The following is a 55,994-nucleotide window of genomic DNA, read 5'->3' as shown; positions in this document are numbered from 1 at the left end:
TGCCATGCTGACCTTCCTCGGCTTCGCCATGGTCATTTCGTTCATGTACCTGATCATGACCAAGCGCCTGTCGGCCTTGATCGCCCTGATCCTGGTACCGATCCTGTTCGCCCTGTTCGGGGGCTTCTACAGCCATATCGGCCCGATGATGCTCGAAGGCATCAGCAAGCTTGCGCCCACCGGCGTGATGCTGATGTTCGCCATTCTCTATTTCGCCCTGATGATCGACTCCGGCCTGTTCGACCCGGCCGTGCGCAAGATTCTCAAACTGGTCAAGGGCGACCCGCTGAAAGTCTCGGTCGGCACGGCGGTGCTGGCCCTGGTGGTTTCCCTCGACGGTGACGGCGCTACCACCTACATGATCTGCTGCGCCGCCATGCTGCCGCTGTACAGCCGCCTGGGCATGAGCCCGCGAATCATGGCCGGCCTGATCATCCTGGCCGGCGGCGTGATGAACATGACCCCTTGGGGTGGCCCCACCGCCCGCGCTGCCAGCGCCCTGCACGTCGACCCTTCGGACATCTTCGTGCCGATGATCCCGGCCATGGTCTTCGGTGTGTTGGCGATCCTGGCCATTGCCTACATGTACGGCAAACGCGAACGGGCCCGTTTGGGCGAACTCCATTTGCCTACCGACGACATCGATCACAGCGAAATCAGCGTCTCGCAGTTCCCTGAAGCGCGCCGGCCGAAGCTGATCTGGTTCAACGGCGCCCTGACCGCAGCCCTGATGGTGGCCCTGATCGCCGGTGCGCTGCCGTTGCCGGTGCTGTTCATGATCGCCTTCAGCATCGCCATGATCGTCAACTACCCCTGCCTGCAGCAGCAAAAAGACCGCATCGCCGCCCATGCCGGCAGCGTGCTGGCGGTGACCGGCCTGATCTTCGCAGCGGGCATTTTCACCGGCATCCTGTCGGGTACCGGCATGGTCGAAGCCATGTCCAAAAGCCTGCTGGCCGTGATTCCAGACGCTCTGGGACCGTACCTGGCGGTGATCACGGCCATCGTCAGCATGCCGTTCACCTTCTTCATGTCCAACGATGCGTTCTACTACGGCGTGCTGCCCGTACTGTCGGAAGCTGCCAGCCACTACGGCATCAGCCCGGTGGAAATGGCCCGTGCGTCGATCGTCGGGCAGCCGGTACATCTGCTGAGCCCGCTGGTACCTTCTACGTACCTGCTGGTGGCCCTGGCGGGTATCGAATTCGGCGATCACCAGCGCTTCACACTGAAGTGGGCAGTGCTCGTGTGCATGTGCATAATGCTCGCCGCGTTGCTGATGGGCATCTTCCCGTTGTTCAGCAGCCTGTAAGGCGAACCCCACATCGCGATGCGCCCAGCCGGGCGTATCGCCTCTACCACTCGAAGGATTACACATGGAATGGCTGACCAGCCCGGAAATCTGGGTTGCCTTTTTTACCCTTACCGCGCTTGAGATCGTTCTCGGTATCGACAACATCATCATGATCTCGATTCTGGTCAGCCGCATGCCCAAGCACATGCAGCCGCGCACCCGGATCTTCGGCCTGGCCCTGGCCATGATCACCCGCATCATGCTGTTGCTGTCGATCACCTGGGTAATGCGCCTGACCGACGACCTGTTCGAGGTCTTCGGCCAAGGCATCTCGGGGCGCGACCTGATCCTGTTCTTCGGCGGCCTGTTCCTGCTGTGGAAAAGCTCCCAGGAGATCTACCACGGCCTGGAAGGCGAAGACGAAAGCCAGGACGAGCCCAAGGGCGCGGGCGGCAAGTTCTTCTACACCATCATCCAGATCGCCATCATCGACATCGTGTTCTCCCTGGACTCGGTGATCACCGCGGTCGGCATGGTCTCCCATGTACCGGTGATGATCGCTGCGATCATCGTCGCGGTTCTGGTGATGATGCTGTGCGCCGGCACCATCAGCGACTTCATCGACAAGCACCCGTCGCTGAAGATGCTCGCGCTGTCGTTCCTGATCGTGGTCGGTACCGTGCTGATCGCCGAATCCTTCGACGTGCACGTGCCGAAAGGCTACGTCTACTTCGCCATGGCGTTCTCCCTGGCGGTGGAGGCGATCAACATCCGCATGCGCACCGCCTTGGCACGCAAGGAAGGCAAAGAGCACGAGCCAGTGAAACTGCGCAAGGACATTCCGGGTCAATAAGATCAGGAAGCGCAAAACAGAGGGCCCTCCGGGGCCCTTTGTCGTTTCCGGGTCATGACAACGCTTTCATGACAGATATGTTTCAAAAGCTTGCCGAGCATGCGAAGCTGGCGGCAGGTCCGCAAAACAACTAAAGCTTGAGTGAGCCTTGGATAAAAACGCCCACCCCCGGGTACAAGCTCACGGCTTCACCATTGGCCCCGGCCTGGGGCATCGGCAACAAGGGGGGCCTGGAACATGCTGACCCTGCTCAACCTGCTGTCCGCCGTGGCCTTGCTGGTGTGGGGCACGCACATCGTGCGTACCGGCATCCTGCGGGTATATGGCTCCAACCTGCGCCGCGTGCTCAGCCAGAACATGAGCAAGCGTCCGCTGGCCTTCATCGCCGGCATCCTGGTCACGGCCCTGGTGCAAAGCAGCAACGCCACGGCGATGCTGGTGACCTCGTTCGTCGGCCAGGGCCTGATGGTCATGACCCCGGCCCTGGCGATCATGCTCGGTGCCGACGTCGGGACGGCCCTGATGGCGCGGGTGCTGACGTTCGACCTCTCGTGGCTGTCACCGCTGCTGATCTTCCTCGGCGTGATCTTCTTCCTGTCGCGCAAGCAGACCCGCGCTGGCCAGCTGGGCCGCGTGGGCATTGGCCTGGGCCTGATCATCCTGGCACTGCAACTGATCGTCCAGGCCGCCGCACCGATCACCCACGCCCAAGGCGTACGCGTGCTGTTCGCCTCCCTGACCGGCGACATCCTGCTCGATGCCCTGATCGGCGCCCTGTTCGCCCTGGTGTCCTATTCCAGCCTGGCTGCCGTGCTGCTCACCGCCACCTTGGCCGGGGCAGAGGTGATCAGCCTGCCGGTGGCCATCGGTCTGGTGGTCGGTGCCAACATCGGCAGCGGCCTGCTGGCGTTCCTCACCACCAGCATGCAGAACGCCGCCGGGCGCCGGGTGGCCCTCGGCAGCCTGCTGTACAAGCTGATCGGCCTGGTGCTGGTGATCCCGGTGCTGCACCCACTGGTGGACTGGATGGACTCGTTGAGCCTCAGCCCGCAAGAGCTGGTGATCGGCTTCCACCTGCTCTACAACACCCTGCGTTGCCTGATCATGCTGCCCACGGTCAAACCCATGGGCCGCCTGTGCAACTGGCTGCTGCCCGATCGGGACAACGGCAACGGGCAGATCCGGCCCCGCCATCTGGATGCAACCGCCTTGGGCACGCCTAGCCTGGCTCTGGCCAACGCCGCCCGCGAGACACTGCGCCTGGGTGATATCGTCGACAGCCTGCTCGAGGCGATGCTCGGCGCCCTGCGCGGCACCCAGACCGCCTTGCCGCAGCAGGTACGCGCCCTCGGCGAGGATGCCGAGGCGCTGTACAGTGCCATCAAACTGTACCTGGCGCAGATGAGCCGGGAAGACCTCAGCGAGCAGGATAACCGGCGCTGGGCCGAGATCATCGAGCTGGCGATCAACCTCAAGCTTGCCAGCGACCTGATCGAGCGCATGTTGCGCAAGGTCCAGCAGCAGAAGACGTCCCAGCGCAGGGAGTTCTCCCAGGTCGGCCTGGAAGAGCTGACCGGCCTTCAGGAGCAACTGTTGGCCAATCTGCGCCTAGGGTTGTCGGTGTTCCTCAGCGCCGATCCGGAGAGCGCACGCCTGCTGCTGCGCGAGAAACGTCGTTTTCGTGCCCAGGAACGGCGCCTTGCCCATGCCCATGTCAGCCGCCTGCAACGTAAAGTGGTGCAAAGTATCGAGACCAGTTCGCTACACTTGGAGCTGATCGCCGACATGAAGCGATTGAACTCTTTGTTCTGCAGCAGTGCCTATGTGGTACTGGGCGGCGGGGATACGGGCGGGCTTCTGCTCGACAGCGTGCCAGACGAAGCCCGCCTGTCCTGAACTTGCACACCGGAGACCCTCGCTCGCCAATGCGTTGCCTGATGTTCGTTTGCCTGCTGATCTGCAGCCTCCCTTCGCTTGCCCTCGATCGCTCAAGGGTAGAGGGCTACCTGTTGCCCAACGGTTTGCAGGTGATCCTCAAATCCGGCTACGAGCGCGACCACGTGGCGATACGCCTGGTGGTGGGCGTCGGCCTGGATGATTTCGACTGCGACCAGAAAGAGCTGCCGCACCTGCTCGAACACTTGCTGTTCAATGGCATCGACGACACGGGCGAGGGCGGCCTGGAGGAGCGTATCCAAGCCCTGGGCGGGGAGTGGAACGCCTACACCAGCAGCGCCGACACCACCTTCGTGATCGAAGCCCCGGCGCGTAACCAGCGCAAGGTGCTCGACTTGCTGCTGGCGGTGATCCGCGATACGCCCATCGACGCCAAGGCCCTGGCCACGGCCAAGAAGATCATCGAACGCGAGGACGGCGGCCACTACGGCCACCTGCAACGCTGGCTCGACCGCCAGGATATCGGCCACCCCGGCAGCGACCAGCTGGCCGTGGAGCTTGGCCTCAAGTGCCCGGAGCGCTCCAACGTCGATGCCATGACCCTGGAGCAGGTCAAGGCCCTGCGCGAGCATTGGTACGCTGCCAACAACATGACCTTGATCGTGGTCGGAGGCCTCGACCGCCTGCTGCCGGCCTACCTGGAGCGCACCTACGGCGAGCTGCCGGCGAGCGAGCCGGGCGAGCGCAGGAGCCTTGAGTCCGTCAGCCAGCAGGCCGAACAACGCCGCGACCTGACGCGCGGCTGGCTGGGTGACAACGTCAAGCTGCACTGGCTGTTCATCGAGCCGGTACTCGAAGAGGGCCACGAGGCCACCCTGGACGTGCTCTCGCGCTACCTGGAATGGGTCCTTTACGACCAGCTGCGCTTGCGCCACGGCCTGTCCTACGGGCCATCGGTGCGGCGCGAAAGCTTTGGCGATACCGGCATGCTCGCGCTCAACGCAGACCTTGAGCGCCAGGATGTGGACGTCGCAGTCAAAGTGCTGCAGCAGCTGTTCGAGCACCTGCGCGAACACGGCCTGGACCCGGATACCTTCGCTCGCATCAAGGACGCCGCCATTGCCCGTGAAAGCTGGAACACCCAAGGCAACAGCGCCCTGGCCGACTACTACTGGAGCGCGCTCAACAACTACAACGATGGGCGCTTCCTGGACGCAGCGCGCAAGCTGCGCCAGGTCAGCCTCGAGCAGGCGGATGCGGCCCTGCGTGAAATGCTCAAGTCCCAAGGCTACCTGCGCATCGAGAAACCGCTGCTAGGCTATGACGAGCTCTACGGGCTGGTCGCGCTGTTGCTGGGCCTGGTTCTGGCCGGCGGCCTGCTGCGACGTCGACGCCATTCGGCGCCAAAGCCTGGCGACGCTACACGCGAGCCCTGATTTGGCAGTATCCTTGCAACATCATATTGCCAGCTGCGGCCCTATCGCCCCTGTAGGAACGGGCTTGTCCCGCGTCAGGGCCAGTATGGCCCCCTAATTCATGCCCTCTCTGTTGCCCCCATGCCCCCAATACCCCACTTCGTCATCCGTGTGATCGAGCTGCTCAAGCGCTACCCCGGCGTCATCGCGCTGGCCGGTTTCCTGTCCGGTATCGGCAGCTTCATTCTGGTCGACCGCCAGGCCGGCCTGGCCAGCTGGATCGCCGTGCTGATGTTGGTCAGCTGGATCTGGCTGATGCTGGAGAACACCCTTACAGGCCTGTTCACCAAGGTCTTCAAGCGCGAGATCCCGCAACCGCTGCTGCGCTATGCCACGCAGATGATCCACCAGGAGAGCCTGTTCTTCGTCCTGCCGTTCTTCTTCATCACCACCACCTGGAACAGCAGCCAGATGGTATTCACCGGCCTGCTCGCCGCCGCCGGGCTGATCTCGATCATCGACCCGCTGTACTACAAGTGGCTGGCGCCCAGGCGTTGGCTGTTCCTCGCGCTGCACACCCTGACCCTGTTCGCTGCGCTGCTGACCGCCCTGCCGATCATCCTGCACCTGACCACGGCGCAGAGCTTCAAGCTGGCCTTGATCACCGCTATGGCGTTGTCGTTCCCCAGCCTTGCGAGCAGCTTCCCCATCAACAACTGGCGCCGCGCGGTGGCCTTGGTGCTGGTCACCCTCACCGTGGGGGGCGGCGGTTGGCTGCTGCGCTCCTGGGTGCCACCAGCCACCCTGTGGATGACCGAAGTGGCAGTCAGCACCGAAGTGCAGAACCGTCAGCCTGGGGACTCGCTCGATGAAGTCCCCGCCAGCCGCATACGCAGCGGCGGCCTGTACGCCTACACCGCGATCAATGCTCCGCGCGGCCTGAACGAGCGCATCTACCACGTATGGCAGTTGAACGGCAAAGAGGTGGACCGCATCGCTCTGGATATCCATGGTGGGCGCAAGGAGGGCTACCGGGCCTGGACCCACAAGCAGAACTTCCCGCCCAACCCCGTGGGAAAATGGCAGGTGAGGGTGCTGACCGAGGATGGCCAGGTGATCGGCGTGCTGCGCTTCAAGATCATCGAGGATGCGCCAGCACAATGAAATCTGTGGGAGCGGACGGCGCTAGCCACCTGTTCTCTGCGCAGCAGCGCATCCCCAGCGGCACCATTACGCTATGATCTGAGTCGACGCCTCGCGCCCTGTCAGATGCATGGAGCCTATGACCACCCCCAGCGCCACCCTGGACACCAGCAGCCAACCGGCCTGCCTGCGCATTGCCGGTGATTGGACTCTGGCCCACTACGCCGAGCTCAAGCGCGAGAGCGACCAGCTGCGCACGCAATATGGCGACGATGTCATCGCCGACCTGAGCCAACTGGGCCGCCTGGACACCGCCGGCGCCTCGCTGCTGGCCGAGCTGCTCGGCTCCGAGCGCCTCTCGCGCTGCACCGGCGAGCTCCCCGACGCCAGCCGTGCCTTGCTCAAGAACGTCTACTGCTCGGTGCAGGACTACTGCATTCCGGTCAAGGAGCCCGAGCGCCACGTCCTGCTGCTGTTGCTCGAACGCATCGGCTGCGCGGTCGCGACCCTCTGGCAGGATACCCGGCAACTGCTCGGCTTCATCGGCCTGATCCTGGAAACCCTCGCACGCCGGGCCCTGCAGCCCCATCGCTGGCGCGTCACGCCGGTGGTCGCGCACATCGAGCAGACCGGCCTGGACGCCGCGCCCATCGTCGCCTTGCTCACCTTCCTGGTGGGTGCGGTGGTGGCCTTCCTCGGCGCCACGGTGCTGGCCGACTTCGGCGCCACGATCTTCACGGTCGACCTGGTGGCCTTCTCCTTCCTGCGTGAATTCGCCGTGCTGCTGACCGCGATCCTCATGGCCGGGCGCACCGCCAGCGCCTTTACCGCGCAGATCGGCTCGATGAAGGCCAACGAAGAAATCGACGCCATCCGCACCCTCGGCCTCAACCCCATCGAGCTGCTGGTGGCCCCTCGGGTGCTGGCCTTGCTGATCTCCCTGCCGTTGCTGACATTCGTCGCGATGATCTGCGGCATCGTCGGGGGTGCAGTGGTCTGCGCCCTGTCGCTGGACATCTCACCGGCCATGTTCCTCTCGCTGCTGCAAAGCGATATCGGCGTGCAGCACTTCCTCGTCGGCCTGGTCAAGGCGCCGTTCTTCGCCTTCCTGATCGCGGCCATCGGTTGCCTCGAAGGCTTCAAGGTCACCGGCAGCGCCGAGTCGGTGGGCGCTCACACGACCTCCAGCGTGGTCCAGTCGATCTTCGTGGTGATCGTGCTCGATGCCGTGGCGGCGCTGTTCTTCATGGAGATGGGCTGGTGAGTGGCGTACGTGAAGCCGTGATCGAGGCCCGAGGCATCTGCAACCGCTTCGGCAGCCAGAGCGTGCACGAAAACCTCGACCTGGACCTGTACCGTGGTGAAATTCTCGCCGTGGTCGGCGGTTCCGGCAGCGGTAAGTCGGTACTGCTACGCAGCATCATCGGACTGCGCCGGCCCAACGAAGGGCAGGTCAAGGTCTTCGGCCAAGACCTGGCCACGTTGAACAATGAACAACGCTCGCAAGTGGAACGGCGTTTCGGCGTGCTGTTCCAGAAGGGCGCATTGTTCTCCTCGCTGACCGTGACCGAGAATGTGGCCCTGCCGCTGATCGAGCACGCCGGGCTGTCCCGTGCCGACGCCGAGCACCTGGCTGGGGTCAAGCTGGCGCTGGCCGGGCTGCCGATCTCCGCCGCCGACAAATACCCCTCGTCACTGTCCGGCGGCATGATCAAGCGTGCCGCCCTGGCCCGGGCCCTGGCGCTGGACCCGGACATCCTGTTCCTCGATGAACCCACCGCCGGCCTGGACCCGATCGGCGCAGCGGCCTTCGATCAGCTGATCCTGACCCTGCGCGACGCCCTGGGCCTGTCGGTGTTCCTGATCACCCATGACCTGGATACCCTCTATACCATCACCGACCGGGTCGCGGTGCTGTCCCAGAAGAAGGTCCTGGTGGCCGGCCCCCTGACCCAGGTCGAACAGACCGACGACGCCTGGATTCACGAATACTTTCACGGCCCACGCGGGCGGGCGGCCGAGCATGCCGCTGCCAGTGCCGGGCAGGAGCGCTGAACAATGGAAACCCGAGCTCATCATGTCCTGATCGGCCTGGTCACCGTCCTGGTGGTGGCCGGTGCCATGCTGTTCGGCCTGTGGCTGACCAAGTCCAGCGTGGACGACACCTTCAAAGACTACGAAGTGGTGTTCAATGAGGCCGTTTCAGGGCTGTCCCGGGGCAGCCCGGTGCAATACAACGGCATCAAGGTCGGCGATGTCAGCACCCTGCGCCTTGACCCCAAGGACCCGCGCCGGGTACTGGCGCGCATTCGCCTGAGCGCCGATACCCCGGTCAAGGAAGACACCCAGGCCAAGCTGACCCTCGCCGGGGTCACCGGCAACGCGTTCATCCAGCTCAGCGGCGGCACACCGCAAAGCCCGGAGCTCAAGGGCAAGGACGGCAAGCTTCCGGTGATCGTGGCCTCGCCATCGCCCATCTCGCGCCTGCTCAGCGACAGCAGCGACCTGGTGACCAACGTCAACCTGCTGCTGCACAACGCCAACCAGATGTTCTCCGAAGGCAACATCGAGCGCCTGAGCAACACCCTGGCCAACCTGGAACAGACCACCGGCACCTTCGCTGACAACAAGGGCGGCATCAGCCAGGCCATCGAGCAACTGGCCGAAGTGGGCAAGCAGGCCAATGCCACCCTGGCCGAAACCCAGGCCTTGATGCACAACGCCAACGGGCTGCTCGGCAGCGAGGGCAGGCAGGCCTTCGACAGCGCCGAACAGGCCATGCAGTCACTGGCCGAAAGCACCGCAACCATTAACAGCCTGCTCAGGGACAACCGCGAAGCCCTCGACGACGGCGCTCAAGGCCTGAACCAGCTGGCCCCGGCCATCCGCGAGCTGCGCGAAACCTTGAATGCCCTCAAGGGCATCTCCCGCCGCCTGGAAGCAGACCCGAGCGGCTACCTGCTGGGCCGTGACAACAACAAGGAGTTCCAGCCATGAGACCGTCCCTGCGCCTCCTGGCGCTGGCCGCCACGCTGAGCCTGGCCACGGCCTGTTCGATCCTGCCGCAGAGCGAGCCGGTGGACATCTACCGCCTGCCGGTGAATCAGGCTGGCCGCACGGTCCCGCCGTTGGACTGGTCGCTGCGCCTGAACAAGCCGCTGGCCAGCGAAACCCTGGCCGGGCCTCGCATCGCGGTAATCCCCCAGGGCGATGTGATCAGCAGCTACAAAGGCGCGCGCTGGAGCGACCCGGTACCGCTGCTGGTACGCAACCGCCTGCTCGATGGGTTCCAGCGCGACGGTCGGGTGCAGCGCCTGAGCGCCGATGACAGCAACCTGCAAGCCGACTACGAGCTGGTCGGCGAGCTGCAGGCCTTCCAGAGCGAGTACCGTGCCGACGGTGCCGTGGAAGTGGTGATCCGCTATGACGCACGCCTGGTGCAAGGGCGCAGCCAGCGCATCCTCGCCAGCCACCGCTTCGAGGTGCGCCAGCCGCTGGGCGACAAGCAGGTCTCGGCGGTGGTCGGCGGTTTCGGCGCAGCGAGCGATCGGTTGGTAGGGCAATTGGTGGACTGGACGGTAGCCCAGGCCAGCCAGGCTCAGGCGAAGAACCAGTAGCAGACGCAGATCGCCGCAATCACCCCGGCAAGTTCGGCAAGCAGGGCGCAACCTACCGCGTGGCGTACGCGTTGGATGCCCACTGCGCCGAAATACACCGCCAGCACATAGAAGGTGGTCTCGGTACTGCCTTGTACGGTCGCCGCTACTAGTGCAGGGAAGCTATCGACACCGTGGGTCTGCATGGTTTCGATCAGCATGGCGCGCGCCGCGCTGCCGGAGAACGGCTTGACCAGTGCTGTGGGCAGGCCTTCGACGAAGCGGGTATCCAGGCCCATCCATTCGACGGTATGGCGAATACCGTCCAACGCCAGTTCCAGGGCGCCGGAGGCACGCAGCACGCCAACCGCGCAAAGCATGGCGACGAGGTACGGCAGCAGCCCCTTGGCCACGTCAAAACCTTCCTTGGCGCCCTCTACGAACGCTTCATAGACCTTGACCCGCCGTAACGCGCCGACGACCAGGAACACGACGATCACGCCGAACAGCGTCAGGTTGCCGAGGATCGACGACAGGCTGGCCAGCGCCGTCGCCGAGAGGGTGCCAAGAAACGCCATGAAGGCCCCCAGCAAAAGGGCGCCAGGCACCAGGTAGGCCAGTACCACCGGGTCCCAAAGGCGCAGGCGCTGCATTACCGCCACCGACAGCAGGCCCACCAGGGTCGAGGCGCTGGTGGCCAGCAGGATCGGCAGGAACACCAGGGTAGGGTCCATGGCGCCTTGCTGGGCGCGATACATGAAGATGGTCACCGGCAACAGGGTCAGCGACGAGGCGTTGAGCACCAGGAACAGGATCTGTGCGTTGCTCGCCGTGGTGCTGCTGGGGTTGAGGTCCTGCAGGGCGCGCATGGCCTTCAGGCCGATGGGCGTGGCCGCGTTGTCCAGGCCCAGGCCATTGGCGGCGAAGTTCATGGTGATCAGGCCCAGGGCAGGGTGGCCAGGCGGCACTTCGGGCATCAGCCGGGCGAACAGCGGGCCCAGAATCCTGGCCAGCCATTCGACGATGCCGGCCTGTTCGGCGATCTTCAGAAAGCCCAGCCAGAGGGTGAGGGTACCGAACAGCAGGACCATGACCTCCACCGAGAGCTTGGCCATGGCGAAGATGCTCTCGACCATCGCGGCGAAGATGCCGGCGTTGCCACCCACCAACCATTGGGCCAGGGCGGATACTGCCGCCACCAGGAAAAAGCCGAGCCAAAGGCCGTTGAGCATCCGTGTGTTCCCCCTGAAAAATGCTCCGAATGATAGCGGAATTGCAGGGTGGCTGTACCGGCCCAATCGCCGGCGAGCCGGCTCCCACAGCCTCTGAAAACAGCGCTGGACAGGTGGGAGCCGGCTTGCCGGCGATTGGGCCAGTACCGCCAACACTGATTTTCCTGTAGCCAACAAAAAGCCCCGACCAGGCGGGGCTTCTTGCACAACACACTGAACGCCTTTAAGGGTTCTGCTGGGCCGCTGGGGTCGGCTTGCCAGCCGCCACCACCGCCTCATGCTTGTTACCGGCCATCAGCGAGCTGTAGTAGCGCTCGCCCTTGGCAGCGTCGTACATGCCTTCCCAGCGGGCGACCACCAGTGCCGCCAGGGCGTTGCCGATCACGTTCAGGGCGGTGCGGGCCATGTCCATGATGCGGTCGACACCGGCGATGAAGGCCAGGCCTTCCAGCGGGATGCCCACGCTGCCCAGGGTCGCCAGCAGTACCACGAAAGAAACACCCGGTACACCGGCGATACCCTTGGAGGTGACCATCAGGGTCAACACCAGCAGCAGCTGCTGGCTCCAGGACAGGTCGATACCGTACAGCTGGGCGATGAAGATGGCCGCGATGCTCTGGTACAGGGTCGAACCGTCCAAATTGAACGAGTAACCGGTCGGGACCACGAAGCTGCAGATCGACTTCGGCGCACCGTAGGCTTCCATTTTCTCGATCACCCGCGGCAGCACGGTTTCCGAGCTGGAGGTGGAGTAGGCCAGGATCAGCTCGTCTTTCATGATGCGCATGATCTTGATGACCGAGAAGCCGAACAGGCGCGCCACCAGGCCCAGCACCATGAAGGCGAAGAAGGCGATGGCGAAGTACACCAGCAGTACCAGCTTGGCCAATGGCAACAGCGAGGCGAAGCCGAAGTTGGCGACGGTCACGGCGATCAGGGCGAACACGCCGATCGGGGCATAGTTCATGATCATGTGGGTGACCTTGAACATGGTCTCCGACACGCCCTGGAAGGTACGGACCAGCGGATCGCGCAAATCGCCCGGCAGGCTCGACAGACCCAGACCGAACATCACCGAGAAGAAGATGATCGGCAGCATCTCGCCACGGGCCACGGCCGCGAAGATGTTGGACGGAATCAGGTTCAACAGGGTCTCGATGAACGCATGCTCATGCTGCACTTCGGCCGCGGTGGCCTGGTACTTGGAGATGTCGACGGTACCCAGGGTGCTCATGTCGATGCCGGCACCCGGATGGAACAGGTTGGCCAGTACCAGGCCGACGACGATGGCGATGGTGGTCACCACCTCGAAGTAGACGATGGTCTTCAGGCCGATACTGCCCAGTTTCTTCGCGTCGCCAACCCCGGCGATGCCCACGATCAGCGACGAAATCACGATCGGGACGACGATCATCTTGATCAGGCGAATGAAGATGTCACCGGCTGGCTGCAGGACATTACTGATCCACCATGCCTTTTCTGCACTGAAATGGTTCAGCAGCGCGCCGATCGCAACGCCAAGGACGAGTCCGATGAGGATCTGCCAGGCGAGGCTCAGTTTTGCCTTCTTCATGTCATTACCCTTTCTTTTAATGGTCATGGGTGCCAGGCGGAAAAACGCATCCCAGAGCCTTTGGCAGCACATTGGGCAACGTTGGGCTTCCGTCCGGCGACGCCATCGAAGGTCACCGCAAGCGAGCGTCTGGGCGCTCGGGCCAGCGAAAAAGGCGGCAACTATTGCGACGGGAAGAGGGGCAGTCTAATGCCGGAAACGACTACCCCATGCCGAATCGGCATGAGGCTCGGAGGCAAAAACGAGCATCTGAGAGGGTTGGGCTTCCTGCGTTCGGATTTCCGAACAAGACCAAAGCGCCATTTTTCGGCAGATTTGACAGTGGTCATTTGGATGTTCCGACGCTTTGTTCGACAATCCGAATGGCGCCGAATAGGGCTGCACGGCGATGCACCTTGAGGAAAAAAATTTCGATGTACGGTCGAGGCAAAATGTGCCTCGGGATGAAAAAGCCAAACAATCGGCCCTTTCCTATATAGGCGCCTCGGAAGTCCGGCCTGGCACTTGTGTCGCCTGACACGCCGGCCATGACTTCCGATGCCGCCTTACCTGACCCGGCCCATGACGGAGGTACTCCCTGTACCCCTAGGCCACTCCGATCCTGAAGCAATCAGAACAGCCCGGCCCCCTGGTCATGCGCCACCCCTCCTCGGAGCGGCGCACCATAGAAGCCTGAAAGATAAAAAGGTTCAGCTTCTATCTGGTTACAAACCACGACCTTCGGTCAGTACCACTTCGGGTCGCGCTTGAGCTGCTCACGCAGCATGGCTTTCATGCCCTCGTCTGGGTCACCCAGCCAACGGTATTGCGCGTGGCGGGTAGGCGATTTGTCCGAAGGCAGGCCTTCGGGCACTTCAACGAGCATCCCGTAGGCATCATCCATGTCCCAACTGAACGCCACTATCAGGCGCTTGTAGGTGCAGTTGCTCTCGGATTCGCACAAGGGCCCGACCAGGTACTTGTCGCCATTCTCGGTAACGGCCGACATCTGCTCTTGAGAGCTGCCGCTGAGGTTGATCACCCAATCGGGCAGGCGTTCCTCGTCTTTTATGGTGTCCTGCCAGGTTTCTCGATATTCGGGGTCCGAACCGAGCAGTTGGCTGGCCCGGACCTGGCCGTCATTGGCCGCCATCGCCGCCGCGCTGCCGCCCAGAAGCAGGGCGGTAGCCAGGGCGTTGCATAGCATCCGGCTCATGCTCAACCTCTACCGCGTCCGAAGAAGAAGGAAGCCACGAACAGGACCAGGAAGACGATGAACAGGATCTTCGCGATACCCGTGGCGGCGCCGGCAATACCACCGAAGCCCAGCACGGCGGCGACAATGGCAATGATCAGGAAAGTGATGGCCCAACTCAGCATGATGGTTCTCCTTTCTTTTTCGAAATCTGTCCGGTCAGAACACCCAGCGTTCCTGAATGGCGACGCTCTCCAGGGTGTCGGACGAAACTTTTTCCGCTGGCAGCGGCGATGCCGCTCTCACCAGGGTGTTGGCACGAGTCGACTGCAACTGCGTCAACAATGCGGTCTGCGCCGCGACCTGCTCGGCGAGCCGTGAGGTCTGCCAGCTGTAGTAGAACTGGCCAGCGGCGAGCGTCAGCAGCAGGGCCAGGCCGAGGTACAGGCACTGGCGCCAGGGCAGTTCGGCGGTCTGCGAGCGGTTGACGGATTGGCGATTCATGCCGGCTCCTCCTGCTGTGTTTTTTATTCGAACCTGACAGGGAAGTTGCAGCCTGCATGCCAGCCCGGGCACTCTTTTAAAATCCTTTTATTTCAATGAGTTAGGCAAATTGGAAAACCTTCGTGGGCACGTATCCTGCACGATGGCCTTTTCAAGGTCGTGCGTTTTGCACGATCAGCCTTCGACTTTACTGGCCACTTTCAACAGGTCCGCGTCCACTCCTCTTACGCCGATGATCTGGCGTGCCACTTCGACGGCGATGGTTTTCTGCTCACTGCTGACCACCTCGCCTGAAAGGCGCACCAGGCCTTGTTCGCTGGCCACCTTGAGGTTGAGGCCGTCGAGGTTTCGGCTGAAGCGGTAGCTTGCCTGGATCTTGTCGACGATCCAGTTATCGCTCGGCTGCGGCCCGGTCGGCGCATCCACGGGTTTTTCCCGGGCCTTGGCCATGGCCGCGCTGTCCAGGCTGACGAGGTTGTTGACCAGATGCACCCCTTCGGTGGTACGCGCCAGTACGCCGGCAAGCTCCTTGGCCTCGGCGCTGTCGACCTTGCCGCGTAAAGTCACCACGCCCTCACGGCTCTCCACTTCGATCGGTGCGTTCTCGGTGACCGTGCTCCAAAGCAGTCGGGCGCGTATGACCGCAGCCAGCGTCGCGTCCTCCAACCGCTGGGCATAGGCGCGCAGTTCCAGCGGGCGCTCGACGAGTTGGGAGTTGACCCGCAGCTGGTTGTCGACCTGCTCGATACCACGGGTCGCCAAAGCGACATGCTCGGCCAGCTGGCGCTCCACCTCGTTCTCCACCTCGCCGGACAGCGTGGCGTTGGGCCCATCCACAGCCACCTCGATACGGAACGGGTTGAGCACCCGGTTGAGCGCCAGAGCCGTTTGCAGCGCACCTTCGAGGCGGGCGTTTTGCGCGGTATCGGCCAAGGCAGGCGTAAGCATGGGCAACAACAAGGCTGCCAGCAGGGCGGTTCGAGGGAATACAGGCATGGGAGCACCTCCTTTCGTGGCAAAAATTGAAGATCGTCGCAACTGCCATGCCAGTCGCATGGTCTGTCAAAACGCCCGATCTGTTTCGCATCGGTGAACGAACAGGCCAATGGCTAGCATGCAAACGACAGATTCCTTCAGAATGGACCATGCAACTTGCCCGATTTTTCCGACACTAATTGAGATCAATCCCGAAGGAGCGTAGGAAAATGGAATCAGCCCAGGACAACCAAGGCCGCATTCTGCTGGTGGATGATGAATCCGCAATCCTGCGAACCTTCCGCTACTGCCTCGAAGATGAAGGCTATAGCGTGGCCACGGCCAGCAGCGCTGCCCAGGCCGATGCCTTGCTGCAGCGCCAGGTGTTCGACCTGTGCTTCCTCGATTTGCGCCTGGGCGAAGACAACGGCCTCGACGTACTCGCCCAGATGCGCATCCAGGCCCCCTGGATGCGCGTGGTCATCGTGACAGCCCACTCCGCGGTGGACACCGCGGTGGATGCCATCCAGGCCGGCGCCGCCGATTACCTGGTCAAGCCATGCAGCCCGGATCAATTGCGCCTTGCCACCGCCAAGCAGCTGGAGGTCCGCCAGCTGTCGGCACGCCTGGAGGCGCTGGAAGGCGAAGTACGCAAGCCCAAGGACGGCCTGGACTCCCACAGCCCAGCGATGATGGCAGTACTGGAAACCGCCCGGCAGGTGGCGAGCACCGATGCCAACATTCTCATCCTCGGCGAGTCAGGCACCGGCAAGGGCGAACTGGCACGCGCCATCCACGGCTGGAGCAAGCGAACGCGCAAGGCCTGCGTGACCATCAACTGCCCGTCGCTGAATGCCGAACTGATGGAAAGCGAACTGTTCGGCCATACCCGCGGGGCCTTTACCGGCGCCAGCGAAAGCACCCTGGGGCGGGTCAACCAGGCCGACGGCGGCACCCTGTTCCTCGATGAGATCGGCGATTTCCCCCTGACCTTGCAACCCAAGCTGCTGCGTTTCATCCAGGACAAGGAATACGAGCGGGTCGGCGACCCGGTCACCCGCCGCGCCGATGTCCGCATCCTTGCCGCGACCAACCTCAATCTCGAGGAAATGGTCCGCGACGGGCGCTTCCGTGAAGACCTGCTCTATCGCCTGAACGTCATCACCCTGCACCTGCCGCCGCTGCGTGAGCGCAGCGAAGACATCCTTACCCTGGCCGAGCGCTTTCTGGCCCGCTTCGTCAAAGAATACGCACGCCCGGCCCGGGTGTTCAGCGACGAGGCGCGCACGGCGCTGCTCAACTACCGCTGGCCTGGCAACATCCGGGAACTGCGCAACGTTGTGGAACGGGCGAGCATCATCTGCCCACAGGAACGGGTGGAAATCGCCCACCTGGGCATGGCCGAAGCGCCCACCAGCAACGCTCCGCGTATCGGCGCCGCCTTGAGCCTGGACGAGCTTGAGCGCGCGCACATCGGCGCGGTCCTGGCAGCCAGCGATACCCTGGACCAGGCGGCCAAAACCTTGGGTATCGATGCCTCGACCCTGTACCGCAAGCGCAAGCAGTACAACCTATGAAATGGCCGATGAAGCTGCGTACGCGGCTTTTCCTGAGCATCTCGGCGCTGGTCAGCGTCGCCTTGCTTGGTCTGTTGCTCGGGCTGGTGAGCGTGGTGCAGATGGCCACCGTTCACCAGCGGCTGGTGGAGGAAACCACGCGAACACTGGAGATTGGGCTGAAGCTGCGGCAAAACCTCGGTGAGCAGTTGACCCTGATTCTCGACGAAAACACCGACTCGCGCAGCCTGCTGGCGTTGCAGGAAGATTTCCAGTCCCTGCTCAACCAGGACCTGGCCGAAGGCGCAGAACGTACCGCTTTCAGCAAGACCAGCAGCAACTACCAGGCGTTTCTCCAGGCCTACCGAGACAGTACGGCACCCGCGCGAAACATGAGCCCCGACCTGCCGCTGGGAGCTGCCTTCCACCAGGTCCGCAACGACCTCATCGACTCCCACAGGCAGGCCCTTGAACACATCACCAGCGCAGAGGCCCATACCCGCGATCGCGCCTTGCTGGTCAGTGGTCTGCTCAGCCTGCTTGGCCTGGCAGTACTGGTACTGGGGTTCGCCACCGCACACAACATCGCCCAGCGCTTCGGCCAGCCGATCGAGGCCTTGGCCAAGGCCGCCGACCAGGTCGGCCAAGGCAACTTCGATGTCACCTTGCCGGTCACCCAGGCCAGCGAGCTCAACCAGCTCACCCGGCGCTTCGGGCTGATGGCCGATGCCTTGCGCAAGCACCAGGCTACCAATGTCGATGAATTGCTGGCCGGCCAGCAACGCCTTCAGGCAGTGCTCGACAGCATCGACGACGGCCTGCTGATCATCGACCGCCAGGGTTGCCTGGAGCACCTGAACCCCGTGGCCCAGCGCCAACTGGGCTGGGATGCTGGCCGAATTGGCAGCGGCCTGGCCGAGGCGTTGCAACGCCCCGAACTGGAGCAGCAACTTCGCCAGGTCTTGCGCGGCGGTAGCCTGGACCGGCCGCCCGATGACCTGAGCATCGAAATAGACGAGGAGACCCGGCTGCTGACCTACAGCCTTACGCCGGTCTGCCACCCACAGGGGCCAATCCTGGGCGCCGTGATGGTGCTGCATGACGTTACCGAGCAACGTGCCTTCGAACGGGTTCGCAGTGAATTCGTCCTGAGAGCCTCCCACGAATTGCGCACGCCGGTCACCGGCATGCACATGGCCTTCGGCCTGCTGCGCGAGCGCGTGAGCTTTCCACCCGAAGCGCGAGAGAACGACCTGCTCGAGACCATTGGCGAGGAAATGCAGCGCCTGACCCAGCTGATCAACGACCTGCTCAACTTCTCCCGCTACCAGAGTGGCCTGCAGAAGCTGGAGCTGGCCCCTTGCGCCATCGACCAGTTGCTTGAGCATGCTCAGGCGCGCTTCGCCGAGCTGGCCGCGCAGAAGGAGATCGAGTTGTTCATCGACCTGGAGTCGCCTTTGCCACGTATCCAGGCGGATGTGGCCCAACTGGACCGAGTATTGGACAACCTGCTGCACAACGCCATCCGCCATACCGCCAGCGGCGGGCGCATCCGCCTGCACGCGCGGCGGCATGCCGAACGGGTGATCATCGGGGTCGAGGACAACGGCGAAGGCATCGCCTATGGCCAACAAGGCCGAATCTTCGAGCCGTTCGTCCAGGTCGGTCGCAAGAAGGGCGGTGCCGGGCTTGGCCTGGCCTTGTGCAAGGAAATCGTCCAGCTGCATGGTGGCCGCATGGGCGTGTACTCCCGGCCTGGGCAGGGCACCCAGTTCTACATGGCCTTGCCTGTCTAGTGTGGTGTTATTTGTGAAACACCACACTCGGCTACCTGCGGTTGCGCCGCTCGCGGGTGACGAGCACGGTGAACTGGCGGGCGGTGAGTGGGTGAGCGAACAGCCAGCCCTGGCCGTAATTGACCCCTTCGCTGTTGAGCAGTACCGCCTGATCTTCGCATTCGATGCCCTCGGCGATCACCCGCAAGTGCAGGGAATGGGCCATGCGGATGATATGCGGCGCTACGCCACTGCTCGCCGCATCGTGGCCCAAGGCATCGACGAAGGCCTTGTCGATCTTCAGACAGTCCACCGGCAGGGTCTGCAAGTAAGCCAGGCTGCAGTAGCCGGTGCCGAAGTCGTCGATTAGCACCTGATGGCCCACGGCCCTCAGGGCCTGCAGGTTGTTACGCGCCACCACCACATCGATCAGGCCACGTTCAGTCACTTCGAAGGCTATCTGGCTGGCAGCCACCCGGTGATGCGCCAGTAGCCGGGCCGCCACCCGGCCGATACGGGGGACCATGACATCGCACGCTGCGAGGTTAACCGAGATATACAGTTCAGGGTTGGCCCGCAGCAACTGGCTCAGCTGCTCCAGTACCCGCTGCAGGACGAAGTCGGTTATCTGGCGGATCTGCCCGGTGTTCTCGGCCAAGGGGATGAACAGCTCCGGGCTGGTCAGGGTGCCATCGGGCCGTAGCCAGCGCACCAGCGCCTCGGCACCGACGCAGCGCCGGCTGTTCAATTCGAAGATCGGCTGGTAGAGCACCTGCAACTCTCCCCGGCGCAGGGCGTTCTGCAATTCCGAACTCATCGATCGCCGTTGCAGAATCAGCTGCAGGACCAGCCAGCCGATGCAGCACGCCAACACCAGGCTGCCAGGGAACAACAGCCAGAGCATACCGTTCATTTTCAGGGGCAGGCTTGCTCGCGGCGCGATCAGCACCAGTTGGTAGTCCGGCGATTTGGTCTGCATGTAATAGAGCAGCCGGTCATCCTGTTCCACCAGGGGCTGGCGCGACGGCGGCGGCCAATCAGCCGCCGGCGGCCAGCGCTGGGGCGGGCCAAGCACCGGGATGGCGCGGCTGCCGTGGTCGAGGACCACCAACACGCTGCTGCCCAGGGGCAGGTCGACCACATCGGTGAGGTGCCCCCGCGAAGTGGAGACCAGGAACTTGCCCCGGCCAAGCATCAACGCCGCCAGGTTCTCGTTAGGCTCAGTGGAGGTATTGAGCCAATAGCTGTAGGTCGGCCCTTGGATGTCCGGGGCCCGGAATGGCTCGATGGCTCGTTCGCCGCCGCGGTTGGAGCACGCTTCGGCACCATCGACGTACGCCGCCTCATAGATGAAACGCGAACTCAGCCCCACTTGCTGCAACGCGGCGATCATTGCGGCATCGCAACCACGCAACGGTTGCGCCTGGAGCTGGTCGACCCCTTCGCGCAGTTGCCCGAAGATCTGTTCCAGCCGCTCCAGGAAACGCTCGCCCCGGGCATTCATCTGCGCGCTTTCGTTCTGCTTCACCTGCTGGAAGGCCACGCCGAGGCTTGCCGTGAGCAACAGGACGGCGCTGGAAAATGCGGCCAGCCCAGCCAGCATCCAGGGACGGTGGAAAAATTGACGCAGTGCCGCAAGGAACGCTGACATCGCAGACATCCAGTTGATTACCAAGAGGTATAGCAACTGTGCACGCGGTCAGCGTTGCCGTTGGGCGCAATCCCGGCCCGTTCGGGGCAATAACCGATCAGCGTGTGCGGTTGAGCACCTGCAGCATGGCGGCGGTCTGGGCGTCAGGCATGCCATCGAAGCGCTGCGGGCGGAAGCGCATTTGGAAAGCCGCGATTACGTGACGGGTGGACACATCCAGCTCGCCGGTCTGGTCGATGGCGTAGCCGAAGCGTGCCAGCTGCTGCTGATACCAGGTGATCGTCGGTGGGTTGACGCTGAAGTAGGCCTGCTGGCGAGCCACCGCATTGGCCTCTGGCCACACGCCCAGCCCAGCATCGGCCAGGCGTTTCCAGGGGAACATCGGCCCCGGGTCGAGCTTGCGCAACGGTGCGATGTCGCTGTGGCCAATGATGTGCCGGGGGTCGATATTGTTGCGCTTGACGATGTCCTTGAGCAGGGCGATCAACGCCTGGACCTGCGCCTCGCTGTAGGGGTGCCAGACTCGCCCGTTGGGCGTGTCGGTGTAGCCTGGGTTGACGATTTCAATGCCGATGGAGCTGGAGTTCAGCCAGGTGCGGCCTTGCCATTGGCTATCGCCGGCATGCCAGGCCCGGCGGCTCTCGTCGACCAGCTGGTAGACCGTGGCCGGCCCGTCGCCGATCAGGTAGTGGCTGCTAACCTCGCCATGGGTCAGCAGGGCCAGGGAGCGTTCCAACGAAGCGTTGGTGTAGTGCAGGACCACGAACTGGATACGGCTGTCGTGGTTGACCGAAGGGTGATTGCGGTCGATGCGCAAGCCAGTGGAACAGCCCACAAGCAACAAGAGCAACAGCCCGCCAAATAGCGTTTTCATGAAAGAGGGCACATCAATGATTGCGTAAGCGCTACAGTATAACGTGCCCCCTGGTCCGGTGCTTCAGTAAGCGACCATCAGCGGGTGCACATGACAAGGAATTCCAGCGAGTTGTCACCACTGCTTCCGTTCTTGTCGACCAATTGGGTCATCACATCGACTTTGGCCACCACGGGTTTACCGATGACCTTGGCCTGCCCATACAGCTGCCGGTCGTAATCGCTCGCATCGATGGGGGACACACTGCAAAAGCCGGGGTCCTGGTGAACGAGACGCTTGTTCAGATGAAGCTTGTACAAACTGAAGTAGTTTGGCTGAGGCTGGTGCTCGACCTTCACGATCCATTCCGGCCATTGCCGAAGAACCGTACCATCCGCCGCCACATGGGCGGTGAACAGGTGTTCCTTGGCCACTACGGAAGTCTGAATACCCAGACCGATTACCAATGCTGCAAGCCCTTTGGTGATTTTCATCAGCTACTCCTGTCTGATCAACGCGCCGTCGCCTGACCATCAGGCATACGGCAGGCAATTGTCAGACCGAGACAGGTGTCAGTTGCAGTACATATCTATGCCTGTTCCACCCGGTTGCGCCCCTGGTCCTTGGCGCGGTAGAGCGCGGCATCGGCACGCTTGAGCACCTGGTCGGCGCGCTCACCGACGCGGAACGCACTGAAACCGATGGAGGTGGTGATGACCACCCGTTCTCCCTTGAAGTGGAACGGGCAGGCCTCGACCGTCGCCCGCAGCACCTCTGCCAGCTTGGCGCCGACCTCCGGAGCGGTCTGCGGCAGCAGCAGAACGAACTCCTCCCCGCCGAAACGGGCAATGAAGTCCTGCCCACGCAGGCGTTTGCGCAGCTGGCTCGCGACGATCTTCAGCACTTTGTCCCCGGCCAGGTGGCCATAGCTGTCGTTGATGCGCTTGAAGTGGTCGAGGTCGAGGATCGCCATCAGCAGGTTGCCGCCTTGGGTCTGCCATTTCTTCACTTCCTGCTCCACACGCTCCGACCAGGCCGCGCGGTTGGGCAGGCCGGTCAGGGGGTCGAGCAGGGCCTTCTGGCGCTGCTCCTCCAGGTGCTCGCGATAGCCGTGAGCTTCCTGCTCCATGTTCTGCACGCGCTCGGCCAGGCCTTGCAGGCGGCTCGCCAGCTCCTGTTCACGGCGGTCGCGCTCGTGCTGGTGTTCGTCCATGGTGGACAACAGGCCTTCCAGGCGGGTCTCCAGCACGCGCTTGAGGCTACCCAGGTCAGCCGCGCCCTGGACGCTGCTCTGCAGCCCGTCGACCTGCTCACGCAACTGGTGATCCAACTGGCGGGCAGCGCTGCTGTTGTCGGCATGCCCGGCACTGGCCTCGTGCAGATGGCTCTGGAAGGTGGCCAGGCGTTCGTTGAGCTGTTGCAGGTAGGCCTCGAATTCATGCTGGCCGCTGTCGGTGATCGCCAGCATCAGCACGGCCAGGTCATCCAGTACCGGGATCAGCTCGTACCAGTTCAGCCCCCGTGACACCCGCTCACGCATGGCCTGCGCCTGGGCCTTGTAGGGCTCCGGCAGGCTCAGGTCATCGAGCAACCCGATCAACGTCTGCTCGATGTGCATGGCAACCATGCTGTAGGGCGGTTCGACGGCATCGGGCAGGGCGAAGGAGCCCTCGCCGGGGCCATCCAGAGTTGTCATCGGCAAGGCCTCTGGCGCCTCGACCTCGACCGGTTGCGGTTGCAGCTCTGGCGCCGGGGGCTGGGTGGCAGGTGCCAAGACCATTTCTTCCGAGGGCGTCATCGGGTCGATGGGCTGCGCCTGCGCGTCTGGCTCGTCCAGGGGAGGGGTTGGTTCTTGCGGCTCAGCCAAACGTTGCAGGGCATCCACGTCGACCGGAAGCGAAGGTTCACTTGGCGGTTGAGGTGCGGGGTCGACATGAGTGACATCTACCGATGCGGCGGCGGGCTCCGCCTCGGCCTCACGACCGCCAAACAGCCGCTGGAGAAAGCCTGGCCGTATGTCTTCGTCCGGTCGTTGCAGCGCGCTCAACGCCCGCCCCTGCAGACCACTGAGCTCGCTCAGCAGGGGCGGTAACTCGCGGGATTGGCTGACACCCACCTCAAGCTTCTTGGACAGCTTTTTCAGCGGGCGAGCCACCTCGCCGGGCAACGACAGGCCCTGCAGCTGGTCAACCAACGCTGTCAGCGCCTCGCTGACCTGGGTCATGCGCGTCTCGCGGCGCTGCTCGGAGTCGAGCACGGCCTTTTCCAGGCGTGGCAGCAGCCCTGCCAGGCCAGCATCCATATTGTCGCTGCGGATGACTTCGCGCAGCTCCTTCATGCACTGGTCGACAGTCTTGTCGCTACCCTCGGCCGCCAAGGTGCTGCGCACCAGACCACGACGCAACAGGTCCAGGCGAGCCTCCCAGCGGCGCTCGAGCTGCTCTTGTCGTTCAATGCTCTTGAGGTACTTCTCTTTCCAGCGCTCGCCTTCGTCTGTCATGCCTGAATCCGCGAACCGGTGATGGCAACTAGCCCAAAACCGGCAGCGTATCCACAGTCAATGCATCAGGCAAACGAATCTCGACGGCAACCGGAAGGTGATCGGAAATCGGCTGGGCCAATACCTCGACCCGTTCCAGGGTCAGGCTTGGGCTGAGCAGGATATGGTCCAGGCAACGCTGCGGGCGCCAGCTGGGGAACGTAGCCTCGACCTGGGGGGCGACCAGCCCAAGGTCACGCAGCGGCGAATGCTCGAGCAGGTCGGTGGCGTGGGTGTTCATGTCTCCCATCAGCACCTGGTGGCGATAGCCGCCAATCAACTCGCGCACGTAGGCCAGTTGCCGGGCACGGGTCTTGGCACCCAGGGCCAGGTGCATCATCACCACGATCAGAGCATCGTCGCCTTCGCCGAAACGTACCAGGATCGCACCGCGGCCGGCAGGACCGGGCAGGGGATGGTCCTCCAGGTGCTGGGGCTTGAGCCGGCTGAGCACACCATTGCTGTGCTGTGCGAAACGGCCCAGGTTGCGGTTCAATTGCTGGTACCAATAGGGGAAGGCACCGAGCTGGGCCAGGTGTTCGACCTGATTGATATAACCCGACCGCAGGCTGCCGCCATCGGCTTCCTGCAAGGCCACCAGGTCGAAATCGGCAAGCAGGTCGCCGATTTTCTGCAGGTTGCCGGCACGCCCGTTGTGCGGCAGCAAGTGCTGCCAGCTGCGGGTCAGGTAGTGCCGGTAGCGCTCGGTGCTGATGCCCACCTGGATATTGAAGCTGAGCAACCGCAGACGCCCGTCCTCAGGCAGGCCAGGGGCCTGCAGGTGGTGTTCGTTGACCTGCGGTTGTCGCAGGCCAACCAGACGGGTGGACCGAAAGCGGTTCATGGGCAACGCCGCTTACTTGGCGGCGCGCTCCTTGGCGATCAGCTGGTCGGCGACATCCAGCACGCCTTCCGGCCCGCCGGCGGTACCCAGGTCGAAGCGGTACTTGCCGTTGACCACCATGCTCGGCACGCCGGTGATTTCGTATTTCTTCGCCAGGTCCTTGGCCTGCTGCACCTGGCCTTTGATGGCGAAGGAATTGAAGGTGGCGAGGAACTTGCCCTTGTCCACACCCTGGGTGGCCAGGAAGTCGGCCATTTCCTCAGGCTTGGTCAGGCGCTTGCGCTGGTTCTGGATGGCATCGAAGACCGCGGCGTGGACCTTGTGCTCGACACCCATGGCTTCGAGGGTCAGGAACATCTGGCCGTGGGCGTCCCAAGGGCCGCCGAACATGGCCGGTACGCGCTTGAAGTGAACATCGGCCGGCAGTTTCTCGGCCCATGGATTGATGGTCGGTTCGAAGTGGTAGCAATGCGGGCAGCCGTACCAGAACAGCTCGACGACTTCGATCTTGCCCGGTTCGGAAACAGGGACAGGGTTGCTCAGCTCGAAATACTGCTGGCCCTCGACAGGCTCCGCAGCCTGGACGGCGGTCATTCCGAATACGCTGGCGGCGACCAGCGCAGCGCTGAGAATCAGTTTACGCATGCTTTACTCCTGAGCAGTCATTGGTCGCCTCGACGCGACCGGTACTGTGACCGGCCGGGAAGGGCTCGAGTTCTCTAGTGTACGGCTACGGACGGAAAAAAGGACGGCCCGAGCCGCCCTTTCATCTTTGCCGCACAGCATTAACCGAATGTTAATGCATGGGCCGGTTCGCGGGTAAAGCCGCTCCCACAGGTACAACGCCAGCCTTGCAGGAGCCGGCTTGCCGGCGATAGGACCCCACAGACCTCAGTGCAGCCCCTGGATATAGCTGGCCAAGGCCTCGATGTCCTTGTTGCTCAGCTTGCTGGCGATCGAACGCATGGTCATGGCATCGCCGTCGTTGGTGCGGTTGCCTTCACGGAAGTCGGTGAGCTGCTTGGCCACGTACTGAGCATGCTGGCCGCCCAGGTGCGGGAAACCGGCCAGGGCGATGCCAGCGCCGTTCGGCGAGTGGCAGCCCGTGCAGGCCGGCATGCCTTTCTCCAGGTCTCCGCCGTTGAACAGCGCCCGGCCACGCTCGACCAGTTTCGGATCGGCTGCGCCGACGCTGCCTTTCTGGCTGGAGAAATAGGCAGCGATATCGGCCAGGTCCTGGTCGCTGAAGTTGGCCAGCATGCCGGTCATTTCCAGCACGGTACGCTTGCCGGACTTGATATCGTGCAGTTGTTTTTCGAGGTAGCGCTGGCCTTGGCCGGCGAGTTTGGGGAAGTTCGGCGCCAAGCTGTTGCCATCGGGGTTGTGGCAGGCTCCACAGACAGCTGTCTTGGCCTGGCCGGCAGCAGCATCGCCTTTGATGGGTTGCGCAGCATTGGCCGCACCTGCGACACCCATGGTCAACAGCAGACTCACGAATAGTTTGTTCATCAGCTAATCCAACACGGCTAGGGGTGAAATGTTATGTATCGGGGCTGCCGCTCATCCAGAGGATGAGGTTGCGGTAGTCCTCGTTACTGCAATCCATGCACAATCCACGCGGCGGCATAGCCTTGAAACCCTGGGTAACATGTGCCACCAGTGTCTCCATGCCTTGCGCCAGCCTGGGTTCCCATGCTGCCCGGTCTCCCTGTTTAGGGGCCTGGGGCAACTGGCCGGCGTGACAGGCCGCACAGGTGCGGTTGTACAACGCCTCGGGATCCTGTGTAGCCTGAGCGCTGAAAATCGGCAGGAACAAACCGACAGCAAGCAGCCATTTCGCCATGCGCAACGACCTTTCAGGGTTGGGGGCCGCGCTGCGTTCTGATGCGCGAGCTATTGTTCGACACCCCATGCACATCACCCTACGCCGGGATAATGCGCACACAAAAACTGGGGCATTATATACTTCCGCCATCCAAACGGAAACGACACCGCTTGCCGCGCCCAGTGCCTGAATGGCGGGCTTTGGCAACACCCACATCGGATATCCCATGCAAGTCAAAAACCCCATCCTCGGCCTCTGCCAGAAAGCCAAATTCGCCCTCAGCGCCGCCAAGGTCGAACAATGCCCTCAAGACCAGGGTTACGAGGTGGCTTTCGCCGGCCGTTCCAACGCCGGCAAATCCAGCGCCCTCAACACCCTGACCCATGCCAGCCTGGCGCGTACCTCCAAGACCCCGGGTCGCACTCAGTTGTTGAATTTCTTCAGTCTGGACGATGAACGGCGTTTGGTCGACCTGCCGGGCTACGGATATGCAAAAGTGCCGATTCCGCTCAAGCAGCACTGGCAGCATCACCTGGAGGCCTACCTGGGCAGCCGCGAGTGTCTGCGCGGGGTGATCCTGTTGATGGACGTGCGTCACCCGATGACCGATTTCGACAAGATGATGCTCGATTGGTCCAAGGCCAGCGCCATGCCCATGCACATCCTGCTGACCAAGGCCGACAAACTCACCTTCGGCGCGGCCAAGAACACGCTGCTCAAGGTGCAATCGGAAATCCGCAAGGGCTGGGGCGACGGGGTGACCATCCAGCTGTTCTCGGCCCCCAAGCGCATGGGCCTGGAAGAAGCCTACGGCGTGCTGGCCGAGTGGATGGAGCTGGAAGACAAGCCAGGCATTTGAAGGTTTGCTCGTAACCTGTGAGAGCGGGCTTACCCGCGAATGCGGCGGTGCATCCGACATCGCATTCGCGGGTAAACCCGCTCCCACAGGGTTCTCTACAAGCCATAAGTCAAATTCCGGGCAAAAAAAACCCCGGACTTCGTATGGGGAGGGAGAAGTTCGGGGTTCAAGTCCGGACCGCTAGGGCGGGGTCCGGGTATCTGCCAACACTTAACACAACATAGGAGCATCGAAAGGCTTCACCAGCCATTCAGTTACTCTGAGTCCCGGTTCACCGGTTTAGTTCCAAAGCCCTGGAAACTATTTGCGATAGTTTCATGAAACTTGAGAACCCCTGGCACTGAGCCTTAGCGGATCCACGACACCACGTCGCAGATCCTACCCTGCCTTCAGGCTCCGATTCAGTGAGCTTCGTCCCAATTCGAACCAACACCTACTTCCACCAGCAGCGGAACATCCAGTTGCGCGGCGTTGCTCATATACGGGCGGATCTGTTCCTTCACCTGCTCAACCAGGTCCTCACGCACTTCCAGCACCAGTTCGTCGTGCACCTGCAGGATCACTCGCGCATCCAGGCCGCTGTCGGTCAGCCAGTTGTCCACTGCCACCATGGCGCGCTTGATGATGTCCGCTGCGGTGCCCTGCATCGGCGCGTTGATCGCCGTGCGCTCGGCGCCCTTGCGCAGTGCCGGGTTCTTCGCGTTGATGTCCGGCAGGTACAGGCGCCGGCCAAAGAGGGTTTCGACGAAGCCCTGCTCGGCGGCCTGGGCACGGGTACGTTCCATGTAGGCCAGCACGCCTGGGTAGCGAGCGAAGTACCGATCGATATAGTTCTGGGACTGCTTGCGGTCCACGCCGATCTGCTTGGCCAGGCCGAAGGCGCTCATGCCATAGATGAGCCCGAAGTTGATCGCCTTGGCGCTGCGGCGCTGGTCGGTGGTCACCTGCTCCAGCGGCACGCCAAAAACTTCGGCGGCGGTGGCGCGGTGCACGTCCAGGTCGTTGCGGAAGGCGTGCAGCAAACCTTCGTCCTTGGCCAGGTGGGCCATGATGCGCAGCTCGATCTGTGAATAGTCGGCGGCCAGCAACTTGTAGCCGGGGCTGGCGACGAATGCCTGGCGGATGCGCCGTCCCTCGGCCGTACGCACCGGGATGTTCTGCAGATTCGGGTCGCTGGAAGACAGACGCCCGGTGGCAGCCACGGCCTGCTGGTAGGAAGTGTGGATACGCCCGGTGCGCGGGTTGATCTGCTCCGGCAGCTTGTCGGTGTAGGTGCTCTTGAGCTTGCTCAGGGAGCGGTACTCCATCAAAACCGTCGGCAGCGGGTAGTCCTGCTCGGCGAGCTCCGCGAGCACGGCCTCGGCGGTGGAGGGCTGGCCCTTGGCGGTCTTGCTCAGCACCGGCATGCCCAGCTTGTCGTAAAGGATCACCCCGAGCTGCTTCGGCGAGCCCAGGTTGAATTCCTCGCCCGCCAGGGCGAAGGCCGTGCGCTCGAGCTCTGCCATCTTCACGCCCAGCTCGGTGCTCTGCACCTTGAGCAACGCAGCATCGACCAGTGCGCCTTGGCGCTCGATCTTGGCCAGCACCGGTACCAACGGCATCTCGATGTCCATCAGCACCGGCTGCACGCTGGGCGTCTTGGCCAGGCGTGCCTGCAGGGCATGGTGCAGGCGCAGGGTGATGTCGGCGTCCTCGGCAGCGTAGGGGCCGGCCTTGTCCAATGGGATCTGGTTGAAGGTCAGCTGCTTGGCACCCTTGCCGGCGATGTCCTCGAAGGCGATGGTGCTGTGATCCAGGTACTTGAGCGCCAGACTGTCCATGTCGTGGCGGGTGGCGGTGGAGTCGAGCACGTAGGACTCGAGCATGGTGTCGTAGGCCACGCCCCGCATCTGGATACCCTGGGTCGGGTCGCCACCAATGGCGCAATTGGCCAGGATGTTGATGTCGTACTTGGCGTTCTGGCCGATCTTGCCTTTGGCAGGGTCTTCCAGCAGCGGCTTGAGTGCCAGCAGCACACTGTCACGGTCCAGCTGGGCAGGCGCGCCTTCGTAGTCATGGGCCAGCGGCACGTAAGCGGCTTCGTGGGGTTCGACCGCGAACGATAGGCCCACCAGTTTCGCCTGCTGGGCGTCCAGGCTGGTGGTCTCGGTGTCGAAGGCGAACAACGGTGCCTGGCGCAGCTTGGCCAGCCAAACCTCGAAGCGTGCCTGGTCGAGGATCGTCTCGTACTTGGGTTCGGCCTTGGCCTGCGGCGCTTCCAGCGGGGCAATGGCTTCGCCCGCCTGGGCGGCGTCGCGCTGCACCTCGGCGATCCAGCTTTTGAACTCCATCTCGGTGTACAGCGCCAGCAGGGCTTCACGGTCGGGCTCGCCGCACACCAGCGCCTCGACCTCGATATCCAACGGCACATCGACCTTGATGGTCGCCAGCTCATAGGACAGGAACGCTGCGTCACGGTGCTCCTCGAGCTTGGCCGGCAGGCCCTTGGCGCCGCGGATCGGCAGGGCCGGTACCTTGTCCAGGTTGGCGTACAGCTCGCTCAGGCCGCCGCCGATACCGGTCAGCAGGCCGACTGCGGTCTTCTCGCCAACGCCAGGCACGCCGGGAATGTTGTCGACCTTGTCGCCCATCAGGGCCAGGAAGTCGATGATGTGTTCCGGGCCGACACCAAATTTCTCGTGCACGCCAGCCACGTCCAGGACGCTACCGGTCATGGTGTTGACCAGGGTAATGTGCCCGTCCACCAGCTGTGCCATGTCCTTGTCGCCGGTGGAGATGACCACTGGCCGGCCCAAGGCCGCGCTGCTGCGCGCCAGGGTACCGATGACATCGTCGGCCTCGACCCCTTCGACGCACAGCAGTGGGTAGCCCAGCGCCTTGACGCTGGCATGCAGCGGCTCGATCTGCACCCGCAGGTCGTCAGGCATGCTGGGGCGGTTGGCCTTGTATTCGGCGAACATGGCATCGCGGAAGGTGCCGCCCTTGGCGTCGAAGACCACCGCGAACAGGCTGTCCGGATACTGCTTGCGCAGGCTCTTGAGCATGTTCAGCACGCCCTTGACCGCACCGGTGGGCATGCCCTTGGACGTGGTCAGCGGCGGCAGCGCATGAAAGGCGCGGTAGAGGTAGGAGGAACCGTCCACCAGGACGAGGGGCGCTTGGCTCATGAGGAGAATCAACCTTTTCGGCAGGTCCGGCGCTAGAATAGCGGGAACAATTGACGACAAAGGGACAAGGTTATCATGCGTACACTCAATCGCCTGTTACTGCTCGGTCTGTTGGCCACCATGCCGGTCGTCACCCTGGCGGCGGAAGACGCCCCATCGGCTGATCCCGATGTGACCATTCGCACGGAAGGCGACAAAACCATCCAGGAGTACCGGCAGAACGGCTTCCTGTATGCGATCAAGGTGACGCCCAAGCACGGCAAGCCTTATTTCCTGGTACGCGCCGATGGCTCCGAAGGTAATTTCATTCGTTCCGACCAGCCGGACATGCTGATTCCGTCCTGGAAGATCTTCGAGTGGTAATCTGAGGCGTACCGTTCTTATCAACCAGGCACTTCCGGGTGGGAGTGCCCGCATGGGCTTCTTTTCATCATGTCAGTCTTCACCCCCGTGACCCGGCCTGAGCTGGAAACCTTTCTGGCGCCATACGAGCTGGGCCGCCTGCTCGACTTCCAAGGCATCGCCGCCGGTACCGAGAACAGCAATTTCTTCATCAGCCTGGAGCAAGGGGAGTTCGTCCTCACACTGATCGAGCGCGGGCCGGCCGAAGACATGCCGTTCTTCATCGAGCTGCTCGACGTGCTGCACGATGCCAACATGCCGGTGCCCTACGCCGTGCGCGACCGCAACGGCCAAGGCCTGCGCGAGCTGTGCGGCAAGCCTGCGCTGCTGCAGCCGCGGCTGTCGGGCAAGCACATCAAGGCGCCGAACAATCAGCACTGCGCCCAGGTGGGTGAGCTGCTGGCGCACATTCACCTGGCTACCCGCGAGCGCATCATCGAACGCCGCACCGACCGCGGCCTGGACTGGATGCTCGCCTCCGGTGCGCATCTGCTGCCGGGCCTGAGCCAGGCGCAGGCCGCGCTGTTGACGCCGGCACTGGATGAGATCACTGCGCACAAGGCGCAGATCCTGGCCTTGCCACGGGCCAACCTGCATGCCGACCTGTTCCGCGACAACGTGATGTTCGAAGGCACGCACCTGACAGGCCTGATCGATTTCTACAACGCCTGCTCAGGCCCGATGCTGTATGACATCGCCATCACCGTGAACGACTGGTGCCTGGACGAAGCCGGCGGCATCGACGTGCCCCGCGCCCAGGCGCTGCTGGCGGCCTATGCAGCGCTGCGCCCGTTCACCGCTGCCGAGGCCGAGCTATGGCCGGTCATGCTGCGCGTAGGCTGCGTGCGCTTCTGGCTGTCGCGGCTGATCGCGGCCCAGGCGTTCGCCGGGATGGACGTGATGATCCATGACCCGAGCGAGTTCGAGGTGCGTCTGGCGCAGCGCCAGCAGGTGGCGCTGAGCCTGCCGTTCGCCCTCTGACCTCGTCTGCTTCTTCGCGGGTGAACCCGCTCCCACAGCGCCAGCCTCGAAATGTGCGCTATCCCTGTGGGAACGGGTTTCCCCGCGAAAAGGTCTCCATCGATTTACAGCTGTTCCAGGCACCCCGCCAGGTCATTGCCCAGCTTCTCCAGCAACCGCTCATACCCCTTGGCATCCACAGGGTCGTTCCCGCCCAGGGCATCGAGCTCGGCCAACCGCACCGGCAGGCCAGCCGTCAGGGTCTCGGCCAGGCGCGGACGCAGCGGTGGCTCGCTGAATACACAGGTCTTGCCCACTTCCTGCAGGCGTTTGCGCATGGCCGCGACATGCTGTGCGCCCGGCTGCACTTCCGAGGCCACGCTGAACACCCCGGCATGGGCCAGGCCATAGGCCGCCTCGAAGTAGTCGAACGCCTCGTGGAACACGAAGTAGGGCTTGCCCTTGATGCCGGCGACGCGGGCCTGCAGGCGCTGGTCGAGGGCGTCCAGGCGCGCGACGAAGGCCTTGAGGTTGGCCTGGTAGCGGGCGGCATTGGCCGGGTCGGCGGCAGCCATATCGCTGGCCATCTTCGCCGCGATCACCCGTGCATTGGCCGACGCCAACCACAGGTGTGCATCGAGGCTGCCCGGGCGATGATCATGGTCATGGTCGTCGTGGTCTTCCTCATGGGCTTCGCCACCTTCGCCGAAGTGACGCAAATGCATGCCTTCGAGCGACTGCACCGCCACGTTTGCTTTGCTGCGCCCCTTGAGCACGCGAGGCAGGAAGCTTTCCATGTCCGGGCCGATCCAGTACAACAGGTCAGCCTCGGCGACACGCCGCACATCGGAAGGGCGCAAGGCGTAGTGATGCGGCGAAGCGCCAGGCGGGAGCAATACTTCCGGGCTGCCCACCCCGTCCTGGACCGCCGCGGCAATCTGCTGCAAGGGTTTGATACTGGTCAGCACGCGCACCTCGGCATGGGCCGAGAAGGCGATGAAAGCGACAAAAAGAGCTAGCAATCGGGACACGATGAATACTCGGCGAGCCAGAAAGGAGTAACATAATAACGTCTCCATCCAGAACCGTCGCTGCCCATGTCCATCACGCCGCTGGCCAACCGTCCACACGATCACTCCCACTGCGTCCACAGTGCGCTGGCCGAAGCCGATACCCTGTGCAACCGCCAGGGGCTGCGCCTGACCGCCTTGCGCCGACGTGTGCTGGAGTTGGTCTGGCAGAGCCACAAGCCGCTGGGCGCCTACGATATCCTCGCGGTATTGAGCGAGCAGGACGGCCGCCGCGCCGCACCGCCAACCGTGTACCGCGCCTTGGACTTCCTGTTGGAGAACGGCCTGGTACACCGTATCGCCTCGCTCAATGCCTTCATCGGCTGCAGCCACCCCGAGCACGCGCATCAGGGGCAGTTCCTGATCTGCCGCCACTGCCACGTGGCCATCGAGCTGGAGCAGGACAGCATCAGCGACGCCATCGTCAGCAGCGCCAAGGGCGTGGGCTTCACCGTCGAGACGCAAACCGTCGAGGTGGTCGGCCTGTGTGGCAACTGCCAGGGGCAAGCATGAGCGACGCGCTGATCCGCCTCGAGCAGGTCGGGGTCACCTTCGCCGGCGAGGCGGTGCTCGATAGCATCGACCTGTCGGTAGCCCCGCGCCAGATCGTGACCCTGATCGGCCCCAACGGCGCCGGCAAGACCACGTTGGTGCGCGCCGTGCTCGGCCTGCTCAAGCCGCACCGTGGCAAGGTCTGGCGCAAGCCCCGGTTGCGCATCGGCTACATGCCGCAGAAAATCCAGGTGGATGCCACCCTGCCGCTGTCCGTGCTGCGTTTCCTGCGCCTGGTGCCGGGTGTCGACCGCGCCGCAGCGCTGGCCGCGTTGCAGGAAGTGGGCGCCGAGCAGGTCATCGACAGCCCCATCCAGACCATCTCCGGCGGCGAGATGCAACGCGTGCTGCTGGCCCGTGCATTGCTGCGTGAACCGGAGCTGCTGGTGCTCGACGAACCCGTGCAGGGCGTCGACGTGGCCGGCCAGGCCGAACTGTACAGCCTGATCACCCGTCTGCGCGACCGCCATGGCTGTGGCGTCCTGATGGTATCCCACGACCTGCATCTGGTGATGAGCACTACAGACCAGGTGGTCTGCCTGAACCGCCATGTGTGCTGTTCGGGCCACCCGGAGCAGGTCAGCGGCGATCCGGCCTTCGTCGAGCTGTTCGGCCAGAACGCCCCGAGCCTGGCCGTCTACCACCATCATCACGATCACCGCCACGACTTGCACGGCTCGGTGATAGCCCCCGGCACCCATGTTCACGGAGAGCACTGCAAGCATGGCTGATTTTCTTCTCTACGCCTTGCTTGCGGGCCTGGCCCTGGCGCTGGTGGCTGGCCCCCTGGGTTCGTTCGTGGTGTGGCGGCGCATGGCCTATTTCGGCGATACCCTGTCCCACGCCGCGTTGCTCGGCGTGGCCCTGGGCCTGGCGCTGGACATCAGCCCGGCGCTTGCGGTCACCGTCGGCTGCCTGCTGCTGGCCATCCTTTTGGTCACCCTGCAGCAACGTCAGCCCCTGGCCTCCGACACCCTGCTTGGCATCCTCGCACCCAGTACCCTGTCACTGGGCCTGGTGGCCCTGAGCTTCATGCGCGATGTACGCATCGACCTGATGGCCTACCTGTTTGGCGACCTCCTGGCCATCAGCCCCACCGACCTGGCCTGGATCCTGGGCGGCAGCGCCTTGGTCCTGCTGCTGCTCGCCGCCTTGTGGCGGCCGTTGCTGGCAGTGACCGTGCATGAGGAGCTGGCGATGGTCGAGGGGCTGCCGGTAACCAGCCTGCGCCTGGCGCTGATGCTGCTGATCGCCGTGGTGATCGCCGTGGCCATGAAGATCGTTGGCGTGCTGCTGATCACCTCGCTGCTGATCATTCCTGCGGCCGCGGCACAACGTCACGCCCGCTCGCCCGAACAGATGGCCCTGGGTGCCAGCCTGCTGGGCGTCGTCGCAGTCTGCGGCGGCCTGGCCATGTCCTGGTTCAAGGACACCCCGGCCGGTCCATCGATCGTGGTCTGCGCCGCAGTGCTATTCTTGCTGAGCCTGGCGTTGCCCAAACGCTGAAAAATTCAGGGTGATCATGCAGGTACATCTGCAACCTTTTCGTGGGTAAAGGGTCTGTAAGACTTATTTTCGAGCGTGCGCACCTGGGTGTAGACTTGCTCGCTTTTTGCGCAAATAGAGAGTCGCAGGAATGAAGCCGTTCGCCTCCCGTTTTCTGCTTGTTGCCGCGTTTTCCCTGTTCCTGGCGGCCTGTTCCAGTACCCCGACCGGACCGGCCGCACCGGCCCAGGTCGATGCCTGGCAGGCATTGCAACAGAGTATCGCCAGCAACGAGTTGGCCACCGCCGAAGACCAGCTGTCAGCCCTGCAGGCCCAGTCGCCCGGTGATGCGCGCCTGGAGCCCTACCAGCGCCAACTGGCCGAGGCCTACCTGCAGCGCAGCCAGATCGTATTGCAAAAAGGTGATGTCAATGCCGCCGCCGTCGCACTGGCCCGCGCGCGCGCGCTGATGCCTCAGGCACCGGCGGTCACCGGTGGCGATGCCGTGGCCCAGGCACGCAGGGCCGAGCTGGAGAAAGCAGAAGCTGCGCTGAAGGCGGCCGAGGCCAAGCCCAAGGCCCGCGTGCTCGACCCGAGCGCCCCCAGCACCGTGGTGGCTCTGAAGACCACCGATATTCGCGCCATGCGCCGCCAGCTGGATGACATCGCCGCCGACGTGGTGAACTACCAGTGCGAGGTGGTGTTCCAGGTCCCACGCAAAGACGACGCGCCATGGCTCAAGACCTTGCTGCACAAGCGCGTGCACAAGCTCGACAGCGGGTTCGAGCTCAAGCAGCGGCATGAGATCCAGCGTGCGCTGCCGGCCCAGGTGGTGCTGGTTCCGCATCGGTCCTGACGAGTCAGGGGTGTTTTACACCATCTGATTTTGCGGAGGTTCTGTGGCAGGGGCCTTGTGTCGCGAAAGGGGTGGGTAGCGGCCCCAGGCATAATCTCAAGACAAATGCTCCCACAGGGGCAGGGTGCTTGCCTACGGAAAGCGCCCTGCCCCGGCCTTCACGCCGGAATCGCCTCGGCCATCGCCTCGCGTGCCCATACCCGGTGCTGCTCCAGCGCCTTCACGAAGCCATCCACCGCCGCCTGGTCATTGCCCAGCAGCAGGCCCGTATCCTCCTTGAGCCCCAGCGTATCCAGCAACGCCTTGCCGTCACTCGCCAGCCCCATCGGCTTGAGGTGCTTGTAGGCTTCGAGCAGGTAGTGCTTGGCCAGGCCGCTCTTGCCCAACGTCTCCAGCGCCGCCTTGCCAGCCGGCACCCACAGGCCATCTACCATTACCGACGGCATGCCTTCCATTGAGGCATCCACCGGCAACGTCTGGCCCTGGGCGGTGGTGACCGGCGCCGAGGTCGGCCCCAATACCAGGATGCGCGCACTCTTGGCCTCGAACGCCTTGACCAGCCGATCGACATCCGCACCATCGACACCATCGGCCACCAGCAAGGCGACCTTGCGCCCCTTGATGCCGACACGGCCAGGGTGGTTCATTTGACTCAAGGCCGGAGACTGTGCCGGCGTCGCCCCCTTGACCTGCACGGTACCGGCCGTGGGCGCGGGCAGGCCCAGGTTGGCGGCCACCGCAGCGGCGAGCTTCAGGTCGATATTGGCCAGGATTTCGTTGACTTCCCGAGCCCGGATGGCCTCACGCTCCACCTTGCCCAGTTCGAAGCTGTAGGCCTTGATGATGTGCTGCTGCTCGGTAGGGCTCATGCTCTGGAAGAACAGCCGCGCCTGGGAGAAATGATCGCTGAACGAGTCGCTGCGCTGGCGGATCTTGTGCGCATCGATACGTTCCTGGTAGCTCTCGAAACCACCATCCTGTGCGGCCGGCGGCGTTTCCTTGGGCCAGCCGCCATCGATGGAGTTGGGCTCGTAGGAGGTTCGGCCTTTGTCGATGGTCATGCGGTGCATGGCGTCGCGCTGGCCATTATGGTTGGGCACGATCGGTCGGTTGATCGGGATTTCGTGGAAGTTCGGCCCACCGAGGCGGCTGAGCTGGGTGTCGGTGTAGGAGAACAACCGACCCTGCAGCAGCGGGTCGTTGGTGAAGTCGATGCCCGGCACGATGTGGCCCGGGCAGAACGCAACCTGTTCGACTTCGGCGAAGAAGTTGTCCGGGTTGCGGTTGAGCACCATCTTGCCCAGCGGCGTCACCGGCACCAGCTCCTCGGGGATGATCTTGGTCGGGTCGAGCAGGTCGAAATCGAATGCGTGCTCATCCGCCTCGGCGACGATCTGTACACCCAGCTCCCATTCGGGATAGTCGCCGGTCTCGATGGCTTCCCACAGGTCACGACGATGGAAGTCGGGGTCTTTGCCACCGAGCTTCTGGGCTTCGTCCCAGAGCACCGAATGCACGCCCTGGCGCGGTTTCCAATGGAACTTGACGAAAGTCGCCTCGCCCTGGGCATTGACCAGGCGGAAGGTGTGCACGCCGAAGCCCTCCATCATTCGCAGGCTGCGCGGGATGGCGCGGTCGGACATCGCCCACATCACCATGTGCGCCGATTCCGGCACCAGCGAGACGAAGTCCCAGAACGTGTCGTGGGCCGAGGCGCCGGTGGGGACCTCATTGTGCGGCTCGGGCTTCACCGCGTGGACGAAATCAGGAAACTTGATCGCGTCCTGAATGAAGAACACCGGCATATTGTTGCCCACCAGGTCGAAATTGCCTTCGTCGGTATAGAACTTCACCGCGAAGCCACGTACGTCGCGCACCGTATCGCCTGAGCCGCGCGGCCCTTGTACCGTGGAGAAGCGCACGAATACCGGGGTGATCTTTTCCGGGTCCTGCAGGAACCCGGCCTTGGTCAGCTGCGCATGGCAGCCATAGCTCTGGAAGTAGCCATGGGCGCCGGTCCCGCGGGCATGGACGATGCGTTCGGGTATGCGCTCATGGTCGAAGTGGGTGATCTTCTCGCGCATGATGAAGTCTTCGAGCAGCGAAGGCCCACGCGCGCCAGCTTTCAGGGTGTTCTGGTTATCGGCGATCTTCACCCCCTGGTTGGTGCGCAAGGCCTGGCCGGTGGCGTCGCGGCGTACATCCTCCAGGCTTTGCAGCTTGGCGTTGGTGTTGGCGCGATCGGGGGTGTGGGTGCCCGCGAGTTGGCTTTCCTTGGGCGAATCCGGGGTCTTGCTGGACATGGTCGGCTCTCCTCAGCTGTCTACAGGCGGCCCGTTCGGGCTCGTTCAAGTAGTGACTGGCAGCCGTTCGCGAGCGTTCAATCGGATTACCGGTTGTCGCGTTATGCCCAACGGATTGGTTGAAGTCGAAATAAATGCTAAGAACAACTATGGGAACAGGCTAAAATGCGCGGCCCGGCTTACCGCTGACCCAAATTCCATGCGCCCCACAAGGTTCGCTCAGTGATCGAGTTTCAAAATGTCCACAAGACCTACCGCGTCGGCGGTAGGGATATTCCCGCCCTCAATCCGACCAGCCTGGCCATCGAAAATGGCCAGGTGTTCGGCCTGATCGGGCACTCCGGCGCCGGCAAGAGCACCTTGCTGCGCCTGATCAACCGCCTGGAAGCGCCCACCGGCGGCAAGATCATCGTCGACGGCGAGGATGTCACCGCCTTCGATGCCAACCAGTTGCGCCGCTTCCGCCAGCAGGTCGGGATGATCTTCCAGCACTTCAACCTGCTGGCCTCCAAGACCGTGGCCGACAATGTGGCCCTGCCGTTGACCCTGGCTGGCGAGTTGTCGCGCGCCGAGATCGACAAGCGCGTGGTCGAACTGCTGGCCCGCGTGGGCCTTTCGGACCACGCCAAGAAGTACCCGGCCCAGCTCTCCGGCGGCCAGAAGCAACGCGTCGGCATCGCCCGTGCGCTGTCCACCAACCCCAAGATCCTGCTGTGCGACGAGGCCACCAGCGCGCTCGACCCGCAGACGACCGGGCAGGTCCTGCAGTTGCTGGCCGAGATCAACCGCGAGCTGAAGCTGACCATCGTGCTGATCACCCATGAGATGGACGTGATCCGCCGGGTCTGCGACCGCGTGGCGGTGATGGATGCCGGGCAGATCGTCGAGCTGGGCCCGGTGGCGGATGTGTTCCTGCACCCACAGCACCCGACCACCAAGCGTTTCGTCCAGGAAGACGAGCAGGTCGACGAGAGCGAGCAGCGCGACGACTTCGCCCATGTACCGGGCCGCATCGTGCGCCTGACCTTCCAGGGCGACGCCACCTACGCACCGCTGCTGGGCACCGTGGCCCGCGAGACCGGCGTGGACTACAGCATCCTGGCCGGGCGTATCGACCGCATCAAGGACGTCCCCTATGGGCAGCTCACGCTCGCCGTCACCGGCGGCGACATGGAAGCGGCGTTCGCGCGCTTCAAGGCAGCTGATGTTCATATGGAGGTACTGCGTTGATGGACGCCCTGAATTTCTTCGCCAACGTCGACTGGGCCGAAATCTGGCTGGCCACCATCGACACCATGATCATGCTGTTCGGCTCGCTGTTCTTCACCGTGCTGCTGGGCCTGCCCCTGGGCGTGCTGCTGTTCCTCTGCGGCCCGCGGCAGATGTTCGAACAGAAGGGCGTGTACGCGCTGTTGTCGCTGGTGGTGAACATCCTGCGCTCGCTGCCGTTCATCATCCTGCTGATCGTCATGATCCCGATCACCGTGCTGATCACCGGCACCTCGCTCGGTGTCGCCGGCGCCATCCCACCCTTGGTGGTGGGCGCCACGCCATTCTTCGCGCGGCTGGTGGAAACGGCCCTGCGTGAAGTGGACCGTGGCATCATCGAAGCCACCCAGTCGATGGGCGCCACCACTCGCCAGATCATCATGAGTGCCCTGCTGCCAGAGGCCCGCCCGGGCATCTTTGCGGCCATCACCGTCACCGCCATCACCCTGGTGTCCTACACCGCCATGGCCGGTGTGGTCGGTGCTGGCGGCCTGGGCGACCTGGCCATCCGCTTCGGCTACCAGCGTTTCCAGACCGATGTGATGGTGGTCACCGTGGTGCTGCTGCTGATCCTGGTTCAAGTCCTGCAGAGTGTCGGCGACAAACTGGTGGTGCATTTTTCCCGTAAGTAACCCCAATGGGGTCGGCCTGGCCGACCCGTTCGGGGGCCGTCGCGGCCCTCACAAGGAGTGATCAATGAAGAAACTGCTTGCTGTTGTCGCCGCTGTCGCGGCCTTCTCGGCCAACGCCGAATCCCTGACCGTCGCGGCCACCCCGGTACCCCACGCCGAGATCCTCAACTTCGTGAAGCCGCAACTGGCCAAGGAAGGCGTGGAGCTGAAGGTCAAGGAATTCACCGACTACATCCAGCCCAACGTACAGGTTGCGGAAAAGCGCCTGGATGCCAACTTCTTCCAGCACCAGCCGTACCTGGACGAATTCAACAAGGCCAAGGGCACCGAGCTGGTAAGCGTCGCCGGCGTGCACCTGGAGCCGCTGGGCGCCTACTCCAGCAAGATCAAGAAGCTCGACGAGCTGCCGTCCGGCGCCACCGTGGTCATCCCCAACGACGCCACCAACGGCGGCCGTGCCCTGTTGCTGCTGGACAAGGCCGGCGTGATCAAACTCAAGGACAACAAGAACATCCTGTCGACCGTTAAAGACATCACCAGCAACGACAAGAATCTGAAGTTCCGCGAGCTGGAAGCGGCCACCATCCCGCGTGTACTGACCCAGGTCGACCTGGCACTGATCAACACCAACTATGCGCTGGAAGCCAAGCTGAACCCGGAAAAAGACGCCCTGGTCATTGAAGGCAGCGACTCGCCGTACGTGAACATCTTGGTGGCCCGCCCGGACAACAAGGACTCCGCCGCCATGAAAAAACTGGCCGATGCCCTGCATTCGCCAGAGGTGAAGCAGTTCATCACCGAGAAGTACAAAGGTGCGGTGATTCCGGCGTTCTGAGCCGATATCCAGAGGGGCCGCCTTGCGGCCCCATCGTGGGGCAAGCCCTCTCCCACAGGTTCGGCGCTGCCCCGCGATGTGTTTGGACTCAATCGCGCTTGACCAGCCCTGGCAGTTGCGCCACCAGTTTCTGATTGTTAACCGGCGCGCGAATGAAGCCACGCTGGCGCCCGTCCGGCCCGACGATCGCCAGGTTGCCGCTGTGATCCACGGTGTACCCAGGCTTGCTGGTATCGGCCGGGATGAACGGAATGCTCAAGGCATTGGCCAGCGCCTGGGTATCCTCGATCGACCCCGTCACCCCGACGAAATCCTTGTCGAAATATCCCAGGTACTGCTTGAGCTGGTTCGGCGTGTCCCGGTTCGGGTCAACGCTCACCAGCACCACCCGCAGACGGTCGACCGTCTCCTTGGGCAGCTCGCTCTTCACTTGACGCAGCTGGGCCAGGGTGGTCGGGCAAATGTCCGGGCAGTAGGTGTAGCCGAAGAACAGTAGCGACCATTTGCCCTTGAGCGCGTCCAGCGCCACCGGCTGACCATCCTGGTCGGTCATTTTCACGTCCGGCACGGTACGGCTCTGCGGCAGGAGAATGATGCCAGCATCGATCAGCTCGGCCGGGTTCGCCTGGCCGCGATCATTGAGTACCTTGTTGACGGTCAGCCCGAGGATCAGGGCGACCACGGCAACGAGGATGAAGACGGTTTTCTGGGTTCGGGTCATAGGCTCGGCAACAGGTAGTGGTCCAGGAGCAGCGCGATGAACAGCAGGAACAGGTACACGATGGAGTACTTGAAGGTGCCGATCGCGGCGTGCGGCTGGGTGCCACGGTACAACACCCAGGCCCAACGGACAAAGCGCAGGCCAAGCGCCAGGGCACAGGCCAGGTACAGCAGGCCGCTCATGTGGATGACGAACGGCAGCAGGCTCACCGCCAGCAGCACGAAGGCATAGAGCAGGATGTGCAGCTTGGTGTAGCGCTCGCCATGGGTCACCGGCAACATGGGGATATCCGCCTTGGCGTATTCTTCCTTGCGGTGGATGGCCAAGGCCCAGAAATGGGGGGGTGTCCAGGCGAAAATGATCAACACCAGCAGCAGCGGCTCGGCGCTGACATGCCCGCTCACCGCCACCCAACCGAGCAAGGGCGGCATCGCGCCCGCCAGGCCGCCGATCACGATGTTCTGGGGCGTGGCCCGCTTGAGAAAGCCCGTGTAGATCACCGCATAACCCAGCAGAGAGCCCAGCGTCAGCCAGGCGGTCAGGGCATTGGTGAACACCAGCAGCACTGCCATGCCCAGCAACGCCAGGGCCAGGGCGAACGCCAGCGCCGGCACTGGTGCGACCCGGCCCTCGGCCAGCGGGCGTTTGTGGGTACGCGCCATCAATGCATCGATGCGCCGGTCCAGCACATGGTTGACCGCCGCGGCTCCACCTGCGCACAGCGCGATGCCGAGGTTGCCGAACACCAGAACGGTCCAGGGCACGCCGGCGCGGGTGGCGAGGAACATGCCCACCAGGGATGTGATCAGCATCAGCACCACCACCTTCGGCTTGGTCAGCTCCAGGTAGTCGCGCCAGCTGGCCTGTCGCCGGCCTTGATCTAGAAGCGTCGCCACGACTCATGCCTCATCTGTGGAGTGATCGCCACGCCAGCCACCGGTGTCAGGCGCCAGCCGTGGCCCACGCGGACCTTGTCGACCACACGGATGCGGTAGTTGACCAACACCATGCACAGCAGCAGCAGGGCGCCACCGGCGTTGTGTGCCACCGCAACGCCCAGGGGCAGGTGCAGCAGTACGTTGCTGATGCCCAGGCCCACCTGCACAGCCAGCGCCAGCAACACTAGGCGCGCCAGCGCGGTAAGGCCATTGCGATGCAGTTTCCAGCTGAGCATCAGCAGTACCGCGACCACCATCAGGGCACCGAGGCGGTGGCTGATGTGGATGGCCGTGCGCGCATCGCTGTCCAGTTGCCCGCCCAGGTAGTTGGGCCCTACGTGCTGGGTCAGGTGGAAACCGTTGCTGAAATCCGCCGCTGGCCACCACTGGCCATGGCAGGTCGGCAGGTCGATGCAGGCCACCGCCGCGTAGTTGGCGCTGACCCAACCCCCCAGGGCGATCTGCCCGATCACCACCAGCAAGGCCAGCGCCGCGATCCGACGCAGGCTCAGGGGCAGCTTGGGCAATGGCGCAAAGGCCCGAGACAGGCGCAGCGACAACAGGAACAACAAACTCAGCGTGGTAAAGCCCCCCAGCAGATGGGCCGTGACCACCTGGGGCCAGAGCTTGAGCGTGACCGTCCACATTCCGAACGCCGCCTGGGCGAGCACCACACCGAGCAACAGCAGCGGCAGGCGATAGGGCTGGCCATCGCGGGCATGGCGGCGCACGGCCTGGAACGCCAGCAGGGCGATCACTGTCGCCAGGGTGCCGGCGAAATAGCGATGGACCATCTCTGCCCAGCCCTTGGCCTGCTCAACCGGATGGTCCGGGAAGCGCAGCTCGGCATGGGCAAGCTGCGCTTCGGTCTTGGGCACGCCGATGAAACCGTAGCAACCTGGCCAGTCCGGGCAGCCGAGGCCGGCGTGGGTGAGGCGAGTATAGGCACCGAGCAGGACGACCAGCAGTGCCAGCAGGGTGGCGAACACAGCGAGGCGGTATCCGGGTCTGGCCATGGGGGCCTCCTAGCCGATGTTGGACAGCTTGAGCAGGTGCCGCAGGTCGTCGAGCACATGCTTGCCGTTGACCTTGGCGTCGTAGCGCAGCACCAGGTTGCCATGGGGGTCGACGATCCACAGCTGCGGGCCGGGCGTACTGACGTTCTGGCCGTAGCGCTGGGTATCCAGCGAATAGCGCTGCAACTGCGGGTACTCACGGCCGAGCAAGGCTTGGTAGTCGGCTGCCAACGGTTGCGCCGTGGCCAGTGCATGGCTGGCACGGGCGGCATCCCGGCCCAGGCCGATCTGGATCTGCCGCGCCAGGTACACCAGCTGTTGGCAATCCGCAGCACAGGCCGACGGCGCACTGACCAGCAGTTGCCAGCGCGTCTCCTGGGCGTCGATGCCGATATCGCTGCGGCCCTGGCCGTTGCCGATCATCTGGCCGTGATAGCTGCGGCCGTCCGGCACCCAGAACTTGAGCTTGTACATGCTGGTGGCGAGGATCATCGGCCCCAGCACCACCAGCAGGATCAGGATCAGTTGCAAACGCCCGCGCGCACGGGGTTTGCCGCGTTCAGGCATGTCCAGTGGACTCGTTGCGGCGCCCATGGTCGTTCTCCTTTTTCTTGTCATGCCAGCCGAAATAGAGGAAGAGCAGCACCAGTGCCGTGGCCAGGGCAAACCACTGCACGGCGTAGCCCAGGTGCTTTTCCGGGCCCATGGCGACCACCGGCCAGTCCAGTCGATAGCTGGCGGGGCCTGGCTCCAGACGCAGTTCATGGGCGAAACCTTCACGCCCCAGTTGTTGCCACAGCCGGGCCGGGTCGATGGCGGTCAGCAGGTGCGGCCATTGGCCGCCCACCGGGTCGGGGTGCAGTTGGAAGGTGGCGCCGGGAGCGACATAGACCGCGGCGTCTAGGGCCAGGGCCTGGGCGGGTGTGTCGAATTGCACGGGCTCGCGGCGGTCCGGCCAGGGCAACCAACCGCGATTGACCAGCAGCCACAGCCCGGACGCCTGGTCATGGAAGGGTTGCAGCAGCTCGACGCCAGCCCGGCCATCGCGCATACGATTATCCAACAGCAGGCTGTGCTCGCCGTCGAAGCGTCCGTACAGGTGCACGCGACGGTAGGCTGGGTCAGGTACCTGCGCCAGCTGACCGCTGGCCAGTGGCGCTTCGACACGGCGCTCGGCATGGATGGCCAGCAGAGCCCGCTTCTCGTCGGCACGCCCCAGTTGCCAACAGCCGAGCGCGATCAGCCCTGGCAGTAGTGCGAGCACCACCAGAGTTGGTACCACGCCTGGGCGAAACGGCCTCACTGCGGCCTCGCCAGGCCGATCGCTATACTGATGTTCATCACTGCATCCCCCCGGAGTTTCGCCATGCTCAAGGCCGCGATTGTCCTGATGCTGTTGGCCACCATCGCCAGCCTGTTCAGCGGCCTGGTGTTCCTGGTCAAGGACGACGACCAGTCGACCCGCTTGCTCAAGGCCCTCACCGTGCGTGTCACCCTGGCCACCTTGACCATCGCCCTGGTGGCCTGGGGCCTGATCAGCGGCCAGCTGGTCTCCCACGCCCCCTTCTGACCATGTGGCCCAGCTGCGGCCCTATCGCCGGCACAGGCCTAAAGCACATACACGAAGATAAATAGCCCCACCCACACCACATCCACGAAGTGCCAATACCAGCTCGCCGCTTCGAAACCGAAGTGCTTGTCCGGGTCGAAATGCCCGCGCAGCACGCGGCAGAACATCACGATCAGGATCAGCGTGCCCAAGGTCACGTGGGCACCGTGGAATCCCGTGAGCATGAAGAAAGTCGCGCCGTAGATCCCTGAGCCCAGCGTCAGCCCCAGCTCGGTGTAGGCCTCGTGATACTCGTAGGCCTGCAACGCAAGGAACGAAAGGCCCAGCAGGATAGTCAGCCCCAGCCACAGCTTCAGCGTGCCGCGATGGTTGTTGCGCAACGCATGGTGGGCGATGGTCACCGTCACGCTGGAGCTCACCAGCAGGATGGTGTTGATCAGCGGCAGGTGCCACGGGTCGATGATCTCTTTCGGTGGCGGGAACAGCTTCGGGTCCGGTGTGTGCAGCAACGGCCAGGCGAACTCGAACGTCGGCCAGAGCATATGGGCGATGCCCTTGTGCCCCTCGCCACCCAGCCAAGGCCCGGCCAGCACCCGCACGTAGAACAGCGCGCCGAAGAACGCCAGGAAGAACATCACCTCGGAGAAGATGAACCAGCTCATACCCCAGCGGAACGAGCGGTCCATCTGTGCGCTATACAGCCCGGCACGGCTCTCCTTGACCACCGCACCGAACCAGCCGAACAGCATGTAGGCCAAGAACAGCGCGCCGATGAAAAAGATCAGCGGCCCATGGGACTCGGGGTGGCCGGCCTTGAGGTCGTTGAACCAGGTACCCAGGCCAAACACCGTGATGAACATGCCGATCGTCGCGATGATCGGCCACTTGCTCTGCGCCGGGACGTAGTAGTGCTCGTGACTTGCCATTGCTGTTCTCCTTCCCTTAACGGGCGCCCTGGTCGTCCTGGGCCGCGACATGGGCGACCGGCGGGTGGCGAGCGGTGATGTCGAACAAGGTGTAGGCCAGTGTCAGGTGCTTCACACTGGCCGGCAGGTCGCGGTCGACGATGAACCGCACCGGCATCTCGATGCGTTCGCCTGGCTGCAGCACCTGCTGGGTGAAGCAGAAGCACTCGGTCTTGTGGAAGTACGCCGCAGCCTCGGCTGGCGTGATACTGGGGATCGCCTGGGCGCTCATGGGCTTGTCGGTCGGGTTGCGAGCCACGAAGACCATCTGGTTGACCGCCCCAGGGTTGACCTCCAGCTGGTCGGCCGTGGCGTGGAACTCCCAGACCATGTCGCTGGCATTGGTCGACATGAACTGCACCCGCACCGTGCGCGTCGGGTCGCTGACCTGGCTGCCCTCGTATTGCCCGCCGGTCTTGCCGTTGATGCCGAACGCCTTGCACATCACGTCGTAGATCGGCACCAGGGCGAAGCCGAAGGCGAACATCACCACCGTCAGCATCAGCAGGCGCGTGACCAGGCGCTTGAGCGAGAGGCCGTTCATAACCCCGGCCCTACTTCACTTCCGGCGGGGTCTGGAAGGTGTGGTAGGGCGCCGGCGAAGGCACCGACCACTCCAGCCCGTCGGCGCCATCCCAGGGCTTGGCCGGTGCCGGCGCGCCACCGCGGATGCACTTGATGACGATGAACAGGAAGAAGATCTGCGTTGCGCCGAACATGAAGGCACCGATCGACGACACCATGTTGAAGTCGGCGAACTGCAGGTTGTAGTCCGGAATGCGCCTCGGCATGCCGGCCAACCCCACGAAGTGCATGGGGAAGAAGGCCAGGTTCATGCCGATGAACGACAGCCAGAAATGCAGCTTGGCCAGGGTTTCGTCGTACATGTGCCCGGTCCATTTCGGCAGCCAGTAGTAGGCCGAGGCGAAGATGCCGAAGATCGCCCCCGGCACCAGTACGTAGTGGAAGTGGGCGACCACGAAATAGGTGTCGTGGTATTGGAAGTCCGCCGGGGCGATGGCCAGCATCAGGCCGGAGAACCCACCGATGGTGAACAGGATGACGAAGGCGATGGCAAACAGCATCGGCGCCTCGAAGGTCAGCGAGCCCTCCCACATGGTGCTGACCCAGTTGAACACCTTTACGCCTGTAGGTACGGCGATCAGCATGGTGGCGTACATGAAGAACAGCTCGCCCACCACCGGGATGCCGACCACGAACATGTGATGGGCCCAGACGATGAACGACAGGAAGGCAATGGCGCCGGTGGCATAGACCATCGAGGTGTAGCCGAACAGCGGCTTGCGTGAGAATGCCGGGATGATCGAGCTGACCGCGCCGAATGCCGGCAGGATCATGATGTACACCTCGGGATGACCGAAGAACCAGAACACGTGCTGGAACAGCACAGGGTCGCCGCCCCCGGCCGCACTGAAGAAGCTGGTGCCGAAATGGATGTCCATCAGCATCATGGTCACCACGCCGGCCAGCACCGGCATCACCGCGATCAGCAGGAACGCGGTGATCAGCCAGGTCCAGACGAACAGCGGCATCTTCATCAAGGTCATGCCAGGTGCGCGCAGGTTGAGTACGGTGGCGATCACGTTGATGGCGCCCATGATCGAGCTGATGCCCATCAGGTGGATGGCGAATATGAAGAAGGTCACGCTGGCCGGAGCATAGGTGGTCGACAGCGGGGCGTAGAAGGTCCAGCCGAAGTTCGGCCCGCCGCCGGGGCTGAACAGGGTCGAGACCAGCAACAGGAAGGCCGCCGGCAGCAACCAGAAGCTGAAGTTGTTCATCCGTGGCAGGGCCATGTCCGGCGCGCCGATCATCAGCGGGATCATCCAGTTGGCGAGGCCGACGAAGGCTGGCATCACGGCACCGAACACCATGATCAGGCCGTGCATGGTGGTCATCTGGTTGAAGAACGCCGGTTCCACGATCTGCAGTCCGGGCTGGAACAGCTCGGCACGGATCACCATGGCGAAGGAGCCGCCAAGCAGGAACATGGCGAAGGCGAACCACAGGTACATCGTGCCGATGTCCTTGTGGTTGGTGGTCAGCACCCAGCGCATCAAGCCCTTGGCCGGGCCGTGGGCATGGTCGTGGCCTTGGGCGTGGTCGTCGATCACTGCACTCATGTCCTGTCTCCTGCAATCCGGTGGCTGGCGCGGGAATACCCTTCGGCCCGGTTCATTGGCCTTCTGCCTGCTTGAGCGCCAGCACGTCCTTCGGCGTGACCATGTCACCCTTGTTGTTGCCCCAGGCGTTGCGCTCGTAGGTCACCACGGCGGCGATGTCGACTTCCGACAGCTGCTTGCCGAACGCGGCCATGGCAGTGCCTGGCTTGCCGTGGAAAACAATGTTCAGGTGGTCTTCCTTGGGCCCGGTGGCGATCTTCGAGCCCTTGAGCGCCGGGAACATCGGTGGCAGGCCCTGGCCTTCGGCCTGGTGACAGGACACGCAGGTGGTGTGGTAGACCTTGTCGCCTCGTTCGACCAGCTCTTCAAGGGTCCACTCCTTGCTGGTCAGCTCCTTGAGCTTGGCCGCCTCGGCCTTGCGCTCGCCGAGCCAGGTGTCGTAGTCGGCCTTGGATTTGACCTCGACCACCACCGGCATAAAACCGTGGTCCTTGCCGCACAGCTCGGTGCACTGGCCGCGATAGATGCCGGGCTTTTCGATACGCGTCCAGGCCTCGTTGACGAAGCCGGGGATGGCGTCACGCTTGACCGCGAAGGCCGGCACCCACCAGGAGTGGATGACATCGGCGGCCGTCACCAGGAAACGCACCTTGGCCCCGACCGGCAGTACCAGCGGTTGGTCGACTTCGAGCAGGTAGTGCTCGTCCTTGGGGGCCTGGTTGTGGATCTGTTCGGCGGGCGTGGCCAGGTTGCTGAAGAATTCCACGTCCTGGCCCAGGTACTTGTAGTGCCACTTCCACTGGTAGCCGGTGACCTGGATATCGATGTCCGACTCGCTGGCATCGTAGATGTCGATGAGGGTCTTGGTGGCCGGAATGGCCATGGCCACGAGAATCAGGAAGGGAACCACCGTCCAGAGGATTTCCACCCAGGTGTGCTCGTGGAAATGCGCAGGCTCCTGGCCCGTGGAGCGGCGGTGGATGACCATCGACCAGAACATCGCACCGAACACGACGATGCCGATGACCACGCAGATCCAGAAGATGGTCATGTGCAGGTCGAACACGGCGTTGGAAACGTCCGTCGCCCCCGGCGCCATGTTCACGGTCCAGGCGGCATGCGCCTGGCCAAACACCAACCACAACAGGAGGCCCATCCAGACATGTGGATGTCGCATCATTGCGGGTTCCCCTTATCGTTCTTGTTGTCCCGGAGGCGTGGACGACCTTACGGCTAAGGAGGGGTGGGTGGCCAAGACTGCCTGGCTTCGACGACCGAGCCCCTGCAAACGGCAGTCGGGCCTCATCAACGAATCACGTTCACCGGGAGTATAGACAGCGACCAACGGCACGCAACGACCGCCATGAAATCAACTTCATCGATTCACGCAATCGTTTGAAAGCCTTGCGGTTATTGGGGTGGAGCAAAATGATGGCACATTGATATAACCACACTGGCAAACGTGCCTCAGGGTTATAACAAATGCGTCTTAGGCATTCTCACAACCGAGCTAATTTAGTGTCTTCCGTTTGTAACGCCTTGTCCCTGGAGTTGTCATGAACATCGCTGCTGTCCGCGAGCAGATCACCCACGCCCATCAACACGAGGGCCAGACTGGCCAACTGAAACAGCGTCTGGAACAACAACTGCCGCATCTGCATCCTTCGATCCATCTGCCCGAGCAGGATGCCCAGGGTACCTTGGCGCGTTTCGTCAGCGCCTACATCGACCAGGTTCCAGAGCTGCTGGAGGCCGCCCATGACGTGGCCCGCGAAGCTGGCATCGAGTCACAGATCACGCCGGTGCTGAAAATCGCCGAAACCTATTTCCTGCAACCGCCCAGCGTCATGCAAGGCCATGTCGGCCTGGATTGCCTGCTGGACGAAGCCTACCTGGCCCATCGCCTGGTCGAAGAAGTCAACGACCTGTACATCCGCCACTTCCAGCAGCCGCTGATCCCGGTGGATACCACCGTGGCCAACCTGATCGCCCATCAGCTGATCGGCGAAACCTTTGCCAACCAGCTCGATGAAGTAGTGCACCATTCGGTGGACCAGATGCTCGATGACGAAAGCTTCGCCGTCGAGTCGGTGGAAGCCTACCGAGAGAAACTCTGCAGCCCCGAGACCGGCGCCGCCTGGAAGCGCTGGCCATGCCTTTCCCGTCAACTGGGCGTGGAGCTCGGCCAGCCGGCCTGACGCATTCGCGGGTAAACCCGCTCCCACAGGGCCAGCGTTAACCCTGTGGGAGCGGGTTTACCCGCGAACGGGCCGCAAAGCGGCCCTCTTGCATCAAGCCCCAATACCCGCCGTCGTGCGCAGGCGCCCCTCGACTCGCCGCTTGAGCCTGTGCTGCTCGATCACCAAGCGAGAACCCTTGGCTGCATTGCTGCGCCCCCAGTCCTCCAGCAGCTCGATGCAGGAGTGGTCGATATAGCTCAGGTTGCCCAACGGCACGTGCAGTGTGGTCCCTTGCGGCACGGTTTCCAGCACCTGGGTCAACGCCGGCACCTTGAGGAAGGTCGCGGCGCCACTGAGCCGCAGCTCCATGTGCCCTGGCTCTTCCAGGGTAGCCAGGTTGATCTTCAGCCGCGCCGCCTTGAGCGCCAGTTTCAGCAAGGTCAGGGCGAACCCGAGCAGCACGCCGGTCAGCAGGTCGGTGAAGATGATCGCCAGCGCCGTGGCCGCATAGGTGAACATCGGCATACGGCCATACCGGCCCAACCCTCGGAACGCCTTGAAATCCACCAGTTTGATGCCGGTATACACCAGCACGCCGGCCAGGCTGGCCACGGGGATCTGCTGCAGCACGCTGCTGAGCGCCACCACGAAAGCCAGCAGCCACACGCCATGGAAAATCGCCGACCAACGCGTCTGGGCACCGGCCTGGACGTTGGCCGAGCTGCGCACAATCACCCCGGTCATCGGCAACGCGCCCAGCACACCGCAGAGCATGTTGCCTAGCCCCTGGGCCGACAGTTCACGGTCGAAGTCCGAGCGTTGGCCACTGTGCATGCGGTCCACCGCGGCGGCCGAGAGCAGGGTTTCGGCGCTGGCGATGAAGGCCAGGGCGAAGGCGGCGACCAGGAGGCCAGGGTCGGCCAGCTTCAACAAGTCGTCCGGGCGCAGCCAGTCAATGGCTTCGGAGAGGTCCGCCGGCACCTGCACACGGTTCACCGGCAGGGCCAGCCACAGGCTGACGGCGGTCATCGCCGCCACTCCCAGCAAGGCCCCGGGAATGAAACGCAGGCGCTGTGGGCGCCGGCGCTCCCAGCTCCACATCAAGGCGATGGTCCCAAGGCCCAGGGCGCCAGCCTGCCAGCCATTACCCGCATTCTCCAGCGGCAGGGCCGCAGCCACCGTCGCCGGAAAGCCCAGCAGGTTCTGCACCCCAGATGGCTGGGGCGCGCTGTCGAACATCACATGCACCTGGGACAATACGATCAGCACGCCGATTCCGGCGAGCATCCCGTACACCACGGCAGGGGCAGTGACGCGGAACCAGCAGCCCAGGCGCAGGCGCCCGGCCAATAGCTGCAACAGGCCAGCGAGCAAGAGGATCGGGCCCAACATGGCCATGCCATGCTGGCGCACCAGCTCGAATACCAGCACCGCCAGGCCCGCGGCCGGGCCGCTGACCTGCAAGGGCGAGCCCGCGAGGAAGCCGACCACGATGCCACCGATGATGCCCGTGATCAGCCCCTTGGCCGGTGGCATGCCTGAAGCGATCGCAATGCCCATGCACAAGGGCAGGGCCACCAAAAAGACCACTACCGATGCCAACAACTCACGCGGCAGGGCCGCTTTGATCTGTGTCTTGTTCACCATGAAGCTCCTTTCTCGATACGCGGCCAGTCCGCCAGCCGCAGGCACAGGGAACCCCGACACGCGCGCAGGCGCGGACCGCCGGCAAACCGGCAAGGCAGTCAGGGGAATTCAAGGCAGCCGACAACTGGCCCCACCCTCAGCGGGTGCGGCCGGTCGGCGAAACGTTACGGCGAGGTGTGGGCCGCTTAGTAGCGGCCTCTCGGTGTAGCGCAGGGGATCGGCTGGTCGGCGCTCAGCGGCAGGAAGCTGTCGCTGGCGGCGTCATAGGCTTCGATCTGGCTGGTCTCGATGTCATAGACCCAACCGTGAATGAACAGCTGGCCGGCCGCCAGGCGCGAGGCGACCGAGGGGTGGGTGCGCAGGTGATGCAACTGGGCGATGACGTTTTCCTTGGTCAGCACCTGCATGCTCTCGTGCTCGCTGCCGCAGGAGCAGTTGTCCTCGACCACGGTGCGGGCGACTTCCGCGTGGCGCAGCCAGGCCTTGACCGTGGGCATCTTCTCCAGCGAGTTGGGGTTGAGCACTGCTCGCATGGCGCCGCAATCGGAATGGCCGCAGACAATGATGTGATGCACGCCCAAGGCCAGCACGGCGTACTCGATGGCCGTGGATACGCCGCCGTTCATCTGCCCATAGGGCGGTACGACGTTACCTACGTTACGGGTCACGAACAGGTCGCCGGGTGAACTCTGGGTGATCAGCTCGGGGACGATGCGCGAGTCGGCGCATGTGATGAACATGGCGCGCGGCGTCTGCGCGGTGGCGAGCTTCTTGAACAGCTCCTGCTGCTCGGGGAAGACGTCATGGTGAAACCGCAGGAAGCCGTCGACGATATGCTTCAGGGCAGCATCGGCACTTTCGGCGGGTGCAGCCGGGACGACCTTGGATGGGTCCTTGACGGGCATGATTCATCCTCTTGACGGTGTGTAGGGTAAGTTCCAGTTTACCGGGTAAAGATTCTGGTTATGCAGGGCGTTAGATGCCGGGCACAGGCCATTCATCACAATCTCTGTGGGCTCACGCTACCGTGGAAAACTTAACTGAAACTGAATTTGAAGGCTCTAGAACGGGCGTTCCAGCTTCTAAAGGCGGGAAATCGATAATAGCAAAAAAGCATCAACCGCCAATAGCCTGGAAGAAAAATATCGGTTGCCATGAGCCAGACTAGGGATGGCTTTTTGACCTCTCGGGGCTGTTATGTAGTTCAGCGCGGCCCCAACCACTCAGAACAACGCCATCTGCCCACCCGGCGGGCAGAATGCGGTGCAATCCAGCGCCTGCGCCTCCCGCCCCTCGAACCCCAACCGGCGCATGGCCTTGGCGAACCGCTGCGCCAAGAGCTCGGCGAAGACCCCTTCGCCGCGCATCCTCGAACCAAAACGGCTGTCGTACAACTCACCCCCTCGGCTCTGACGGATCAGGCTGAGCACATGGGCAGCCCGTTGCGGGTAGTGATCGTGCAGCCATTGTTCGAACAGCGGCGCGACCTCCAGCGGCAGGCGCAGCATCATGTAGGCCGCACTCTGCGCACCGGCTTGCCTGGCTGCCTCAAGCAAATGCTCCAGTTCGCTGTCGTTGATCATCGGAATCATCGGCGAGCACAACACACCCACCGGTACGCCTGCCTCGCGCAACACCCGAATGGCCCGTAACCGCGCCTTGGGCGATGCGGCCCGCGGCTCCAAGGTGCGCTTGAGATCGTCGTCTAACGTGGTCAGGCTGATCATCACCCGGGCCAGCCGCTGGCTGGCCATTTCGGCCAACAGATCGAGGTCGCGCAGGACCAGCGAACCTTTGGTGACGATGGTGACCGGGTGGCGAAAGCGCAGCAGGACTTCCAGCAGGCGCCGGGTCAACTGTTGCTCCCGTTCGATGGGCTGGTAGGGGTCGGTGTTCGAGCCCAGGTTGATGGGCGCACAGACGTAGCCTGGCTTGCGCAGCTGTTGCTCGAGCACCTGGGCGGCGTTGGTCTTGGCGATCAGCTTGGTCTCGAAGTCCAGACCGGGCGAGAGGTCCCAGTAGGCATGACTGGGGCGAGCGTAGCAGTAGATGCAACCGTGCTCGCAACCCCGGTAGGGGTTGATCGAGCGGTCGAAGGGCAGGTCGGGCGAGGTGTTGCGGGTGATGATGGTCTTGGCGGTCTCGATGCGGATCTCAGTGCCTTGGGTCACAGGCACGTCCTGATACCAACCATCGTCTTCCGCAGTCGAATGGCTGGGGGAGAAGCGATTGAGCGGATTATGGGTCGTGCCCCGACCCTTTTGCGGCTCTGGAGAAAACATCGCAGGCTCCATTTACTGTATCTATATACAGTACAGCTGTAGGTTCCTTCGTTCCAGCGCCTTACGTCAGCCAATGCGCCTCATTCGAGGCCGTACCAGCCCAGCATCGCCTCGATTTGCATGGGGCGCCCCAGAAAATCCTCACATCCCTCAGGTATCGTCTTGGCATTGGCCCAATTGGCGAATGCCGCCCGAAAGCGCTTGCCCGCCCTGTTGTCGAGCAACCCCCATTTTTCGAAGTGGGTGAATATATCGATGGCATATGCTTCGCCCCAGACGTAGCTGTAATAGCCCGCCTCGTAACCGGCCACCAGATAGTCGAACGCGTGCGCCGGCTTCTCGAAACTCGCCAGAGGCCAGCATCCGCAGCGTTCGCGACATTCCAACAGTCGCTCCTGCACGCTCTTGCCATCACTGGGCGAGCTGTGCAGCTCCAGATCGAACAACGCCATGCTCACGTCGAAGGCACACTTTTCCAGCTGAGCCTCGCGCAGGTTGGCCAGTACCGACCGAGCCTGCTCGAGCGTGAGCGGTTCACCGGTCAGGTAGTGGCTGGAGATATCCACCAGGTAATGCGCGTTCCACAGCCAGCGCTCAAGAAACTTGCCGAAGAACTCCTGGGCATCGGAACCTGCTCTGTTCGGATCGGAGAGCACATGGTTGGTGGCGGGCATCAGCAGCAGGTGCAGGCCATGACCGAACTCGTGGAACAGCTTGCGCAGGGCCAGATGATCGAGCAGGGAGGGTTCATCACCCATCCCTGGCTCACCGTCGCTGACCACCATCACCGAAGCGCCATGTGTACGTCCTTCCTCGTCCCGACGCCGATGACGCATGGCAATGGTGTGGACACTGCCTTGCTTGCCCGGATACCTGAGGACATCCAGGTACAGCGTGCCGACTTCCATGCCGTCCTGGCGCACGGTGAAACCGCGCACGCTGGGATGCCATGCCGAGGAAGAGCAGGGCACAAGCGTCAGGTCAAAGACCCGTTCGGCCAGATCGACCAGAGCTTGCACCGCCTTGTCCAGGGTGAAGTAGCCGCGCAGCGTTTCACTGTTCATGGCCTGATTGCGGGCTCTCAGGTACCTGATGTCCCACGGTTGGGCTGCATCCAGATTGTGCTCCGCAGCCAGGCGCTGGACGTCGGCGCGGGCCTTGAGCATGGCGGGTCGCAGCTTTTGCGCCAGTGTCTGGAGCAACTGACGAACAGGCTCGACGCTGCCCGCAGCCTTGCCCTGCACCATCAGTTGCGCGTAGCTGGTGTTCGCGATCAGTTGCCCTTTTTGCTCCCGCAAGAGCGCCAGCTGTTGCAGTCGGTTGCCATTGTCTTGTTGCTCATCCGGATGAACACCCCGGGAATGGTAGGCCGTGTAGACGGCCTCGCGCAGGCTCCGATCATCGGCAAATTCGAGGATGGCATCGGCGTTGCGTTCATTGCAG

Annotated in this window: 53 protein-coding genes (1 of these 53 cut by a window edge); 23 read left to right on the top strand and 30 right to left on the bottom strand. The window is 63.4% G+C overall.

What is annotated here, in order from left to right; translation table 11 throughout:
- Positions 1 to 4: 4 nt before the first annotated feature.
- The 9 genes from AC1MHZ_RS03890 to AC1MHZ_RS03850 all read left to right on the top strand — a co-directional run bounded on the left by AC1MHZ_RS03890 (position 5) and on the right by AC1MHZ_RS03850 (position 10,218).
- Entirely contained in the window at positions 5 to 1,312 is a 1,308-nt protein-coding gene (locus AC1MHZ_RS03890) for a CitMHS family transporter (protein WP_084855157.1), read from the top strand.
- A gap of 64 nt (positions 1,313 to 1,376) precedes the next feature.
- Positions 1,377 to 2,147, top strand: coding sequence for a TerC family protein (locus tag AC1MHZ_RS03885; RefSeq protein WP_084855158.1), 771 nt, complete (start codon positions 1,377 to 1,379; stop codon positions 2,145 to 2,147).
- A 237-nt stretch (positions 2,148 to 2,384) separates the two neighbouring features.
- The gene (locus AC1MHZ_RS03880) at positions 2,385 to 4,043 is read left to right on the top strand and encodes a Na/Pi cotransporter family protein (RefSeq protein WP_084855159.1); all 1,659 of its coding nucleotides are present in this window, start codon (positions 2,385 to 2,387) and stop codon (positions 4,041 to 4,043) included.
- A gap of 29 nt (positions 4,044 to 4,072) precedes the next feature.
- Positions 4,073 to 5,479 carry a M16 family metallopeptidase gene (locus AC1MHZ_RS03875; RefSeq protein WP_482966027.1) on the top strand — a complete coding sequence of 469 codons (1,407 nt, stop codon included), beginning with the start codon at positions 4,073 to 4,075 and terminating at the stop codon, positions 5,477 to 5,479.
- Positions 5,480 to 5,599: 120 nt separating this feature from the next.
- Positions 5,600 to 6,622: a DUF5924 family protein gene (locus AC1MHZ_RS03870; RefSeq protein WP_084855161.1), complete on the top strand. Its 1,023-nt coding sequence runs from the start codon at positions 5,600 to 5,602 to the stop codon at positions 6,620 to 6,622.
- Positions 6,623 to 6,731: 109 nt separating this feature from the next.
- Complete coding sequence (locus AC1MHZ_RS03865; RefSeq protein WP_482966026.1) at positions 6,732 to 7,865, top strand: MlaE family lipid ABC transporter permease subunit; 1,134 nt, start codon at positions 6,732 to 6,734, stop codon at positions 7,863 to 7,865.
- Positions 7,862 to 8,656 carry an ABC transporter ATP-binding protein gene (locus AC1MHZ_RS03860; protein WP_482966025.1) on the top strand — a complete coding sequence of 265 codons (795 nt, stop codon included), beginning with the start codon at positions 7,862 to 7,864 and terminating at the stop codon, positions 8,654 to 8,656. The genes AC1MHZ_RS03865 and AC1MHZ_RS03860 overlap by 4 nt, the downstream gene beginning before the upstream one ends.
- Positions 8,657 to 8,659: 3 nt before the next feature.
- Positions 8,660 to 9,598 carry an MlaD family protein gene (locus tag AC1MHZ_RS03855; protein ID WP_084855164.1) on the top strand — a complete coding sequence of 313 codons (939 nt, stop codon included), beginning with the start codon at positions 8,660 to 8,662 and terminating at the stop codon, positions 9,596 to 9,598.
- The gene (locus AC1MHZ_RS03850; RefSeq protein ID WP_084855165.1) at positions 9,595 to 10,218 is read left to right on the top strand and encodes an ABC-type transport auxiliary lipoprotein family protein; all 624 of its coding nucleotides are present in this window, start codon (positions 9,595 to 9,597) and stop codon (positions 10,216 to 10,218) included. Before AC1MHZ_RS03855 ends, AC1MHZ_RS03850 begins: the two co-directional genes overlap by 4 nt.
- Here AC1MHZ_RS03850 and AC1MHZ_RS03845 read toward each other — a convergent pair.
- The 6 genes from AC1MHZ_RS03845 to AC1MHZ_RS03820 all read right to left on the bottom strand — a co-directional run bounded on the left by AC1MHZ_RS03845 (position 10,200) and on the right by AC1MHZ_RS03820 (position 15,676).
- Positions 10,200 to 11,429 carry a nucleoside recognition domain-containing protein gene (locus AC1MHZ_RS03845; RefSeq protein ID WP_084855166.1) on the bottom strand — a complete coding sequence of 410 codons (1,230 nt, stop codon included), beginning with the start codon at positions 11,427 to 11,429 and terminating at the stop codon, positions 10,200 to 10,202. The two genes, AC1MHZ_RS03850 and AC1MHZ_RS03845, sit on opposite strands and share 19 nt — an antisense overlap.
- Positions 11,430 to 11,652: 223 nt before the next feature.
- Entirely contained in the window at positions 11,653 to 13,002 is a 1,350-nt protein-coding gene (gene gltP, locus AC1MHZ_RS03840) for a glutamate/aspartate:proton symporter GltP (RefSeq protein WP_084855167.1), read from the bottom strand.
- 724 nt (positions 13,003 to 13,726) lie between these two features.
- A complete protein-coding gene (locus AC1MHZ_RS03835; RefSeq protein ID WP_084855168.1) occupies positions 13,727 to 14,197 on the bottom strand; it encodes an inhibitor of vertebrate lysozyme family protein in 471 nt (156 codons plus the stop codon).
- Positions 14,198 to 14,199: 2 nt separating this feature from the next.
- A complete protein-coding gene (locus AC1MHZ_RS03830) occupies positions 14,200 to 14,361 on the bottom strand; it encodes a DUF1328 domain-containing protein (RefSeq protein ID WP_003252966.1) in 162 nt (53 codons plus the stop codon).
- 34 nt (positions 14,362 to 14,395) lie between these two features.
- On the bottom strand, positions 14,396 to 14,680 hold the full coding sequence (locus tag AC1MHZ_RS03825) for a hypothetical protein (RefSeq protein WP_084855169.1): 285 nt from the start codon (positions 14,678 to 14,680) through the stop codon (positions 14,396 to 14,398).
- A 174-nt stretch (positions 14,681 to 14,854) separates the two neighbouring features.
- Positions 14,855 to 15,676, bottom strand: coding sequence for a BON domain-containing protein (locus AC1MHZ_RS03820; RefSeq protein WP_482966024.1), 822 nt, complete (start codon positions 15,674 to 15,676; stop codon positions 14,855 to 14,857).
- A gap of 209 nt (positions 15,677 to 15,885) precedes the next feature.
- On the opposite strand from AC1MHZ_RS03820, the gene algB reads away from it, so the two are divergent.
- On the top strand, positions 15,886 to 17,232 hold the full coding sequence (gene algB / locus AC1MHZ_RS03815) for a sigma-54-dependent response regulator transcription factor AlgB (protein WP_084855171.1): 1,347 nt from the start codon (positions 15,886 to 15,888) through the stop codon (positions 17,230 to 17,232).
- Positions 17,229 to 19,007, top strand: a complete 1,779-nt coding sequence (locus AC1MHZ_RS03810) for a KinB sensor domain-containing domain (protein ID WP_084855172.1) — start codon at positions 17,229 to 17,231, stop codon at positions 19,005 to 19,007. Before algB ends, AC1MHZ_RS03810 begins: the two co-directional genes overlap by 4 nt.
- Positions 19,008 to 19,038: 31 nt before the next feature.
- Here AC1MHZ_RS03810 and AC1MHZ_RS03805 read toward each other — a convergent pair whose 3' ends face one another.
- From AC1MHZ_RS03805 to AC1MHZ_RS03770, 8 genes are all read right to left on the bottom strand, one after another.
- Positions 19,039 to 20,637 carry an EAL domain-containing protein gene (locus tag AC1MHZ_RS03805; protein WP_084855173.1) on the bottom strand — a complete coding sequence of 533 codons (1,599 nt, stop codon included), beginning with the start codon at positions 20,635 to 20,637 and terminating at the stop codon, positions 19,039 to 19,041.
- A gap of 97 nt (positions 20,638 to 20,734) precedes the next feature.
- Positions 20,735 to 21,511, bottom strand: a complete 777-nt coding sequence (locus tag AC1MHZ_RS03800) for an N-acetylmuramoyl-L-alanine amidase (RefSeq protein ID WP_084855174.1) — start codon at positions 21,509 to 21,511, stop codon at positions 20,735 to 20,737.
- 77 nt (positions 21,512 to 21,588) lie between these two features.
- Complete coding sequence (locus tag AC1MHZ_RS03795; RefSeq protein WP_084855175.1) at positions 21,589 to 21,984, bottom strand: hypothetical protein; 396 nt, start codon at positions 21,982 to 21,984, stop codon at positions 21,589 to 21,591.
- Between the two features lie 95 nt (positions 21,985 to 22,079).
- The gene (locus AC1MHZ_RS03790) at positions 22,080 to 23,990 is read right to left on the bottom strand and encodes a GGDEF domain-containing protein (RefSeq protein WP_084855176.1); all 1,911 of its coding nucleotides are present in this window, start codon (positions 23,988 to 23,990) and stop codon (positions 22,080 to 22,082) included.
- A gap of 28 nt (positions 23,991 to 24,018) precedes the next feature.
- Positions 24,019 to 24,873 (bottom strand): endonuclease/exonuclease/phosphatase family protein, encoded by an 855-nt coding sequence (locus AC1MHZ_RS03785; protein ID WP_368828697.1) that lies wholly within the window; start codon positions 24,871 to 24,873, stop codon positions 24,019 to 24,021.
- 12 nt (positions 24,874 to 24,885) lie between these two features.
- Positions 24,886 to 25,518, bottom strand: coding sequence for a thiol:disulfide interchange protein DsbA (gene dsbA / locus AC1MHZ_RS03780; protein WP_324811997.1), 633 nt, complete (start codon positions 25,516 to 25,518; stop codon positions 24,886 to 24,888).
- A 246-nt stretch (positions 25,519 to 25,764) separates the two neighbouring features.
- The gene (locus tag AC1MHZ_RS03775; protein WP_084855179.1) at positions 25,765 to 26,382 is read right to left on the bottom strand and encodes a c-type cytochrome; all 618 of its coding nucleotides are present in this window, start codon (positions 26,380 to 26,382) and stop codon (positions 25,765 to 25,767) included.
- A gap of 31 nt (positions 26,383 to 26,413) precedes the next feature.
- Positions 26,414 to 26,716, bottom strand: coding sequence for a c-type cytochrome (locus tag AC1MHZ_RS03770; RefSeq protein WP_084855180.1), 303 nt, complete (start codon positions 26,714 to 26,716; stop codon positions 26,414 to 26,416).
- A gap of 208 nt (positions 26,717 to 26,924) precedes the next feature.
- Here AC1MHZ_RS03770 and yihA point away from each other — a divergent pair, with 208 nt between their 5' ends.
- Positions 26,925 to 27,557, top strand: coding sequence for a ribosome biogenesis GTP-binding protein YihA/YsxC (gene yihA / locus AC1MHZ_RS03765; RefSeq protein ID WP_084855416.1), 633 nt, complete (start codon positions 26,925 to 26,927; stop codon positions 27,555 to 27,557).
- 401 nt (positions 27,558 to 27,958) lie between these two features.
- Here the strand turns inward: yihA and polA are convergent, their stop codons facing one another.
- Positions 27,959 to 30,724 (bottom strand): DNA polymerase I, encoded by a 2,766-nt coding sequence (polA, locus tag AC1MHZ_RS03760; protein ID WP_482966023.1) that lies wholly within the window; start codon positions 30,722 to 30,724, stop codon positions 27,959 to 27,961.
- A 75-nt stretch (positions 30,725 to 30,799) separates the two neighbouring features.
- On the opposite strand from polA, the gene AC1MHZ_RS03755 reads away from it, so the two are divergent.
- A complete protein-coding gene (locus AC1MHZ_RS03755) occupies positions 30,800 to 31,087 on the top strand; it encodes a DUF2782 domain-containing protein (RefSeq protein WP_043207720.1) in 288 nt (95 codons plus the stop codon).
- Positions 31,088 to 31,156: 69 nt separating this feature from the next.
- On the top strand, positions 31,157 to 32,107 hold the full coding sequence (locus AC1MHZ_RS03750) for a homoserine kinase (protein WP_482966022.1): 951 nt from the start codon (positions 31,157 to 31,159) through the stop codon (positions 32,105 to 32,107).
- Between the two features lie 104 nt (positions 32,108 to 32,211).
- Here AC1MHZ_RS03750 and AC1MHZ_RS03745 read toward each other — a convergent pair whose 3' ends face one another.
- Positions 32,212 to 33,165: a zinc ABC transporter substrate-binding protein gene (locus AC1MHZ_RS03745; RefSeq protein ID WP_324811988.1), complete on the bottom strand. Its 954-nt coding sequence runs from the start codon at positions 33,163 to 33,165 to the stop codon at positions 32,212 to 32,214.
- Positions 33,166 to 33,183: 18 nt separating this feature from the next.
- Here AC1MHZ_RS03745 and zur point away from each other — a divergent pair, with 18 nt between their 5' ends.
- The 4 genes from zur to AC1MHZ_RS03725 all read left to right on the top strand — a co-directional run bounded on the left by zur (position 33,184) and on the right by AC1MHZ_RS03725 (position 36,049).
- Positions 33,184 to 33,669 carry a zinc uptake transcriptional repressor Zur gene (zur, locus tag AC1MHZ_RS03740; protein WP_084855184.1) on the top strand — a complete coding sequence of 162 codons (486 nt, stop codon included), beginning with the start codon at positions 33,184 to 33,186 and terminating at the stop codon, positions 33,667 to 33,669.
- Positions 33,666 to 34,439, top strand: a complete 774-nt coding sequence (znuC, locus tag AC1MHZ_RS03735; protein WP_084855185.1) for a zinc ABC transporter ATP-binding protein ZnuC — start codon at positions 33,666 to 33,668, stop codon at positions 34,437 to 34,439. The genes zur and znuC overlap by 4 nt, the downstream gene beginning before the upstream one ends.
- Complete coding sequence (gene znuB / locus AC1MHZ_RS03730) at positions 34,432 to 35,214, top strand: zinc ABC transporter permease subunit ZnuB (RefSeq protein WP_465001616.1); 783 nt, start codon at positions 34,432 to 34,434, stop codon at positions 35,212 to 35,214. Before znuC ends, znuB begins: the two co-directional genes overlap by 8 nt.
- Before the next feature lie 130 nt (positions 35,215 to 35,344).
- On the top strand, positions 35,345 to 36,049 hold the full coding sequence (locus tag AC1MHZ_RS03725; protein ID WP_084855187.1) for a PA5502 family lipoprotein: 705 nt from the start codon (positions 35,345 to 35,347) through the stop codon (positions 36,047 to 36,049).
- A gap of 158 nt (positions 36,050 to 36,207) precedes the next feature.
- Here the strand turns inward: AC1MHZ_RS03725 and katE are convergent, their stop codons facing one another.
- Positions 36,208 to 38,352: a catalase HPII gene (gene katE, locus AC1MHZ_RS03720; RefSeq protein ID WP_324811985.1), complete on the bottom strand. Its 2,145-nt coding sequence runs from the start codon at positions 38,350 to 38,352 to the stop codon at positions 36,208 to 36,210.
- A 222-nt stretch (positions 38,353 to 38,574) separates the two neighbouring features.
- Here katE and AC1MHZ_RS03715 point away from each other — a divergent pair, with 222 nt between their 5' ends.
- The 3 genes from AC1MHZ_RS03715 (at position 38,575) to AC1MHZ_RS03705 (ending at position 41,088) form a co-directional block, all read left to right on the top strand.
- The gene (locus AC1MHZ_RS03715) at positions 38,575 to 39,582 is read left to right on the top strand and encodes a methionine ABC transporter ATP-binding protein (protein WP_084855189.1); all 1,008 of its coding nucleotides are present in this window, start codon (positions 38,575 to 38,577) and stop codon (positions 39,580 to 39,582) included.
- Positions 39,582 to 40,253: a methionine ABC transporter permease gene (locus AC1MHZ_RS03710; RefSeq protein ID WP_084855190.1), complete on the top strand. Its 672-nt coding sequence runs from the start codon at positions 39,582 to 39,584 to the stop codon at positions 40,251 to 40,253. The genes AC1MHZ_RS03715 and AC1MHZ_RS03710 overlap by 1 nt, the downstream gene beginning before the upstream one ends.
- Positions 40,254 to 40,317: 64 nt before the next feature.
- Positions 40,318 to 41,088 (top strand): MetQ/NlpA family ABC transporter substrate-binding protein, encoded by a 771-nt coding sequence (locus tag AC1MHZ_RS03705; RefSeq protein WP_084855191.1) that lies wholly within the window; start codon positions 40,318 to 40,320, stop codon positions 41,086 to 41,088.
- 88 nt (positions 41,089 to 41,176) lie between these two features.
- On the opposite strand, the gene AC1MHZ_RS03700 is transcribed toward AC1MHZ_RS03705, so the two are convergent.
- Genes AC1MHZ_RS03700 through AC1MHZ_RS03680 form a run of 5 tightly spaced genes read right to left on the bottom strand, consistent with a single transcriptional unit; the run spans position 41,177 to position 45,066 of the window.
- Positions 41,177 to 41,809 (bottom strand): SCO family protein, encoded by a 633-nt coding sequence (locus AC1MHZ_RS03700; protein WP_084855192.1) that lies wholly within the window; start codon positions 41,807 to 41,809, stop codon positions 41,177 to 41,179.
- Positions 41,806 to 42,705, bottom strand: a complete 900-nt coding sequence (gene cyoE, locus AC1MHZ_RS03695; RefSeq protein WP_084855193.1) for a heme o synthase — start codon at positions 42,703 to 42,705, stop codon at positions 41,806 to 41,808. Before cyoE ends, AC1MHZ_RS03700 begins: the two co-directional genes overlap by 4 nt.
- Positions 42,690 to 43,763 carry a COX15/CtaA family protein gene (locus AC1MHZ_RS03690; RefSeq protein WP_196154760.1) on the bottom strand — a complete coding sequence of 358 codons (1,074 nt, stop codon included), beginning with the start codon at positions 43,761 to 43,763 and terminating at the stop codon, positions 42,690 to 42,692. Before AC1MHZ_RS03690 ends, cyoE begins: the two co-directional genes overlap by 16 nt.
- Positions 43,764 to 43,772: 9 nt before the next feature.
- Positions 43,773 to 44,357 carry a hypothetical protein gene (locus AC1MHZ_RS03685; RefSeq protein WP_084855195.1) on the bottom strand — a complete coding sequence of 195 codons (585 nt, stop codon included), beginning with the start codon at positions 44,355 to 44,357 and terminating at the stop codon, positions 43,773 to 43,775.
- Positions 44,323 to 45,066 (bottom strand): SURF1 family protein, encoded by a 744-nt coding sequence (locus AC1MHZ_RS03680; protein WP_084855196.1) that lies wholly within the window; start codon positions 45,064 to 45,066, stop codon positions 44,323 to 44,325. Before AC1MHZ_RS03680 ends, AC1MHZ_RS03685 begins: the two co-directional genes overlap by 35 nt.
- Before the next feature lie 63 nt (positions 45,067 to 45,129).
- Between AC1MHZ_RS03680 and AC1MHZ_RS03675 the strand changes: the two genes are divergently transcribed.
- The gene (locus tag AC1MHZ_RS03675) at positions 45,130 to 45,333 is read left to right on the top strand and encodes a twin transmembrane helix small protein (RefSeq protein ID WP_084855197.1); all 204 of its coding nucleotides are present in this window, start codon (positions 45,130 to 45,132) and stop codon (positions 45,331 to 45,333) included.
- Positions 45,334 to 45,371: 38 nt separating this feature from the next.
- Here AC1MHZ_RS03675 and AC1MHZ_RS03670 read toward each other — a convergent pair whose 3' ends face one another.
- The 4 genes from AC1MHZ_RS03670 to coxB are packed head-to-tail and all read right to left on the bottom strand — an operon-like array spanning position 45,372 to position 49,622.
- On the bottom strand, positions 45,372 to 46,259 hold the full coding sequence (locus AC1MHZ_RS03670; protein WP_324811967.1) for a cytochrome c oxidase subunit 3: 888 nt from the start codon (positions 46,257 to 46,259) through the stop codon (positions 45,372 to 45,374).
- Between the two features lie 16 nt (positions 46,260 to 46,275).
- Positions 46,276 to 46,842: a cytochrome c oxidase assembly protein gene (locus AC1MHZ_RS03665; RefSeq protein ID WP_084855199.1), complete on the bottom strand. Its 567-nt coding sequence runs from the start codon at positions 46,840 to 46,842 to the stop codon at positions 46,276 to 46,278.
- A gap of 10 nt (positions 46,843 to 46,852) precedes the next feature.
- On the bottom strand, positions 46,853 to 48,442 hold the full coding sequence (ctaD, locus tag AC1MHZ_RS03660; RefSeq protein WP_324811963.1) for a cytochrome c oxidase subunit I: 1,590 nt from the start codon (positions 48,440 to 48,442) through the stop codon (positions 46,853 to 46,855).
- A gap of 52 nt (positions 48,443 to 48,494) precedes the next feature.
- Positions 48,495 to 49,622, bottom strand: a complete 1,128-nt coding sequence (gene coxB, locus AC1MHZ_RS03655; RefSeq protein WP_084855201.1) for a cytochrome c oxidase subunit II — start codon at positions 49,620 to 49,622, stop codon at positions 48,495 to 48,497.
- Between the two features lie 376 nt (positions 49,623 to 49,998).
- Between coxB and AC1MHZ_RS03650 the strand changes: the two genes are divergently transcribed.
- Positions 49,999 to 50,640, top strand: a complete 642-nt coding sequence (locus AC1MHZ_RS03650) for a hypothetical protein (protein WP_084855202.1) — start codon at positions 49,999 to 50,001, stop codon at positions 50,638 to 50,640.
- A 93-nt stretch (positions 50,641 to 50,733) separates the two neighbouring features.
- Here AC1MHZ_RS03650 and AC1MHZ_RS03645 read toward each other — a convergent pair whose 3' ends face one another.
- From AC1MHZ_RS03645 to AC1MHZ_RS03630, 4 genes are all read right to left on the bottom strand, one after another.
- A complete protein-coding gene (locus AC1MHZ_RS03645; protein WP_482966021.1) occupies positions 50,734 to 52,269 on the bottom strand; it encodes a SulP family inorganic anion transporter in 1,536 nt (511 codons plus the stop codon).
- A 185-nt stretch (positions 52,270 to 52,454) separates the two neighbouring features.
- The gene (locus AC1MHZ_RS03640; RefSeq protein ID WP_084855203.1) at positions 52,455 to 53,174 is read right to left on the bottom strand and encodes a carbonic anhydrase; all 720 of its coding nucleotides are present in this window, start codon (positions 53,172 to 53,174) and stop codon (positions 52,455 to 52,457) included.
- A gap of 318 nt (positions 53,175 to 53,492) precedes the next feature.
- Positions 53,493 to 54,551, bottom strand: coding sequence for a PA0069 family radical SAM protein (locus tag AC1MHZ_RS03635; protein ID WP_482966020.1), 1,059 nt, complete (start codon positions 54,549 to 54,551; stop codon positions 53,493 to 53,495).
- 80 nt (positions 54,552 to 54,631) lie between these two features.
- Positions 54,632 to 55,994 carry the 3' portion of a M3 family metallopeptidase gene (locus AC1MHZ_RS03630; RefSeq protein ID WP_368828701.1) on the bottom strand. Its footprint extends 638 nt past the window's final position, so only the last 1,363 of its 2,001 coding nucleotides appear in the window; the start codon falls outside the window, past its right edge — the gene reads right to left on this strand; it ends in the stop codon at positions 54,632 to 54,634.

The organism is Pseudomonas sp. FA-1, from assembly GCF_056856075.1.
This window is presented reverse-complemented; position numbering and strand designations above follow the sequence as displayed.

Coding starts and splice junctions, on each gene's coding strand:
- AC1MHZ_RS03645 (WP_482966021.1), bottom strand. CDS start 52,269: ATGGTGAACAAGACACAGATCAAAGCGGCCCTGCCGCGTGAGTTGTTG.
- AC1MHZ_RS03785 (WP_368828697.1), bottom strand. CDS start 24,873: ATGAACCGCTTTCGGTCCACCCGTCTGGTTGGCCTGCGACAACCGCAG.
- znuC (WP_084855185.1), top strand. CDS start 33,666: ATGAGCGACGCGCTGATCCGCCTCGAGCAGGTCGGGGTCACCTTCGCC.
- AC1MHZ_RS03725 (WP_084855187.1), top strand. CDS start 35,345: ATGAAGCCGTTCGCCTCCCGTTTTCTGCTTGTTGCCGCGTTTTCCCTG.
- AC1MHZ_RS03650 (WP_084855202.1), top strand. CDS start 49,999: ATGAACATCGCTGCTGTCCGCGAGCAGATCACCCACGCCCATCAACAC.
- AC1MHZ_RS03665 (WP_084855199.1), bottom strand. CDS start 46,842: ATGAACGGCCTCTCGCTCAAGCGCCTGGTCACGCGCCTGCTGATGCTG.
- AC1MHZ_RS03820 (WP_482966024.1), bottom strand. CDS start 15,676: ATGCCTGTATTCCCTCGAACCGCCCTGCTGGCAGCCTTGTTGTTGCCC.
- katE (WP_324811985.1), bottom strand. CDS start 38,352: ATGTCCAGCAAGACCCCGGATTCGCCCAAGGAAAGCCAACTCGCGGGC.
- AC1MHZ_RS03745 (WP_324811988.1), bottom strand. CDS start 33,165: ATGGAGACGTTATTATGTTACTCCTTTCTGGCTCGCCGAGTATTCATC.
- AC1MHZ_RS03700 (WP_084855192.1), bottom strand. CDS start 41,809: ATGACCCGAACCCAGAAAACCGTCTTCATCCTCGTTGCCGTGGTCGCC.
- AC1MHZ_RS03790 (WP_084855176.1), bottom strand. CDS start 23,990: ATGACAGACGAAGGCGAGCGCTGGAAAGAGAAGTACCTCAAGAGCATT.
- AC1MHZ_RS03690 (WP_196154760.1), bottom strand. CDS start 43,763: ATGGCCAGACCCGGATACCGCCTCGCTGTGTTCGCCACCCTGCTGGCA.
- AC1MHZ_RS03670 (WP_324811967.1), bottom strand. CDS start 46,259: ATGGCAAGTCACGAGCACTACTACGTCCCGGCGCAGAGCAAGTGGCCG.
- AC1MHZ_RS03640 (WP_084855203.1), bottom strand. CDS start 53,174: ATGCCCGTCAAGGACCCATCCAAGGTCGTCCCGGCTGCACCCGCCGAA.
- AC1MHZ_RS03825 (WP_084855169.1), bottom strand. CDS start 14,680: ATGAATCGCCAATCCGTCAACCGCTCGCAGACCGCCGAACTGCCCTGG.
- AC1MHZ_RS03850 (WP_084855165.1), top strand. CDS start 9,595: ATGAGACCGTCCCTGCGCCTCCTGGCGCTGGCCGCCACGCTGAGCCTG.
- AC1MHZ_RS03875 (WP_482966027.1), top strand. CDS start 4,073: ATGCGTTGCCTGATGTTCGTTTGCCTGCTGATCTGCAGCCTCCCTTCG.
- AC1MHZ_RS03845 (WP_084855166.1), bottom strand. CDS start 11,429: ATGCTCAACGGCCTTTGGCTCGGCTTTTTCCTGGTGGCGGCAGTATCC.
- AC1MHZ_RS03855 (WP_084855164.1), top strand. CDS start 8,660: ATGGAAACCCGAGCTCATCATGTCCTGATCGGCCTGGTCACCGTCCTG.
- AC1MHZ_RS03870 (WP_084855161.1), top strand. CDS start 5,600: ATGCCCCCAATACCCCACTTCGTCATCCGTGTGATCGAGCTGCTCAAG.
- AC1MHZ_RS03805 (WP_084855173.1), bottom strand. CDS start 20,637: ATGTCAGCGTTCCTTGCGGCACTGCGTCAATTTTTCCACCGTCCCTGG.
- AC1MHZ_RS03865 (WP_482966026.1), top strand. CDS start 6,732: ATGGAGCCTATGACCACCCCCAGCGCCACCCTGGACACCAGCAGCCAA.
- AC1MHZ_RS03795 (WP_084855175.1), bottom strand. CDS start 21,984: ATGAAAATCACCAAAGGGCTTGCAGCATTGGTAATCGGTCTGGGTATT.
- AC1MHZ_RS03885 (WP_084855158.1), top strand. CDS start 1,377: ATGGAATGGCTGACCAGCCCGGAAATCTGGGTTGCCTTTTTTACCCTT.
- AC1MHZ_RS03770 (WP_084855180.1), bottom strand. CDS start 26,716: ATGGCGAAATGGCTGCTTGCTGTCGGTTTGTTCCTGCCGATTTTCAGC.
- ctaD (WP_324811963.1), bottom strand. CDS start 48,442: ATGAGTGCAGTGATCGACGACCACGCCCAAGGCCACGACCATGCCCAC.
- gltP (WP_084855167.1), bottom strand. CDS start 13,002: ATGAAGAAGGCAAAACTGAGCCTCGCCTGGCAGATCCTCATCGGACTC.
- AC1MHZ_RS03635 (WP_482966020.1), bottom strand. CDS start 54,551: ATGTTTTCTCCAGAGCCGCAAAAGGGTCGGGGCACGACCCATAATCCG.
- coxB (WP_084855201.1), bottom strand. CDS start 49,622: ATGATGCGACATCCACATGTCTGGATGGGCCTCCTGTTGTGGTTGGTG.
- AC1MHZ_RS03890 (WP_084855157.1), top strand. CDS start 5: ATGCTGACCTTCCTCGGCTTCGCCATGGTCATTTCGTTCATGTACCTG.
- AC1MHZ_RS03810 (WP_084855172.1), top strand. CDS start 17,229: ATGAAATGGCCGATGAAGCTGCGTACGCGGCTTTTCCTGAGCATCTCG.
- polA (WP_482966023.1), bottom strand. CDS start 30,724: ATGAGCCAAGCGCCCCTCGTCCTGGTGGACGGTTCCTCCTACCTCTAC.
- AC1MHZ_RS03750 (WP_482966022.1), top strand. CDS start 31,157: ATGTCAGTCTTCACCCCCGTGACCCGGCCTGAGCTGGAAACCTTTCTG.
- AC1MHZ_RS03835 (WP_084855168.1), bottom strand. CDS start 14,197: ATGAGCCGGATGCTATGCAACGCCCTGGCTACCGCCCTGCTTCTGGGC.
- AC1MHZ_RS03675 (WP_084855197.1), top strand. CDS start 45,130: ATGCTCAAGGCCGCGATTGTCCTGATGCTGTTGGCCACCATCGCCAGC.
- AC1MHZ_RS03800 (WP_084855174.1), bottom strand. CDS start 21,511: ATGAAAACGCTATTTGGCGGGCTGTTGCTCTTGTTGCTTGTGGGCTGT.
- znuB (WP_465001616.1), top strand. CDS start 34,432: ATGGCTGATTTTCTTCTCTACGCCTTGCTTGCGGGCCTGGCCCTGGCG.
- AC1MHZ_RS03755 (WP_043207720.1), top strand. CDS start 30,800: ATGCGTACACTCAATCGCCTGTTACTGCTCGGTCTGTTGGCCACCATG.
- dsbA (WP_324811997.1), bottom strand. CDS start 25,518: ATGCGTAAACTGATTCTCAGCGCTGCGCTGGTCGCCGCCAGCGTATTC.
- AC1MHZ_RS03830 (WP_003252966.1), bottom strand. CDS start 14,361: ATGCTGAGTTGGGCCATCACTTTCCTGATCATTGCCATTGTCGCCGCC.
- yihA (WP_084855416.1), top strand. CDS start 26,925: ATGCAAGTCAAAAACCCCATCCTCGGCCTCTGCCAGAAAGCCAAATTC.
- AC1MHZ_RS03705 (WP_084855191.1), top strand. CDS start 40,318: ATGAAGAAACTGCTTGCTGTTGTCGCCGCTGTCGCGGCCTTCTCGGCC.
- algB (WP_084855171.1), top strand. CDS start 15,886: ATGGAATCAGCCCAGGACAACCAAGGCCGCATTCTGCTGGTGGATGAT.
- AC1MHZ_RS03710 (WP_084855190.1), top strand. CDS start 39,582: ATGGACGCCCTGAATTTCTTCGCCAACGTCGACTGGGCCGAAATCTGG.
- zur (WP_084855184.1), top strand. CDS start 33,184: ATGTCCATCACGCCGCTGGCCAACCGTCCACACGATCACTCCCACTGC.
- AC1MHZ_RS03880 (WP_084855159.1), top strand. CDS start 2,385: ATGCTGACCCTGCTCAACCTGCTGTCCGCCGTGGCCTTGCTGGTGTGG.
- AC1MHZ_RS03775 (WP_084855179.1), bottom strand. CDS start 26,382: ATGAACAAACTATTCGTGAGTCTGCTGTTGACCATGGGTGTCGCAGGT.
- AC1MHZ_RS03685 (WP_084855195.1), bottom strand. CDS start 44,357: ATGGGCGCCGCAACGAGTCCACTGGACATGCCTGAACGCGGCAAACCC.